Source organism: Streptomyces sp. NBC_01723 (assembly GCF_036246005.1).
GTDB lineage: Bacteria > Actinomycetota > Actinomycetes > Streptomycetales > Streptomycetaceae > Streptomyces.
The window spans coordinates 1129971-1184784 of record NZ_CP109171.1 but is presented as its reverse complement, the minus strand read 5'-3'; the positions used below and the strand labels follow the sequence as shown (position 1 = coordinate 1184784).

The following is a 54814-nucleotide window of genomic DNA, read 5'->3' as shown; positions in this document are numbered from 1 at the left end:
CGCGGCGTGGGCGGCTGCGCGGGCCATGGTTTCCTGAACGCAGTCCTCGGCGTCCTGAAAACTTGGCAGTCTTCGCCGAACCAACCGCATGAGGCGGTCCTGATGCTGGAAGATTTCTTCCCAGGAGCATTCAGCGGGCGATTGGCAAGTGGAATGTCGCGCCATTGTGGATTGCAGCCCGTTGTCTCTCGGATTGAGCAGGGGAAATCGCGACCGAGTTTCTATTTCTCGGCCATGTGCTTTTACTACCCGAGGCCCTGGAGCGGCAAACCGGAATGTGTACCTCCGCCGGTCGGCAGGAATGATTCTTCGCGCTCATTTCCGCGGCGCCGGACGCCGTGCCCAGTCCCGGTTCCAGTTGACCCACATGTCCCGCACCGTCTGGTGGACCTGGGAGCCGCCGGCCCGCAGCTCGGTGGTGTACGCCTGGACGGCCTCCTTGCCCACCAGCCGCGCGCCGCCGGTGAAGTAGGAACCGCGGACGTGCCGCGGCGAGCGGAACTTGCCCCACAGCAGGATCTTCATCAGCGGCCACAGGGTGAACACCCCCGCGGGGCAGCGGTCTTCGGGGTCGAGGGTGCCCCACACGGCCGGGCACAGCTCGCTCTCGCGCAGCAGTTCGTAGATGCGGGCGATGGTCCGCTCCTTCGTCGAGTCGCCCGCGCGGTAGGCGAGCACCGCGTCCCTCGCCTGGTCGAAGAGCCGTTGCACCCACGGGTTGTCGACCCCCTGCAGGCCCCGGTAGGGCGGCAGTTCCAGGGCGTCGAAGCAGGCGGTGTCCCCGGTCTTCTCGAAGGTCACGGCGGCCTGGTTCTGCGCGTTCGTCCCGTACAGCGTGGTGATCGTCCACACCCGGTTCCACGCGTTCCACAGCTCGAAGTCGTCGAACGCGATGTAGCTGCACGACACCAGGTCGTCGTAGAACCGGAACATGCGCTTGGTCCAGTGGTCCAGGTACGCGAACCGGGCGGTGTCGAAGTCGTCCTGGCGCACGGCCTCGATGAGGCGGTGGCCGAGCGCGTTGAGCGCCATCACCGTGACCGCGAGGCCACTGGAGAAGAGCGGGTCGATGAAGTCGCTGGCGTGCGGCAGGAGGCACCAGCGGTCGCCGACCACCTTCTGCGAGGCGAACTGGGTGCGGTCGGTGGACACGTAGGGCCGCACCGCGCGCGCCCGGTCGAACTGCCGGGCCACACTGGGGAACCGGCGCACGTGCCGCCAGAACTCCTCCTCGGCCGGGACGTCGTCGGGGCGGGGATGGTGGTCGAGATCGAGGTTGAGGCCGACGCTGCACAGCTCGCTGGTGCTGGTCGAGTGGTTGTCGAACGGGATGACCCAGAGCCAACCGCCCTCGAACATGTGGTGGAGCGTGCCCTGGCTGAACGGGCTGGGCATGCCGTGCTCCCGGCGCGGCGGGGCCACCGTGTCGAAGGGGCGCACGTCCACCATGTGCGTGAAGATCGTGCGCGAGCGGGTGCGGTACGGCGGTTCCTGCCGCAGCCCCAGCCGCTCGGGCAGCACGGCGCGCATCCCGCCGGCGTCGACCACGTACGACGCCCGGAAGCTCCCCCGGTCCCTGGTGACCAGGGTGGCACCGTCCTCCTCGAACTTCACGTCGTCGACGAGGGTGTGGGTGTACGCGGTGACGCCGTAGGACACCGCGACGTGGAACATGTAGGCGTCCACGTCCTGCCGGAAGTAGTGCGAGTCCGGGCCGAGCGGCGGACCCCAGGTGGGGTACTGGGTGCACTCGTCGGGCCGGGTCGGCTCGCCCTCCCGGTGGTAGACGAAGCTGAAGTTCCGCTTGACCCCGCAGCTGGACGACACGTGGCGGCGCAGCGCCCCGTTGGTCGCCAGGTGCTCGATCTCCGGGACACCGTAGCGGCGGGCCAGCACCCGCAGGCCGAACGTGGTCTCGGGGACGGTGGACTCTCCGATGGCGAAGCGGGGGTGGCCGCTGCCCTCCAGCAGCAGCACGCGCACGCCGTTGCGGGCGAGCATGGCCCCCAGCATCGTCCCGCCGATGCCGCCACCCACGATGGCGACGTCGAAAACACGCTGGTCCTCTTGCATGTCTGCGGTTCCTTTCGCGACGGGTAGAGCGAGTTGCCCGGCTCCGCGCTCACCGGTGGGTGGCCGGGGATGCGGGCAGCACCCGGCGCAGCCCGCAGGCCGCGACCCGGGCGGAGAAGGAGACGGCGAACCAGGGAGTGGGCGCCAGCTCGGACAGCCGCCGCCGGTCTCCCGGCACGTGGTGCTCGCCGCGCCCGGTGACGTCCAGCCACGCACCGAAGTGCAGCAGCCGCGCCTCCGTCCCGGCCCCCCGCGCCAAAAACGGCCGCATGTGCTCACGCACCGCGCGGGTCAGAGCCCCGCGCCGGGCCGCCCCCACCTGATGGCCGGCCAGGAAGCGGTCGAGCAACTCGGCCGACCGGCCCGGGAATCCGCCGCGTCCGAGTGGCGAGCGGCCCACCAGCCCGGCGTCGTGGAACGCCGCGGCGGCCAGCAGCCCGACCCGGTCGTAGGCGGTTCCGTCCACCCGCGCGCGGGCGTCGGCCAGCAGGAACGTCCGCAGGGAGTGCAGGGCGACCCGCGGCGGCAGCCGGCGCATCCGGGTGAGCGCGGCGCCCGCGAGGGGGTGTCCGAGCAGTTCCGCCAGGGCGGGCCGCCCCAGCAGGGGCTGCCACTCGCCGGGCAGCGCCTGGGGCGGGACGGCGGGCCAACTCGCCCCCTCGTCACCGGACTCGGGTACCTCGGTCCCTGCGGCCATGGCCGTCTCCCCCTCACTGCGTGCCGTACCGGCGGTTTCCGTCTCATCTGTGCTTACGCTCGGGCGCCGTCGCACCCCCCACCCGCAACGCCCGTCCACCGCCCGCGCGTTGGCGTACGGGCGACGGCGCGCGGTGCGGAATGCGCGCTCCGGTGGTGCGTAGCGGCCGCCCCTTCGGCGGATTTCCCGAGATGACCGGAGCGGGCATCATCAATCGCGTGATCGCCGTGTTGAACGTGCATGAACGCCCCCTGCCCGTCCCACCGGACAGGGTCGGCGCGCTGATCGACTCGCTGGGCAGCGAGCACGACCGCCTCTGGCCGCCCGACTGGCCACCGCTGCGTTTCGAACGGCCGCTGACCGTCGGTGTGTCCGGCGGCCACGGACCGGTGCGGTATGTGGTGAGCCACTATGTGCCGGGCCGCTGGGTCCGCTGCCGTTTCACCGGCCCCCCGGGCTTCGACGGCTTTCACGAATTCAGCCTCGAAGGTCTCGACGACGGGCGGACGGTGCTGCGCAACACCCTCGTCGTCCGCCCGCGCGGCGTCCGCTGGCTGGCCTGGGCGCTGATCGTCCGGCCGTTGCACGACGCGGCGTTCGAGCGCGGCATGGACTGCGCCGAGCGGGCGCTGACCGGGCGGGTGGCCCGTCCCGTCGAATGCGGCTGGTACGTGCGGCTGCTGCGCAGCGCCGCCTTCCGGCGGACCGGGTGAGGCATTCGAAAGAACGGACCCTAATGACTCCAAAGAGGGAATTCTTTCCCTCGGACGAGGGATCGTTGTGCAATTCGATGGACGCGAGACTGAGAAGTCGCAGCGTGCCCATCGGCGATCCCGGCGGGCCGTCCCAACGACAGGGAGAGCGTCGTGAGTTTCCCTAATCCCCGCATCCCGGGGGTCAATTCCGAGGACGTCACCACGGACCTCACCGAATCCCCGCACCGACTGGCCGGCCTCGGACAGGTCGGCGCCGCACAGCTCATCGCGACCGTCGACGTACAGGCCGGCGAGGACGACTGGAACGTCCCGGCCGGCGAGGAGCATCCGCGCCCCGTGGTACTGGTGCACGGCACCTTCGGCAACCGCGGCTACACGTGGACCTCCGCCGCACCCTTGCTGCGGCAGCACGGCCACCGGGTCTTCCGGCTCGACTACGGCCAGCACGGCAACCCCGTGATCTTCGGACTCGGCGACATCAAGCACTCGGCCCGGCAGCTCGCCGACTTCGTCGACGAGGTGCTGCGGCGCACCGGCGCCCAGCAGATCGACGTCGTCGGCTTCTCACAGGGCGGCATGATGCCGCGGTACTACCTCAACGCGCTGGGCGGCGGGCCCAAGGTGCACAACTTCGTCGGCATCGCGCCCAGCAACCACGGAGTCACCGCGCAGGGACTGCTCAACCTGGCCCGCCAGATCCCCGGAGCGGTGGAACTCCTCGAACAGGGCGCCGTCGGGGAGGTCGTGCCGGCCTGGCCACAGCTCCAGCACGACCACCCCTTCCAGCGCGAGCTGGCCGAACTCGGCGAGACCACGGAGGGCGTCCGGCACACGGTCATCGCCACCCGGCACGACGACGTGGTCACCCCGTACACCTCATGTGCCCTGGAGGAGACCGAGGGGCGCTACGTCAAGAACATCGTGCTCCAGGACATCGACCCGGACGACCGCACACCGCACGCGAGCATGCCCTACAACCCGACGGTGCTGAAGGAAGTGCTCGCGGCGCTCGCCTCCTGAGAGCGGCTGCCGTCCAGCAGGACGCGGGCCACCAGCGCCGGGTCGTCGTTCATCGGCACGTGACCGCAGCCGCGCAGCCGCACCAGGCGGGCCCGCGGGACGGCGTGCTTGGCGCGGACGCCCTGCCGGGGGAGCAGCAGCCGGTCCCGGTCGCCCCACGCCACGGTCACGGGGATGCCGGGCACGTCGTCGGTGAACAGCACGCTCCGTCCGGCCCGCAGCGTCTCGGCGAACCCCTCGGCGTGCGCGAGCGCGAGCGTCTCGGCGACCACGGCCTCGGGGGAGCGGCGGGCGGGGCGGGCGTAGATCGTACTGGTCAGCGCGGTGCGTCCGACGGCCGTGCGGGACAGCCGCTCGACCAGCGGGAGGGGCAGGCTCCGGGCGGTCCGGCGCATCCCCATGAGCACGCCGAAGGCGTAGCGCCGCTCGGCCTGCGTCCAGAAGCCCGCCGGGGACAGGGCCGTCACCGACCGCACCAGGTTCTGGCGGCCCAGCTCCAGGGCGAGCAGGCCGCCCAGCGAGTTGCCCGCCACGTGCGGCCGGTCCAGCCCCAGCGTCGCGCAGAAGGCGCCGAGTACCGCGTTCGTGGTCGGCAGGTCGTGCGGCAGCCCCTGCGGCAGCGCGGACGACTGCCCGAACCCGGGCAGGTCCACGGCTATCACCTCGCGTTCGGTGGCGAGGATGTCGACCACCGGGTCCCAGGCCTGCCGGTGGTGGCCTATGCCGTGCAGCAGGAGCAGCGGCTCGCCGGTGCCCACGCGCGCGTAGGCGACGGTGATGTCCTGCGGACCGTGCGGGGTGGGGGCCGTGAAGGAGAGCGTTGCGGACATGGGGCTCCTTGTCGGGACACGCGGACGTCGGGGCATTGCGTAGACAGCCTGTCAGTAAGAGCTACCGACGGGTAGCCCCCGGCGGGCCCGTCTGGACACGACCGGACACGTCCGCTGGTATGGAGCGGTGACCACCGAAACCGTGACCGACGTCTTCGAAGCACACCGCCCCGTCCTCCTGGGCGTCGCCTACCGCATGCTGGGCCGCCTGGCGGACGCGGAGGACGTCGTCCAGGAGGCGTGGCTGCGCTGGTCCGGCGCCGACCGCTCCACCGTCCGCGAGCCCCGCGGCTACCTGGTGCGGGTCACCACCCGCCTCGCCATCGACCGGCTGCGCCAGATCAAGTCGCGCGGCGAGACGTACGTCGGCCCGTGGCTGCCCGAGCCCTACGTCACCGACTTCGGCGACACCGTGCCCGACACCGCCGAGCGGGCCGTCCTCGCCGACTCCGTGTCCCTCGCCGTCCTCGTCGTCCTGGAGTCCCTGTCGCCGTTGGAGCGGGCGGTGTTCGTGCTCAGGGAGGCGTTCGGCTACCCGTACGCGGAGATCGCCGCCATGCTGGAGCGCGGGGAGGCCGCGGTGCGCCAGCTCGCCGGCCGCGCCCGCAAGCACGTCGACGAGCGGCGCCCGCGCTACGACGTGGACCCGGCGCAGCGCCGCGACCTCACCGAGCGCTTCCTCGCCGCCGCGGCCGACGGTGACCTGGCCGGGCTGATGGAGCTGCTCGCGCCGGACGTCCGGCTGGTGGGCGACAGCGGCGGCAAGTCCAAGGCGCCCCTGCGCGTGCTGGAGAGCTCCGAGAAGGTGGCCCGCTTCCTCCAGGGCGCGGCCCGCAAGGGCGTCCCGGACTTCTCCTACCGCTTCCTGGAGATCAACGGCGGACCGGCCCTGCTGGCCCTGTCGGGCGGCAAGCCCGACTCGGTCTTCCAGATCGAGGTGGCCGACGGGCGCATCCAGTCGGTGTACATCATCCGCAACCCCGACAAACTGCTCTCCCTGGCCGACCTCACCTAGCCAGATTGGTCTTGACCAAGGGGGTGGGGCGTCCTATGGTCGCAGAGAACTGCAACAACCTTTAATAAACAAGGGCGTCAAAACGCCGCCGGACCACGGCGATTGCGGAGGACAGGGTGGGGACCACGCAGTTGGAATCGGTGCCGGAACCGAAGTACTGGCACCTCAGGACCGTACTCAGCGAGGCCCTGGACTCGGAGTTCACGGTGGGCGAGGTCCTGCCCAACGAACGCGAGCTCGCCGCCCGCTTCGGCGTCGCCCGCGCGACCCTCCGCCAGGCCCTGGAGCAGCTCGAACTGGAAGGCCGCCTCCAGCGCCGCCGGGGCGTCGGCACGACCGTCGCCCCGCCACGCGTCGGCGTCGCCGTCGGCACCGAACAGCACGCCTGGCCGGGCACGGCCGACGACGCCTGGGAGCCCGTCGACTGCGCGCCGACGGCCCCGCCCGCGGCCGTCGCCGACGCCCTCGGGACCGGCCGCGAGGAGCCCGTCCACACCGTCCGCCGCTCCCGCGTGACACACGGCCAGCCCGTCGCGGCGGAGCTGCTCTACGTCCCGTCGGCCTCGGTCCCCGAACTCACCGCCATCGAGTCGCCCTCCGGCGCCGCCCGCGCGCGTGCCGTACTGCGCGAGCTCCAGCGCGGCGACCTGGAGCGCCGGGAGAGCGCCGTCGAGCTGGGCTCGGCCGGCGCCGACGACGCGAAGGAACTGGACCGCCTCCCCGGCGCGCCCGTCCTCGTGGTCACCACCCGCTACCTCGCCGGTGGCCGCACCGCCGCCCTCTCCGTCGCCACCTACCGCGCGGACACCTGCCGCCTGACGTTCGGGGACTCCGGCGACGTGGAGATCCACCACGGCCCGCAGACCCGCGCCTCCTGACCGGCCCCGCCCGCACCCGCCTCCCGGCGGGTCAGCGGCGTGCCGTCGCGCCCTCCACCGCGAACAGCTGCTCCTCCACGTGGTCGAGGGCCAGCCGCAGCGCGCCCGTCGCCACCGCGGCCTCACCGAGCAGCGACAGCGCCACCCGGGGCGGGCGCAGACAGTAGCGGGCCAGCTCCCGCCGCAGCGGCTCCAGTACGCCGTCCAGTCCCGCCGCCCAGCCGCCGACGACGACCAGCTCCGGGTCCAGGGCCAGCACCAGCGCCGTCACGTCGTGCACCAGCCGCTGGGTGAAACGCTCCACCGCCGCGCGGGCCCGCTGATCGCCCTCCCGGGCCTGAGCGAAGACCTTGGCGACCGCCTGCTCGTCCAGCGGGTGCAGCGGCTCGTCGGTCGTCGACAGCAGGGTCTCGGGCGTCACGTCCTGGCCCATCAGGTGCAGCGCGCCGATCTCCCCGGCCGCGCCGCCGTACCCCCGGTGCAGCCGCCCGCCGATCAGCGCCCCGGCCCCGGGGCTCAGCCCGGCCAGCACGAACACGATGTCGTCGGACTCCGTCGCGGCGCCCTTCCAGTGCTCGGCGACCGCCGCCGCGTTCGCGTCGTTCTCGACCAGCACCGGGCACTTGAAGGAGCGGCTCAGCCGCTCGCCCAGACTCAGCCCCGTCCACCCCGGCAGCGCGGTCCCCAGCCGCACCGTGCCGTCCGCCTCGACGATCCCCGGCGTGGCCGCGCCCACGGCCCGCAGCGAGCCGCGCGCCACCCCGGCCCGGCGCAGCAGCTCGGCGACGGCCGTACGCAGCCGCTCCAGCCGCTCGTCGGCGGAGGCACCCTCGTCCACGTCCTTGGCCTGGGCGCCGATCACCCGGCCGTCCAGGTCGGCCAGGAGCGCGGCGACGCGGTGCGGCCCGATCTCCAGACCGAGCAGATGCCCCGCCTCCGCCCGGAACCGGAAACGCCTCGCGGGCCGCCCCTGCCGCCTGGCGGTGCCCTCGTCGGCGGCCGCCTCGACCACCAGGCCCGCCTCTATCAGCCCCTCGACGACGCCCTCGACGGTCGGCCGGGACAGGCCCGTCACCCGGGTGATCTCGGTCAGCGTCGCACAGTCCGTCGCACGCAACGCGTGCAGCACCACCGCGGAGTTGATCCTCCGCAACAGCGACGGATCCCCGCCGGTCAGGCCTCCCAAGGTCCGTCCTCCCAGCTCGTGCGCGTGTGGGCCGGATGGTACTCGGCCCGCTCCGCCCCGGCGACTGCCGGTCCTCGCCTTCCCGGTCCGTGTGCGTGCCTCACCCCGGCGCCACGAATCCCGACTCGTACGCCGTGATCACCGCCTGCGTGCGGTCCCGTGCCCCCAGCTTCGCCAGTACCGCGCTCACATGCGACTTCACCGTCTCCGTGCCGACGACCAGCCGGGCGGCGATCTCCGCGTTCGACAGCCCGCGCGACATCAGCCGCAGCACCTCGCCCTCCCGTTCGGTCAGCCGCGCCCGCTCCACCGTGGCACGGGCCGCCCGGTTCCCGCCGCCGTCGTCGCCGTACTCGGTGGCCAGTTGCCGCACCGAGGCGGGGAACAGCAGCGACTCGCCCTCGGCGATCAGCCGGACCGCGTGCACGATCTCGGCCGGCCGGGCGCGCTTGAGCAGAAACCCGTCCGCACCCGCGCGCAGCGCCTCGTACACGTACTCGTCGTTCTCGAAGGTCGTCACCACGAGGATCTTCGGCGGGTCGGCCACCGTCCGCAGCAGCGCGCGCGTCGCCTCGATGCCGTCGAGCAGCGGCATCCGGACGTCCATGGCGACCACGTCCGGCCGCAGCTGACGCACCAGCGGGACGACCGCCGCCCCGTCCGCCGCCTCGCCGACGACCTCGATGTCCGGCTGCGCCTCCAGCACGGCCCGCAGACCCGCGCGTACGAGGGGTTCGTCGTCGACGAGGAGCACTCTGACCGGCATCCGCCCAGCGTAGATCAGCCCGGCGGCAGCTCGACGCGTACCCGCCAATCGCCGGCGTCGGGGCCCGTGTGCGCCAACCCGCCCAGCAGCGCGGCCCGCTCGCGGATGCCGCGCAGCCCGCTGCCGCGGGCGGACGAGACCCTGGTGTCCGGCAGCGGATTGCGCACCTCCAGGGTGAGCGCGCCCTCCGCCACCGCCACGCGGACCCGGGTCGGCACCGCGCCCGCGTGCCGCAGCACATTGGTCAGCGACTCCTGGAGGATGCGGTATCCCTCACGGGAGACCGGGCCCGGCAGCGTCTCGAGCGGGCCGGTGACCTCGGCATCGATCTCGGCCCCCGAGACGCGCGCGGACTCCAGGAGCCGGTCGGCGTCCGCGAGGGTCGGTCGGGAGCTCACCGGCGTCCGCGTCTCGCGCAGGACGCCGAGCACCCGCTCCAGATCCTCCAGGGCGGCCCGGCCGGTCTCCTCGATCGCGGTGAGGGCCCGCTCGGTGAACTCCGGACTGTTCGCCGCGCGGGCCGCCCCCGCCTGCACGACCGCGACCGTCAAGGCGTGGCCGATGGAGTCGTGCAGCTCACGCGCGATGCGGTTGCGCTCCAGGAGTTGTTCGGTGCGCTCCTCCAGGGCGGTGAGCCGCTCGGCGGCGGACGGGCCGAGCAGCGCGCGGGCGCCCGCCGTCGCCAGGACACCGAGACCCACCACCGCGCCGTACAGCGCGAGGAGGGGGAGCGGGGTCAGGAGCGCGTACGCCCAGTGCGGCGCGGCGTCCCGCAGCACGGGTATGTCGTCGACCCGGTGCCCGAGGGAGAGCCGGACCAGGACGACGACGAGGATCGGCAGCCAGACGCAGGCGGCCGTGGTCAAGGCGCCCAACAGCATCCGCAGTTCCAGCCACACCACCGTGCGCAGCCGGTCGCGCCAGGTCGCCGACGGCGCGACCGAGAAGGCGGAGTCCTCATGGCCGGGCGTGAGAAGCAGGCGGGCCTGCACGCCCTCCCCGGTCCGCACCGCCGGGACGAGCCCGAGCGGCACCAGCACCGCCGCGGGGACCCACAGCTTGGTGTCGTCGACGAGCGCCCACAAGCTCACCACCAGCATGGGCAGCCACAGGTGCAGCAGCCGTGTGTACGTGACCCCCCAAACCAGCGGGCGCAGAAAGCGGACCATCCACTCATCGTGCCAGCCGCCACTGACGGCGGACCTCCCCCGCACGGGGGAGACGATCTCCACCGGCGGGGGAGGACCCGCCCCCTGACGTGCCGTCAAGCTGCTGCCATGACGAGCATCGACGTCCAGAACCTCACCAAGGAGTACGGCACCCGACGAGCCGTCGACGACCTCACCTTCACCGTGCGTCCCGGCCGGGTCACCGGCTTCCTGGGTCCCAACGGGGCCGGCAAGTCCACCACCATGCGGCTCGTTCTCGGCCTCGACCGCCCGACCTCGGGGACGGCGACAATCGGCGGCCGCCTCTACACCACCCTCCCCGAACCCCTGCGGCACGTCGGCGCCCTGCTCGACGCGGGCGCCGCCCACGGTTCGCGCACCGCCCGGGACCACCTGCGGGTGCTCGCGGCGAGCAACCGCGTCCCCGCGAGCCGGGTCGACGAGGTGCTGGCGGAGACGGGCATCGCGTCGGTCGCGCGCCGCCGGGTGCGGACGTACTCACTGGGCATGCGCCAGCGGCTGGGCATCGCCGCCGCGCTGCTGGGGGAGCCCGAAGTGGTCATGCTGGACGAGCCCTCCAACGGACTCGACCCCGAGGGCATCATCTGGATCCGCGAACTGCTGCGCCGCCTGGCGGCCGAGGGCCGCACGGTCCTGGTGTCCAGCCACCTGATGAACGAGACCGCGTCGTTCGCCGACCACCTGGTCGTCCTCGGCCGGGGGCGGCTGCTCGCCGACCTGCCGATGCGGGAGTTCATCGACGCGCGCGTCCAACCACGCGTGCGTGTCCGCACGTCGGACGCCACCGCCCTGAAGGCCACGCTCGCCCGGCACGGACACGCCGCCGTGGAGCACGTCGACGGGTACTGGACCGTGCCGGACGCGCGCGTGGACGACATCGGCCGCGCCCTGTCCGGCGCGGGCGTGCCCGTACTGGAACTGACCTCGGACGAGGGCACGTTGGAGCAGGCCTACCTCGACCTGACGGCCACCGAGACCGAGTTCACCGCACAGCCCCAGGAGGCCTGACCATGCCCTTCACGCCCGTACTCCGCTCCGAGGCGCTCAAGGTGCTCAGCCTGCGCTCGCTGTGCGGCACGCTGCTGGCCGTCTTCGCGGTCACCACGGCCTTCTCCGCGCTGGCGGGTGCCTCCGACACCTCGGACCCGGACTTCGATCCGCTGTTCATGGCCCTCTCCGGCGTCGCGCCCGGCCAGATCGCCGCCGTCGCGTTCGGTGCCATGGTCGTGTCCTCCGAGTACCACGGCAACGGGATCCGGCTCTCCCTGGCCGCCGTCCCGCGGCGCGGGCGGTGGTTCGCGGCGAAGCTGGTGGTGGTCGCCCTACCGACCTTCGTGACGGGGCTGCTCACCGCGTCCGCCGCGCTCTTCGCGGCCCGAGCGGGCCTGGGTTCGGCGGCGGACGGGCTCACGGCGGGCCAGCAGTTGCGCGGCGTCGTGGGCCTGGCGGTCTACCTCACGCTGATGGCCCTGTTCGCGGCGGGCCTCACCGCCCTGTTCCGCAGCGGCGTGGCCACCCTGTCCTCCCTGATCCCGTTCATCCTCATCGTCTCCTTCGTGATCGGGGACGTGGCGGGCGGCGCCACCGACTTCCTGCCGGACAAGGCGGGGCAAGTCGTCGTCCATCAGACCTACGACGGGCACCTGGGCCCCTGGACGGGGCTCGCGGTGACCGCGCTGTGGACGGCGGCCGCGCTGCTCGCGGGGGCGTGGCGGCTGCGCCGCCGGGACGCCTGAGTCCGCGGGCCGGCTGACGGGCCGCCAAATGTCAGTGCCGAACGGTTTACTGGACGGCATGGACATCGCACGGCACATCGCCCTCATCGACGAGCTGTGCCACCGCCCCTTCCCGGCGGGGCACGGTCCGTCGGACGTGGGCGCCGGAGCCCCCGGTCACTTCACGGCGGTGCTGGAGACCAGCCACGGCCTGCGCGGCGGGTGCCCGGCGGAGCGGGCGGTGACGGTGGAGCAGTACGAGAAGGACCGGGACGCGCTCCACGAGCGGCTCGCCGCCCGCTGGGGTGAGGAGGGGGACCCCCTGAACCTTCAGACGGTCCTGCTGCGGACCGACCGGGAGGAGATACCCGAGCCGTGGGCCCAACTGAGCGCGAGCGCGCGCGTGGCGTACCTCTGGGAGGCCGGGGGCACCGGCCGCTGGATCGCGCTGGCCGTCGCCGACCGGGACGAGACGGACGAGGTGCAACTGCTGGCGGTGGTCACGGAGAAGGCTCCGCCGTGACCCGCAGCCGTGCGAACTCCTCGGCCATCGTCTCCGTCGTCCAGTGCGCGTTGAGCCCGCTGGGATTGGGCAGCACCCACACACGTGTGCTCCCGAAGGTCCGCTCCTGCGGCCCCACCCGCGCGTGCCGGTCGTCGAACGCCGCCCGGTAGGCGGTGACCCCCACCACGGCCAGCCAGTCGGGCCGCAGCCGCGCCACCTTCCGCGTCAGCAGCAGTCCGCCCTCCCGGTACTCCTCGGCGGTCAGCTCGTCGGCCCGCGCGCTGGCCCGCGCCACGACGTTCGTGATCCCGAGCCCGTACGACGGCAACAGGTCCTGCTCCGACGGCGCCAGCCGCCGCGGCGTGAACCCGGACAGGTGCAGCACCGGCCAGAAGCGGTTGCCCGGCCGGGCGAAGTGGTGGCCCGTCACCGCCGTCATCAGACCGGGATTGATCCCGCAGAACAGCACCCGGAGGCCGTCCGCGACGACGTCCGGCACGAGACGGTCGCGGGCGGCCTCCAGTTCGGCCCGGGTGAAGCGGGTCAGAGGATGGCCCCGGGGGTGTACGCGGCGGCCGACGGGTGCTGCTTGACGATCTCCTCGATCCGGCCCACGACCACCCCGACCTGGTCGGCCGCGGCGCCCGTGAACGAGAGCTTGTCCGCCATCAGCGCGTCAAGACCGGTCCGGTCGAGCGGGATGCGCTCGTCGGCCGCCAGCTTGTCGAGCAGTTCGTTGCGCTCGGCACCCTGTTCACGCATCGCCAGGGCGGAGGCGACGGCGTTCTCCTTGATCGCCTCGTGCGCCAGCTCGCGCCCCACCCCGGCCCGCACCGCGCCCATCAGTACCTTGGTGGTGGCCAGGAACGGCAGGTAGCGGTCCAGCTCACGGGCCACGACGGCCGGGAAGGCGCCGAACTCGTCGAGCACGGTGAGGAAGGTCTCCAGCAGGCCGTCCAGGGCGAAGAACGCGTCGGGCAGGGCCACCCGGCGCACCACCGAGCAGGAGACGTCGCCCTCGTTCCACTGGTCGCCCGCCAGCTCGCCGGTCATCGAGGCGTAGCCGCGCAGGATCACCATCAGGCCGTTGACGCGCTCGCAGGAGCGGGTGTTCATCTTGTGCGGCATCGCCGAGGAGCCGACCTGGCCGGGCTTGAAGCCCTCGGTGACCAGCTCGTGCCCGGCCATCAGCCGGATGGTCTTGGCCAGCGACGACGGAGCCGCCGCGAGCTGCACCAGCGAGGTGACCACCTCGTAGTCCAGCGAGCGCGGGTAGACCTGGCCGACCGAGGTGAAGGCCTGCGAGAAGCCCAGGTGCCCGGCGATCCGCCGCTCCAGCTCCGCGAGCTTGCCGGCGTCCCCGCCGAGCAGGTCCAGCATGTCCTGGGCGGTGCCGACCGGGCCCTTGATGCCGCGCAGCGGGTAGCGGCCGAGCAGCTCCTCCACCCGGCCGTACGCGACGAGCAGCTCGTCGGCGGCGGTCGCGAACCGCTTGCCCAGCGTCGTGGCCTGCGCGGCGACATTGTGGGAGCGGCCGGCCATGACCAGCTCGCCGTACTCGCCGGCCAGCTTGCCGAGGCGGGCCAGGACGGCCACCGAACGGTCGCGGATCAGCTCCAGCGAGAGCCGGATCTGCAGCTGCTCGACGTTCTCCGTGAGGTCGCGGGAGGTCATGCCCTTGTGCACGTGCTCGTGCCCGGCGAGGTCGTTGAACTCCTCGATCCGCGCCTTCACGTCGTGCCGGGTGACCTTCTCGCGCTCGGCGATCGAGGCCAGGTCGACCTGGTCGAGGACGCGCTCGTAGTCGGCGATCGCGGCGTCGGGCACCTCGATGCCGAGGTCCTTCTGGGCCCGCAGCACGGCGAGCCAGAGCCGGCGCTCCAGCTTCACCTTCTGCTCGGGCGACCAGAGGGTGGCGAGGTCGACGGAGGCGTAGCGTCCGGCGAGGACGTTCGGGATACGGGGCTTGGCGGGAGCGGAAGTCACGTGTACGGATTCTACTGGCGATTCGTGCAGGCCAGCGCCGCGGGGTTGTTCGTCGGAACCTACGAGGGCGGGTGCGCCCCCCGGAATCAGGGCGCGGTGTCCCCGTACGGCAGCAGGTCGGGGCGCTTGGGCGGCAGGCCGTCGCCGGACGAGCGGCCGGTCAGCCTGCGGCCTATCCAGGGCAGCAGGTACTGCCGGGCGAACCGGACGTCGGTGGTCCGGCGGGTGATCCACCCCGGTGGCGGTGTGGCCGGGATCGGCGCGTGCCAGTCGGGGTCCTCGGCCTCGTGGCCCAGCGCCTGCCACACGGCCTCCGCGACCCGGCGGTGCCCGTCGGCCGTCAGGTGCAGCCGGTCCACGTCCCACAGCCGCGGGTCGGCCAGGGAGCGCGCCCCGTACAGGTCGACGACCACGGCGCCGTGGAGCGAGGCCAGGTCGTCGATGATCGCGAAGAGGGCCTCCATACGGGGCCGGAACCGGTCCAGCACCGGACCCTGACGGCCGGGGCTGCGCATCAGCACCAGCTGCTTGCAACTGGGCGCGAGCCGCTCCACCGCCTGGGTCAGCAGATCCCGCACCAGCGCCATGTCGCACTTGGGCCGCAGCGTGTCGTTGAGCCCGCCCACCAGTGTGATCACGTCGGCTCCCATGGCCGCGGCCACCCCGACCTGCTCGTCGACGATCTGCCCGATCAGCTTCCCGCGCACCGCGAGATTGGCGTACCGGAAGCCGGGGGAGCGGGCGGCCATCCGCGCGGCGAGAAGGTCGGCCCAGCCCCGGTAGGAGCCGTCGGGCAGCAGGTCCGACATGCCCTCGGTGAAGGAGTCGCCCACGGCGACGAGGCTGCTGTGAGTGGGGTTCGTCTGCATGGCGACAGAAATCGTAGCGCGTGCACATACCCGACGGTCGGTCGGCCTCCGGACCGCCGCGCCTGGTTCCCGGTCCGTGGCACCCTGCTTCGGCCCGCCGCGTCGGGAGGACTTCCCGGTCCGAGAGGCCCGGCTTCGCCGCCGCGCCGGTCTCTCGTCCCGCCGCCTGTGCTGCAGACCGTCCGCGTTGGGCCGCCCGTCTCTTCTCCGCGCTCGGCCGCCTGCCTCTTCTCCGCGCTCGGCCGCCCGCTTCTTCTCCGCGCTCGGCCGCCTGCCTCAGGTCCGCGCACGGCCGCCAGGCCCAGCTCCGCGTTCGGCCCCCTGGCCAAGGTCGCCCTCGCCCCCGCCCGTCGGCCCCTCGGCCCGCCCGCCCGGTCTGCCGACCCCGCCCTCCGGGCTCAGGTCCGCTGACCGAACAGCTCACGCAGCACGTCCTCCATGGTCACCAGGCCCGCGAGCCGGCCGTCGGACCCGAGGACGGCGGCCAGATGCGTGCGGCTGCGGCGCAGCGCGGTGAGCACGTCGTCCAGCGGGGTGCTCTCCCGCACCCGCGCGATGGCCCGCATGTCCCGCAGCCGGAACGGCAGGTCCCGCGGGGAGGCGTCCAGGGCGTCCTTCACGTGCAGGTAGCCCACGATCCGCCGCCCGTCGTCCACCACCGGGAACCGGGAGAACCCCGACTGCGCCGACAGCCGCTCCAACTGCTCGGGCGTGATGCCCACGCGCGCGTGGACGACGCGTTCCAGCGGCAGCACCACGTCCCGCACCGGCCGCCGGCCCAGCTCCAGGGCGTCGTGCAGCCGCTCCTGGGCCCGGTCGTCGATCAACCCGGCGTCGCCGGCGTCCTTCACGATCTCGGCCAGCTCCGCGTCGGTGAAGGTGGCCGCCACCTCGTTCTTCGTCTCGACCCTGAGCAGCTTGAGCAGCGTGTTCGCGAAGGCGTTGATGGCGAAGATCACCGGCCGCAGCGCCCGGGAGAGCGCGACCAGCGGCGGCCCCAGCAGCAGCGCGCTGCGCACCGGCTCCGCCAGCGCGATGTTCTTCGGCACCATCTCGCCGAGCAGCATGTGCAGATATGTCGCCAGCGTCAGGGCGATGGCGAAGGAGACCGCGTGCCCCACCCCGGACGGCACGCCCACCGCGTGGAACACCGGCTCCAGCAGGTGCGCGATCGCCGGCTCCGCGACCACGCCCAGGACCAGCGTGCACAGCGTGATGCCGAGCTGCGCCGCCGCCATCAGCGCCGACACGTGCTCCAGACCCCACAGCACGCTCCTGGCCCGCCGGTCGCCCTCCGCCCCCGCCCCCGCCTCGACGTGCTGCTCCACCTGGCTGCGGCGCACGGAGATCAGCGCGAACTCGGCCCCCACGAAGAACGCGTTGACGACGAGCGTGGCCAGACCGATCAGCAGCTGTACGGCGATCACCGGCCGCCCTCCCCGTCCTCGTGCGTGCCGCGTGCGCCGGACGGGCCCCCGGCCGCGCCCGCGTCGTCCAGCGGCGCGTGCAGCAGCACCCGCGCCGCCCGGCGCCCCGTGGCGTCCACGACGTCCAGGCGCCAGCCGGCGACCTCGAACGTGTCGCCGACGGCCGGGATGCGTCCCAGCCCGGCCGCGACCAGTCCGGCGACGGTCTCGTACGGTCCCTCGGGCACCCGCAGGCCGAGCCGCGCCAGCCGGTCCACGCGGGCCGAGCCGTCGGCCCAGTACAGCGCGTGTCCCTGCGCGTCGGTGCCGGCCGGGTCCAGCTCGGGCGTCTCGTGCGGGTCGTGCTCGTCGCGCACCTCGCCGACGACCTCCTCGACGATGTCCTCCAGCGTGGCCACCCCCGCCGTCCCGCCGTACTCGTCGATGACCACGGCCATCGTGCGCCGCCCGGAGAGCCGGTCGAGCAGCCGGTCCACGGTCAGCGTCTCCGGGACCAGCAGCGGCTCGCGCATCAGCTCGGACACCGGCATCAGGGGCCGCCGCTCGGCGGGCACCGCCAGCACGTCCTTGACGTGGGCGGTGCCGACCACGGCGTCGAGGGTCTCCTGGAAGACCGGGAACCGGGACAGCCCGGTCGCCCGCGTCGCGTTGGCCACGTCCTCGCACGTCGCGCGGGAGTCGAGGGCGATGACCTGGACGCGTGGGGTCATCACGTGCTGGGCCGTCAGATCGGCCAGGTTCAGGGTCCGGACGAACAACTCGGCGGTGTCGGCCTCCAGCGCGCCCTCCTTGGCCGAGTGCCGGGCCAGCGCCGCCAGCTCCTGCGGCCCCCGCGCGGACGCCAGCTCCTCGGCGGGCTCCACGCCGAAGAGGCGCACGATCCGGTTGGCCGTGTTGTTCAGGTGGGTGATGAAGGGCCGGAAGGCCGCGCTGAACCAGCGCTGCGGGCCGCCCACCCGTTTGGCCACCGCCAGTGGCGAGGAGATCGCCCAGTTCTTCGGCACCAGCTCGCCGACGATCATCAGGAAGACCGTCGACAGGGCCGTGCCCAGCACCAGCGCCAGCGAGGAGGCCGCCGAACGCGACACCCCCACGGCCTCCAGCGGGCCCGCGATCAGCGCCGCGACCGAGGGCTCGGCGAGCATGCCGACCACCAGGTTGGTGACCGTGATGCCGAGCTGCGCCCCGGAGAGCTGGAACGTCAGGTTCCGTACGCCCTTCAGCGCGCTTGCCGCGCCGCGTTCGCCCCGCTCCGCCGCCCGCTCCAGCTCGCCGCGTTCCACGGTGGTCAGCGAGAACTCGGCCGCGACGAACGCGCCGCACATGAGCGAGAGCAGGACCGCCACCAGCAGCAGGAGCACTTCCGTCATCGGGTCACCTCGGATCCATGATCGGCCAGGAACCGGTGGCTCGCGCGATGTCGTGCGCCGGGGGAGGCGCCGGGAGCCATGCCGTGGAGGGACTCGCTCATGCGCCGGTGCTCAACCTTTCAGTCCGTGCACTGTTCACTCCGTGAGCGGCTTCACCCAGCGTCGCCACTGCTCCTCGGGCGCGTACCCGGCCGCCCGCCAGGCATGCTGCGCCCGCTCGTTGCGCCGCAGCACCATCGCGTCCCCGCGGCGCCCGCCGAGCCGTACGAACCGCTCCTCGGCCGCCGCGACCAGGGCGGTGCCGACGCCCCGGCGCCGCTGCTCCGGGTGCACCGCCAGCCGGTACAGATGGCAGCGCCAGCCGTCGAACCCCGCGATGACCGTGCCCACCAGCTCCCCGGCCCGCTCGGCCAGGACCAGCGCCTCCGGGTCGCGGGCGACCAGCCGCTCCACGCCCTCGCGGTCGTCGCTGATGCTCGTGCCCTCGGCGGCCACCTTCCAGAAGGCCAGCACGGTGTCCAGGTCCTCGGGCCCGGCGGCCCGTATGCGCAGATCGGTCATGCCGCGATCCCAGCACGCCGGACGCACACCGGTACGGGAATTCCGGCATGCGGACGCCGGCCCGGCTCAGTCCTCCCGCAGGGCGCGCATCACCGGCGCGAACGCCTCCGTGTACGGCTCCAGCACCGTGAGGTACGTGAACCCGTACCGCTCGCGCTGCGCGCGCGGCTGCGCGGCGATCCGCTCCACCGTCCCGGTGAGGAAGATCGGAAGGTCCAGCACCTGACCGGGGGTGAGGTGGGGCACGCGCTCCAGGAAGGGCCGGACGCCCGCCTCCCGGTCCTCGGTGACGTCGACCATCTGGATGAGGAGGTTCAGCTCGGCCGGCTCCGTGCGGTCCGCCGCCGGCTCCCGGTACCGGGCGACCCGCTCGTCCAGCTCCTCGGCGGTGATCGGCGCAAGCCGTCGCGTCCGCAGCGTCCGCCCGCCGGTGAACGCGGCGACGGCCGCGTGCCGGGCCGTCAGCTCCAGCATCCGGTCGCCGTTCGCGCCGATCAGCAGCGGCCCCCCGGGCCGCTGGGCCGGGCGCGCCAGGTGCTCCGGGTCGCCGAGCAGCCGCTCCAGCTCCTCGATGGCGTGCCGCAGACGGTCCACCCGTTCCCCGGCCGAGCCGAAGGGCAGCCCGGCCTTGTCGTGCTCCTCTCCCGTACGTACCCGGTGCCGAGCCCCAGTTCCGGCCGTCCGCCGGTGAGAGCGTCCGTGGTCGCCACCTCCCGGGCCGGCGGCGCCGGGTTCCAGAGGCCCGCGTCGAGCACGACGTGCCGAGCAGGGGCCGCTCGGTGGCCCGCGCCGCCGCCACCAGCGCCGGGAACGGCGCCACCGTGCCCAGGTGGTCCGGGACCAGGATCACGTCGTACCCCAGCTCCTCGGCTCGCCGGCGCTTCGCACTCCACTCGTCGGCCGGGGCGGAGACCACCAGACTGACGCCGAACCGGCACGGACGCGACATGAACTCTCCTCGCTCACCGGGGGCTTTCGGTGGCACGGGAGTCAATCACCCGCGGGCGACGGCCGCCGGCACCCGGCCGCCCCCACATGGCCTGGGCGTATCGGGAACTGTCAGACGGTGACCTTGCCGAAGATGTGGTTGGCTGGAGCGGCGGGGTCGTTGCCGTAGAAGAACTCTTCGAGTGCCCGGTGGAACTCGTCACGGTCCAGTCCGCCGGAACCATCGAGGTCCAGAGCGGCGAAAACAGCGGCGCAGTCCTCGCTGGGAACGGCGGCGACCGAGTCGAACATCCGCTGGAACTCGCCCTGGTCGATCTTGCCGTCTCCGTTGAGGTCGACGAGGTCGAAGAAGCAGTTGGTGACTGGCGCAATCTGCTGAGGGTAGAGCGCGCGGTCGGTCAGGACACTCTTGAAGCCTGCGGTCATCTCCTGCTCATCGACCTTCCCGTCACCATCCTGATCCATCGGAGCGATGACGTTCGACCAGAACTGGTCCATCCCCTCGGTGAGCCGGAGGACTGTCTCGGGGGCGGGCGTGGTCCCGCGGGCGCTGATGTAGCGTTCGCTCATCCTGCGGACGTCGTGCTGGGTGATGAACCCGTCGCCGTCGACGTCGGCACCCCTGAACCACTGGCCGTACTTGAGGTCTTGCAGTGCAGTCATGACTGCACAACCTATCCACGCGACTACGGAGCCGCAGTCGTCCGGGTGGAGGCTGGACGACCGGTGGGATCCGGCGACTGGGCGCCCGACGAGGGTGACCACGGCAAACCCGCCGACCGTTCGCGGTGGCTTCGTTTCAGTGTTCGAGGTGTGGTGGTGTGAAGGCGAGCACCTCCTCGAGCGGCTCGTCGTAGACCTCGACGTCGACGAGAGCGCTGTGCGCGCTGGGTCCCTGGGACAGCCGCGAGCACCCGCGGTCCCCGGTGAGGGTGTTCGGGTTGCCGTGGCGGTCCAAGGTTCCACTCCGGCCCGGCTGCGCCGGGTCCCACCACGCTCCGGTGGACAGCTGGATGACGCCGGGCATGACGGCGTCCGACACGATCGCGCCCGCCAGGCAGCTGCCTCGGTCGTTGAAGACGCGCACAATCATGTCGCTCTCGATACCACGTGATGCCGCGTCCTGCGGATTGATCGTTACGGGCTCGCGACCGTGGATCTTCGACTTGAGGCTGTGTCCACCGTTGTCGTACTGGCTGTGCAGGCGTGATGCAGGCTGATTCGAGATCAGGTGCAGCGGGAAGCGGTCCGCCAGGTCGGCGCGGAGCCACTCCACGGGTTCGAACCACGTCGGATGTCCGGTGCAGTCGTCGTAGCCGAACGAGTCGATCTTCTCGGAGAAGATCTCGATCCGGCCCGACGGCGTCGACAGGGGGAAGCGCTGGGGATCGCGGCGCAGTGCTTCGAAGCTGCCGGGAAACGGCCCGCCGAGTGCCGGCAGTTCGACACCGGAGGTGCGTTGCCAGAAGTCGTCGAAGTCGGGCAGGTCCACGTCGTCGCCGAGGCTCGCCCGTGTTTGGACATAGAGGTGCCGGACCCAGTCGATCTCGGAACGCGTCTGGGTGAACTCGCGCTCGTAGCCGAGACGCGCAGCCAAGGCGGCGAAGATCTGGTGGTCGGTGCGTGCCTCGCCGGCCGGCTCGCGGACCTTCGGCATCGCGACGAGATGGGGGTCGGAGAACCCCGCGGCGAAATCGTCACGCTCCAGGCTGGTCGCAACGGGCAGCACGATGTCGGCGAACTTCGCCGTGGTGTTCCACCACGCCTCATGGACCACCACCGTGTCCGGGCGCTGCCAGGCTCGGGTGAGGCGGTGGAGGTCCTGGTGGTGGTGGAAGGGGTTTCCTCCGCACCAGTAGATCAGGCGCAGGTCCGGCAGGGTCAGGCGCCGGCCGTCGTAGTCGATGGTCGCCCCCGGCTTCAGCAGCGTGTCGGCGATCCGGGCGACCGGAATGAAGTCCGCAACAGGGTTCTCCACCCGCGGTATCGATGCCACAGACGGTCGGCCGGGGGCAACCCCCGTCGCATCCATCGTCGCGTAGCCCGCACCCCAGCCGCAGCCGGGGCGGCCGAGTGAACCCGCCATGGCCGCCAGCACCACCGACATCCAGATCGGCTGCTCGCCGTGGTCCGCCCGCTGTATGGCGTAGTTGACCATGATGAGGGAACGCTGTGCGAACAGACGGTATGCGAGATCGAGAATGGTGTCACGGCTGATGCCCGTGATCCTCGCGGCCCAGTCGGCGTCCTTGACGGCGCCGTCCACCTTGCCGGTCAGGTAGGCGGCGAACCGGTCGAACCCCTCGCAGCAGCGGGTGAGGAAGTCCGCGTCGTACCAGTCGTTGACCAGCATCGTGTGCGCGATGCCGAGCATCAAGGCGGTGTCGGTGTTGGGGATGACCGGCAGCCACTCGGCGTCGAGGAAGTCAGCGGTGTCACTGCGGATCGGGCTGACGTTCACGAACCGTACCCCGGCCGCACGGCACTTCCGCTGCCAGTCCCGCGTCTGGTGCCGGGCCAGCCCGCCGGGGTTGATCTGGCTGTTCTTCAGAGCCAATCCCCCGAAAGCCACCACGAGTTCACAGCTCTCGGCGATCTCCTCCCACATCGGCATCCGGGACTGGTAGCTCCACGGGGCCCCGCCGATCACATGCGGAAGGATGACCTCAAGAGCGGCGGTGCTGTACGTGTTGCGTGAGTCGGTGTAGCCGCCGCCCAACGCCAGGAACCGCTGGAGCTGACCCTGTGCGTTGTGGAACCCGCCCGCACTGGCCCAGCCGTACGAGCCGCCGAACACCGCGCTGTTGCCGTGCTGTGCTCGCACTCGGCGCAATTCCTCGCTCACCAGTGTGAGAGCGTCGTCCCAACCGACCTCTACGAAGCTGTCCGTACCCCTGCCCGTTTCACCGTCGCGCGGCAGGCCATCGAGCCACCCTTTGCGCACCGCGGGGCGCAGCACACGCGCGCGGTCCTTGGCAGCCGTCACCATCCCCGGGCCGATCGGCGACGGCGCAGGGTCGTCACCCCGGGGCTCAATGCGCACCAAATGACCTGAATTCACCACGGCTACGAAACTGCCCCAGTGCGTCGCCACCGGGATGCGCCGTTCCACCATGCGTCAACTCCATCCCTGAGGTCTCTCCGGCTCTCGAGCAAAGGCCGCTGCACCACGGGGCTTCGCATCAGCCGGCGGTCCGCAGGACACAGGCTCCCCCCGGCGGACGGTGCCCAACCCTGAGGGCGTGCACGACTCCACCACCGCTACTGGTGAAGAGGCAGTGTTCGCAGCGTGCGCTATTCGCGACAAGGACCCGTCAGCGCAGCGATGTTCCGAACGGATCGCCGTTGGTAGGAGCGGTCCAAGGCGCGATGACTGCAGCGGACATGGAGACGACAGCCAGGAGCATGAAGAGAGGTGGCTGTACCCACCCATGGGCGCGGCGAGCACTGCTCCGCAGAAGGGAGCCAGGGCGGCGGCGGTGGTCGCCGGGGCCGCGAGCAGCCCGGACAGCCGACCGTAGTGGGTAGTGCCCCAGCGGTCGGTGACAGCAGTGGCCTGCACCAGGGTGAGATTGCCTCGGACCATGCCGGCCACAACCGACACGGCGATGAGCAGGCCAGGGTGCGCGTAGGGCCAGGGCGTGGGCGGGGATGGTGACGGCGGCGAGGATGGCGGCGAGTACGAGGTAGGTGTGGCGCCAGGACAGGTGGTCTGCGAGGGCCGCGGTCAAGGGTGCGAAGACGGTGGAGGCGAGTCCGCCGGCGAGGGTGACAATGGTCAGGGCGCGCACGTGGTCGGGAGCCCACCAGCGGGTGATGGCGGCGAACGCAGGCTGGTAGAAGATGGCGGCCATCGCGAGTCCGGCGAGCATCCGACCAGCGGTGAACACCGCAAGGTTGGTGGCTGCTGACACGGTCAGCAGGCTGATGGCACCGAGCATGGAGCCAACGGTCATGACGGCGCGGGGGCCTCTTCGGTCGAGGATGCGGCCACCACGGATCCCGGCCAGGGCGGAGACGACGAGTGCGAGGGAGAACGCCGCGGTGGTCGCCCCGGTCGGCCGGCCGGTCGCGGCGGTGATCTCGGGGTTGAGGACGGGGAACGCGTAGTAGACGATGCCCCAGCTCACGATCTGCGTGGCGCAGAGGGCGGGCAGGGCGGCGCGAGGCCGCGACCGGTCCCCTGTTCCGGTCGCGGCCCCACGCGCAGGGTGCCCAGGCTGGTCACGAGCCGCAGCAGCCGCCCGCCGGTGCCTCTTCGGCAGCCGCCCCGACCGGGGCGGGGGCGCCGAGCTGGACGAGCTGCGGTGCGGGCGCGCAGCAGCCGCCGTCGCCCTCAGCGGCGTCAGGGGTGTCGAACAGGCCGGCGCCGCCGCAGACTCCGGTCTCGGGCAGGGTCAGTTCCACACGGTCGGCGGACTCGAGGTCGCCGGCGATCGCGGCGGCGACGGAGCGGACCTGCTCGTAGCCGGTCATGGCGAGGAAGGTCGGGGCGCGGCCGTAGGACTTCATTCCGACCAGGTACACGCCCTGCTCGGGGTGGGAGAGCTCGCGGTGGCCGTGCGGGTAGACGGTGCCGCAGGAGTGCTGGTTGGGGTCGATCAGCGGCGCGAGCTCGACCGGGGCCTGGAGGCGCTCGTCGAGGCCCAGGCGCATCTCGTCGAGGAAGGACAGGTCAGGGCGGAAGCCGGTCAGCACGATCACTTCGTCGACCGGGTCCAGGCGGCGGCCGTCCTCGCCGACCAGGACCAGTCGGCCGTCGTCCGCCCGCTCGATCGCCTCGGTGCGGAGGCCGGTGACCGCGTCCGCGTGGCCCTCGTCGACGGCGGCCTTCGCCGCCAGGCCCAGGGCGCCGCGGGCCGGGAGCTGGTCGGCCTCTCCCCCGCCGAAGGTGGAGCCGGAGATGCCCCGGCGCAGGATCCACATGCCCTTCGTGCCCGCGCCGTCGTCGGACTTCGCGAGGTCGGCGAGGTAGGCGAGAGCGGTGAACGCGGAGGCGCCCGAGCCGATCACGGCAGTGCGCTTGCCCGCGTACCGGGCGCGCACGGCCGGGTCCTTCAGATCCGGGACGCGGTAGGTGATCCGGTCCGCGGCGGCCTTCTCGCCGAGCGCGGGCAGACCGCTGCCGCCGGCCGGAGACGGCGTGGCCCAGGTGCCGGAGGCGTCGATCACGGCGCGGGCGAAGACGCGCTCCTCACGGCCGTCGGTGTGGGCGACGTGCACGACGAAGGGCTGCTGCTCGCGGTCGGCGTCCACGATCCGGTCCCGGCCGGTGCGGGAGACGCCGGTGACGGTGGCGCCGGTGCGGACGCGGTCGCCGAGGACGTCGGCGAGTGGCTGCAGGTAGCGGTCGGCCCAGTCGCCGCCGGAGGGGTAGGTGCTGGGGTCGGGGCGGGTCCAGCCGGTGGGGGCGAGGAGTTTCTCGGCGGCGGGGTCGACGACCTCGCCCCAGGTGGAGAACAGCCGCACGTGCGCCCACTCGCGCACCGCGGCGCCGGCAGTGGGCCCGGCTTCCAGGAGCAAGGGCTCGATGCCCTGGTCGATGAGGTGGGCGGCGGCGGCCAGTCCGGCGGGTCCGGCCCCGATGACGACGACGGGCAGCTCGGTGGTGGCGGGCGCGGTCACGGCGACTCCTTGCGTGTTTCGACATCTGTCGATGGCTTGCGCGGCCCAGCATGACACCTGTATTGATGAGCGTCAACATAGACATTCATCAAAGCCAAGGTGATTCGCTGATGGAGCACATCGACGTCGCCGTCATCGGCGGCGGCCAGTCCGGTCTCGCCACCGCCCACGCGTTCCTGCGGCGCGGGCTGCGGCCGGTGGTGCTGGAAGCGTCCGACCGTGCGGCCGGGTCGTGGCCGCACTACTACGACAGCCTCGCGCTCTTCTCGCCCGCCCGGTACAGCTCCCTGCCCGGGATGCCGTTCCCCGGCGCCTACCGCGACCGTTACCCGCACCGCGACGAGGTCGTCGCCTACCTCACCGCCTACGCCGACCGCCTGGACGCCGAGATCCGCACCGGCAGCCGCGTCATCGCGGTACGTCACACCGGCGACGGCTTCGCAGTGGAACTGGAGGGCGGCGGCCGGCTGTCCGCGCGGGCCGTTGCGGCGGCCTCCGGGACGTTCGGACACCCGCACCGGCCCGCGCTGCCGGGCCTGGAGGACTACGCCGGGCAGGTGCTGCACGCCGCCGACTACCGCAGCCCGGCCCCCTTCTCCGGCCGCCGGGTGGTGGTGGTCGGGGCCGGGAACTCCGCGGTGCAGATTGCCGCCGAGCTCGCCGAGACGGCACGCGTCACGCTCGCCACCCGCAGCCCGGTGAAGTTCGCGGCCCAGCGCATCCTCGGCCGCGACCTGCATTTCTGGACGACCCGCACCGGCCTGGACGCCGCGCCCCTTGGCCGGTTCCTTGCGCGCCCGCCGGCGCAGCCGGTCTTCGACGACGGCCGCTATCGGGCGGCCCTGGCCGCAGACCGGCCCGACCAACGGCCGTTGTTCACCAGCGCCGACGGGGCCGAGCTCGTCTGGCCGGACGGGCGGCGGGAGGAGGTCGACGCGATCGTGCTCGCCACCGGCTACCGCCCCGACCTGCCCTACCTCACCGACCTCGACGGTGCTCTCGACGCCGACGGGAGCCCCCGGCACCGCGAAGGGATCGCCACCCGGGCGCCGGCGCTGGCGTTCGTCGGGCTGGAATGGCAGCGCAGCCTGTCGTCGAACTCGCTGCGCGGCGTCGGGCGGGATGCGGAGCGCATCACCCGGCGCCTGGCCGCCCATCTCACGCGCCGGTGACGGACCTCCGTACTGGTTCGACATGTGTCAACATAGACGCATGTCGAATGCGAAGATGCTGCCGCTGCTCGAAGCCGACGGCCAGGGCGTGGTGCCGTGCTGCCCGCCGCTGACCGAGCGCCCGATGACCGCGGAGGAGGCCGAGACGGCCGCGCGAATGTTCAAGGCGCTCGGTGACCCGGTCCGGCTGCGGCTGTTCTCCGCAGTGGCCTCCCACGAGGGCGGGGAGGCGTGCGTGTGTGACATCTCCGACGTCGGCGTCTCCCAGCCCACGGTGTCCCACCACCTGAAGAAGCTCAAGGAAGCCGGGCTGCTCACCTCCGAGCGGCGCGGCACCTGGGTGTACTACCGGGTCGAGCCGTCGGTCCTGGCGGCGATGGGCAAGCTGCTGGCCATGCCGGCCGCGGCCTGACGCCGAACGGCACTGACGGGGACGGAGGGTGCCCCGGCCCAGCTGCGGAGGCCAGCAGAACCCGACGTGCTGCTGTAGTCAGACCATGGTCGAAGCCGCGTAGTCGAGCGTCGCCGGCCGCCCGGTACAACGCGGCCAGGGACGCGCGCATCGCCTGCGTTCACAGGAGCCCGGCGATCTCGCGTACCGCGTCCCGGGCCGGGCGGCCCACGCCGATGAGGGTCGCGGAGGCCGGACCGGTCCAATCGCCGTACCCGAGCAGATGCAGCCGCGGCTCCCCCAGGGCGCGCGTGCCGTCGGTGGTGATGTGCCCGCGCGGGCCGCGCAGGTTCAGCGGGGCGAGATGGGCCAGGGCCGGGCGGAAGCCGGTGCACCAGATGACCGCGTCCGCGTCGGATTGGCGGCCGTCGACCCACTGGACCCCGTCGCCGCTGAGCCGGGCGAACATCGGCTTCGCGTGCAGAAGTCCGGCGTCGCGGGCGGCGCGAACCGTTGGCACAGCGACGATGTCCCCGAGGGAGGCGACGCCGCCGGTGTCGTCGCGGCCCTCTTCGAGGGCGCGGCGGCGGGCGGTGGCGACGTCGAACAAGGCGCGGCCGTCGATGTCGTCGGCCAGGAACCGTGGCGGTCGCTGCGTCGCCCACGTTGCCTCGACGTTGCCGTCCAGGGCGAGGTCGGCGGCGATTTGGGCACCGGAGTTCCCGCCGCCGACCACGATGACGCGCTGTCCGGCGAAGTCGGCCGGACAGCGGTAGCCCACGGTGTGCAGTTGCCGCCCGGTAAAGACGGATCGGCCGGGGACAGCGGGGAGGAAGGGTCGCGACCAGCTGCCGGTCGCGCAGATGACCGCCTTCGCCGACCAGATGCCGGTCTCCGCCTCGACCAGGAGTCGGCCTGCGTCGCGGCGTACGGCGTCCACGCGGGTGCCGTGCTGCACGGGCAGGTCGTAGCGCTTCTCGTACTCGGTGAGGTAGTCCACCACGTGCCGGGCGCCCGGGTACGTTTCGCCGGGCTGAGCGGGCATGAGTCGTCCGGGCAGGGAGGAGTGCTCGGCCGGGGAGAACAGGTGGAGGGAGTCCCACATGTGCTGCCATGCCCCGCCCGGTGCGGATCTCGGCGTCCAGGATCACGAAGTGGAGGCCCTGGCGGCGCAGGTGGTAGCCGGCGGCGAGCCCTGCCTGGCCGCCGCCGACCACCACCACATCCGTGTGCTGTGTCACGGGGCCGTCGTCACCGCGTCGGCGGTGAACTTCTTGCGCCAGGCGAGCGCGACGTAGACCAGGCCGATCAGCACCGGGACTTCGATGAGCGGGCCGACGACGCCGGACAGGGCCTGGCCGGAGGTGACGCCGAAGGTGGCGATGGCGACCGCGATAGCGAGTTCAAAGTTGTTGCCCGCCGCGGTGAAGGCGAGAGTCGTGGTGCGGTCGTAGGCCAGGCCGAGGCTCTTGCCGAGGAGGAAGGTGCCGAAGAACATGATCGCGAAGTAGACCAGCAGTGGCAGCGCGATGCGGGCGACGTCCAGCGGCTGCGAGGTGATGGTCTTCCCTTGCAGGGCGAAGAGGATGACGATCGTGAACAGCAGCCCGTACAGGGCCCACGGGCCGATTTTCGGCAGGAACTTCGCCTCGTAGTCGCTACGGCCCATCTTCTGCTCGCCGATGCGGCGGGTGAGGAACCCGGCCAGCAGTGGGATGCCGAGGAAGATGATGACGTTCAGAGCGATGTGCCAGACGGACACGTCCAGGCCCTGGCCGTCGCCGAGGTTCATCCAGCGGGGCAGCAGGTCGAGGTAGAACCAGCCCAGCAGACCGAACGCGAGCACCTGGAACACCGAATTCAGCGCGACCAGGACGGCCGCCGCTTCACGGTCGCCGCAGGCGAGGTCGTTCCAGATGATGACCATGGCGATGCATCGGGCGAGCCCGACGATGATCAGGCCGGTGCGGTACTCGGGCAGGTCCGGCAGGAAGATCCATGCGAGGGCGAACATGACCGCGGGGCCGAGGATCCAGTTGATGACCAGCGAGGAGATGAGCAGCTTGCGGTCGCTGGTCACGCGGTCGAGCTTGTCGTAGCGGACCTTGGCCAGGACCGGGTACATCATGACGAGCAGGCCGAGCGCGATCGGCAGGGAGATCCCGCCGATCTCGATCTCCGCGAGGGCGTCGTTCATGCCCGGGATCAGGCGGCCCAGGCCCAGGCCGACGGCCATGGCGAGCAGGATCCACACCGCGAGGTAGCGGTCGAGGGTGGAGAGCCTCTTGACGATCGAGTCGCCGCCACCGTCAGTCGGAGCGGGGGCGGTGGTGGGCTCGGTGGAGGTCACGGGCAGGCCCTCTTGTTCTCGGCGGCGGTGCGGGCGGAGGCGGCCAGCTCGGCGAACTGCTCGGACAGGCCGACCAGGACCTCGGGCTTGAGCTTGTAGTAGGTGAAGCGGCCGCAGGGCTCGGTCTCCACGATCCCGGCCTCGCGCAACACCTTCATGTGGTTGGACAGGTTGGTCTGCTTGGCTCCGGTCTCCTCGACCAGGTGCGTCGTGCACAGCGTCTCGCGCGCCAGCAGGGTCACGATCTGAAGGCGGAGCGGATCGCCCAGCACCCGGATCACATCAGGATCGACTGAAGTCAGCATGCACTGATACTCTCACATCATCACTCGCTGATACCAGCGGGGGCTGAAGTCATTGGCGGCTGGGTTCCGCCATGCGACGAGAGAGAACGATCACCATGGCCGACAAGCCGTCCGTCCTGTTCGTCTGCGTCCACAACGCCGGCCGCTCCCAGATGGCCGCCGCGTGGCTGACCCACCTGGCCGGAGACCGAGTCGAGGTCCGCTCCGCCGGCTCCAACCCCGGCGACCAGGTCAACCCGGCCGCCGTCGAGGCCATGGCCGAAGTCGGCATCGACATCTCCGCCGAGACCCCGAAGATCCTCACCATCGACGCGGTCCGCGAGTCGGACGTGTGCATCACCATGGGCTGCGGCGACACCTGCCCCGTCTTCCCCGGCAAGCGCTACCTCGACTGGAAGCTCGAGGACCCGGCAGGCCAGGGCGTCGAGGCCGTCCGCCCGATCCGCGACGAGATCAAGACCCTGGTGGAAGGTCTGATCGCCGAGATCGCTCCGGCGAAGCCGGAGGCCACGGCGTGAGCGAGATACGCGAGGTCGTCATCATCGGCTCCGGCCCCGCCGGATACGCCGCCGCCCTCTACACCGCCCGCGCCCAGCTCAGGCCCCTGCTGTTCGGCAGCTCCATCTTGGTCGGCGGATCTCTGACGACCACCACCGAGGTGGAGAACTTCCCCGGATTCCCCGAGGGCGTCGACGGCCCCGTCCTGATGGAGAACATGCGGGCTCAGGCCGAGAAGTTCGGCGCTGAGATGATCGACGACGACATTGCCGAGGTGGACCTCACCGGTGACATCAAGCTCCTCACCGACTCCTCGGGCACGGTGCACCGCGCGAAGACGGTGATCATCGCGACCGGCTCCGGCTACCGCAAGCTAGGCCTGCCGAACGAGGACGAACTGTCCGGCCGGGGTGTGTCCTGGTGCGCAACCTGCGACGGGTTCTTCTTCCGCGACCGCGACATCGTCGTGGTCGGCGGCGGCGACACCGCCATGGAGGAAGCCACCTTCCTCACCCGCTTCGCCCGCTCGGTCACCGTAGTCCACCGCCGCTCCACCCTGCGCGCCTCCAAGGTCATGCAGGACCGGGCCTTCGCCGACGACAAGATCTCCTTCGCCTTCGACAGCGAGATCGCCGAGATCAGGGAGGCGAACGGGATGCTCGGCGGTGTCGTCCTGCGCGACGTCCTCACCGGCGCCACCCGCGATCTGGACGTGACGGGGCTGTTCATCGCCATCGGGCACGACCCACGCACCGAACTTTTCAAGGGCCGGCTCGACCTTGATGGCGAGGGCTACATCACTGTCGCCGCCCCAACGACGCGTACCAGCCTGCCGGGAGTGTTCGCTGCCGGCGACGTCGTCGACCACACCTACCGCCAGGCCATCACCGCTGCCGGCACCGGAGCAGCCGCAGCCCTGGACGCTGAACGCTACCTCGCTGCCCGCAACACGGCGCAGGCCGAGCCGGAGACCGTCGCAGTCCCTGCCTGATCCGCACAACGACGGCATGGCCGATCCCGCGAGTTCCCGGGATCGGCCGTGCCATTGCCGTTCCCGTTCCGGGTCAGCTTGGCCGTGCGTTCGTGCACGGAGCCTCGCCTTTGTGCGCTTCAACGCGAGGACTCACCGTTCCGTAGCGGCGCGGGCGGCTGGGTGGGCGTCCGGGCAGCAGGTATTTGGGGTGGTATCCGTCTGGCTGTTCGAGGATCGAGACGTGGCCGATGGGGCGGCTGGTCTGTTCCTCCGTGAGCCGCGCCAGCTTGGGAGGCAGGAGAACGGGGTTCTGGTCGACGGTGAGGTAGGCGCCATCGCTCTCGCGGTGAAACCGGTCTGTCGTGAGCTGGAGGATGCGGGCGGCGGGCAGTCCATGGACAACGCTCGTGATCAATACATCGAGGCCGTCCCCGCCCCCGTCTCCGGTGGGCGCCAGGCCGTGCCGAGGACGCAGTACGAACTGGGCAGTGCCGGGCCGTGCTCCGGGATCATCATCCGCCGGTAGGGGCCGAGCGCGAACCCCGCGTCCCGCAGCGCGGCGACGGGATCGCGGGACAGGTGGCAGCCGCCGGACAGCGGCGGCCACAGCGTCCGGTCCAGGGCGCGCTGGGTGAAGGTCATCATCCGCCCGCCGCCCCGGCCGTGCTCGAAGAACCGCAGCTGGCCGCCGGGCCGCAGCACCCGCCGCGCCTCCCCGAGCGCCCGCGGCACGTCGCGGACGCTGCACAGCACGAGTGAGACCACGACCGCGTCGAAGGCCTCGCTCTTGACCGGCAGCGCCTCGGCCGCGCCCGGCGCCACGTCCACCGGCACCCGCGCGCGCAGCGCCGCCTCCACCGCCAACCGCCGCAGCAGCCGCTCCGGTTCGATGGCGACGACCTCCGAGACGGCGCCCGGATAGTGGGAGAAGTTCAGCCCGTTGCCCGCGCCGACCTCGATCACCCGCCCGGACAGCCCGGCCAGCAGCCGCCCGCGGACGCGGCCCACGCCCATCCGGGTCTCGGCGCCCACACTGGCCCGGGCGTAGTAGCGGGCGAAGAGCGGATGGTGCACGGCGTCCCGCGGCACCCCGCGGGCGGATCGCAGCGGCATGGGCCCTCCCTCACGAGGTGGTGCCTTACCGCGATTGTCCCCCGTACGACCGCTCCGCACCCACCGCACCGGCGGCCGGGTGCGCCCTGCCGCTCAGGGCGCCTCGCGCGCCCCGAAGGCCGCCGCGTCCCACGTGCCGTCCAGCCGGGGCGCCAGCCATCCCGGCGCCGCCGACCGGAAGGCGGCCGGCGGCAGGGCACCCGCCCCGGCGGGGACGGCGCCGAGCAGCGGAGCGCCGGACACCTCCGGGAGGTCCGCGAGGTTGCAGCGCGCGGCGAGGTCCGGGGCCCCGGGCCAGCTGCCGATCACCACACCGGGCAGGTCGAGACCGCGGGAGCGCAGTTCACGCGCCGTCAGCTCCGTGGTGTTGAGCGTGCCGAGGCCCGCCGACGTCACCAGCAGCACCGGGGCGCCCAGCAGCGCGGCGACGTCCGCCAGCGTCCCGCCGTCCGCGTCGAAGCGGACCAGCAGCCCGCCCGCCCCCTCGACCAGCACCAGATCGTGCTCGGTGGCCAGCTTGTCCGCGGCTTCGGCCACCTCCGCCGGGCGCACCGGCGCCCGTCCGGCCCGGCGCGCGGCCGTGCCGGGCGCCAACGGCTCCGGATAGCGGGCCACTTCGGCCGCCGTCACGGCCCCCGCGAGGCGCGCCACCTCCCGCGCGTCCCCCGGTTCGTCCGGCCCCACGCCCGTCTGCGCGGCCTTCAGCACCGCCACCGACCGGCCGCCCGCCAGCGCCGTCGCGGCCACGGCGGCCGTCACGACCGTCTTGCCGATCTCCGTGCCCGTGCCCGTGATCACCAGTACCGGCATGTCATCCTTCCTCCGCCGCCGCGCACACCGCGCGGGCGATGCGTGCCACGTCCGCGTCGCCCGTGACGTACGGCGGCATGGTGTAGATCAGGTCGCGGAACGGCCGCAGCCACACGCCCTCGCGGACGGCCGCCGCGGTCGCCGCCCGCATGTCGACGGCGTGGTCGAGCTGCACCACGCCGATCGCGCCCAGCACCCGTACGTCCGTCACGCCCGGCAGCCCGGCCGCGGGGGCCAGACCGTCGCGCAGGCCGGACTCGATCCGCTTGACCTCCGCGAGCCAGTCCTGGCCGAGCAGCAGCCCGATCGACGCGCACGCCACGGCCGCGGCCAGCGGATTGCCCATGAACGTCGGCCCGTGGGCCAGGACCGGCACCTCGCCGCGCGAGATGCCGTCGGCCACCTCCGACGTGCACAAGGTGGCCGCCATCGTGAGATAGCCGCCGGTCAGCGCCTTGCCGACGCACATCACGTCCGGCGTCACCGCCGCGTGCTCCGCCGCGAACAGCGCGCCGGTCCGGCCGAAGCCGGTCGCGATCTCGTCGAACACCAGCAGCACGCCGTGCGCGTCGCACGCCTCCCGCAGCACCCGCAGGTACGCGGGGGAGTGGAACCGCATGCCGCCGGCGCCCTGCACCACCGGCTCGACGATTACCGCAGCCAGTTCGCCGGCGTGCCGCTCGATCGTCGACCGCAGATGGTCGGCGTACGTCTCGTCGTACTCGGCGGGGGGCGCGTCGGCGAAGAACTGGCGCGGCAGGGCGCCCGACCACAGCTCGTGCATCCCGCCCTCGGGGTCGCACACCGACATGGGCTGCCAGGTGTCGCCGTGGTAGCCGCCGCGCCAGGTCAGCAGGCGGCGCTTGGCGGGGCGGCCCAGCGAACGCCAGTACTGGAGGCACATCTTGACCGCGACCTCGACGGAGACCGAACCGGAGTCGGCCAGGAAGACGTGCTCGAGCCCGTCCGGTGACATGTCGACGAGGAGCTTCGCCAGCCGGACGGCGGGCTCGTGGGTGAGCCCGCCGAACATCACGTGGCTCATCCGCTCCAACTGCTCGCGGGCGGCCTCGTTCAGCACCGGGTGGTTGTAGCCGTGGATCGCCGACCACCAGGACGACATCCCGTCCACCAGCTCCGCCGAGCCGTCCGCGGGACGCAGCCGCACCCCGCTCGCCGACTCCACGACGAGCGGGTCCTGCCGCCCCGGCATGGGGCCGTACGGGTGCCAGACGTGCCGCCGGTCTAGCGCCAGCAGCTCGTCCACCGTCAGCGCGGGCTCAGGCATTGGGCGCGAGATCCGTTCCGGCACCGCGGCGGCGCACGGCCACCAGATCCGTCCGGGGCTCCTCGGCCCTGGCGGCCGGTGCCGGAGCGCAGACCCCGCCGTCGGCGTGCGACCCGCAGCCGCCGCCCTCCTCGCCGTTCCCGTGCGATCCGCAGCCGCCGCCCGCGTGCGATCCGCAGCCGCCACCGGCCGCCGTGACCCGGTGCTCCGGCAGGGTCACCCGGTCGGCGCCCTCCACCTCGAAGCCGGCGTCCGCGATCATCTCCAGGTCGGCGTGGCCGGCCTGGCCCTCACTGGTGAGGTAGTCGCCCAGGAAGATGGAGTTGGCCAGGTTCAGGGCCAGCGGCTGCATGGTGCGCAGGTGGACCTCGCGCCCGCCGGCGATGCGCACCTCGACGTCCGGGCAGACGAACCGGGTCATCGCCAGGATGCGCAGGCAGCGCTGCGGGGTGAGGTGCCACTCCTTGGCCAGCGGCGTGCCCTCCATCGGGATCAGGAAGTTGACCGGCACCGAGTCCGGGTCCAGTTCGCGCAGCGAGAAGACCACGTCGACCAGGTCCTCGTCGCTCTCGCCCATGCCCGCGATGAGACCCGAACAGGCGGAAAGCCCGGCCGCGTGCGCCTTGCGCACCGTGTCCACCCGGTCGGCGTACGTGTGCGTGGTCGTGATGTCCCCGTACGTCGCCTCGGACGTGTTGAGGTTGTGGTTGTAGGCGTCGGCGCCCGCCTCGCGCAGCCGCTCCGCCTGACCGTCGGAGAGAAGTCCCAGGCAGGCGCACACCTCGACGGACCCGTCCTGCTCCTTGATGGCCCGGATGGTGTCCGAGACCCGGTCCACGTCCCGGTCGGTCGGGCCGCGACCGCTGGCCACCAGGCACACCCGCTTGGCGCCCCCGGACACCCCGGCAGCGGCGGCCGCGGTGGCCTGGTCGGGCTTGAGCCAGGTGTACTTGAGGATCTCCGCCTTGGAGCCCAGCCGCTGCGAGCAGTAGGAGCAGTCCTCGGGACACAGGCCCGACTTGAGGTTGACGAGGTAGTTGAGTTTCACCCGTCGGCCGAACCAGTGCCGGCGCACCTTGCCGGCCGCGGCCACCACATCGAGCAGGTCGTCGTCGGAAGTGGCGAGGACGGCCAGAGCCTCCTCGCGGGTCGGCGACTCGCGCCGAAGCCCCTTGTCCACCAGCGTGTTCAGCAGGTCCATGAGAGCCGATCCTGTCCTAAGGGGCCGCCCGGGGCCAAGGAGAGTTTGCACAACACTGACAGATCGACGTGTGGGTATTGCCACACCTCGCGGGGGTGGCGATGCCGCTAGTGTCTGTCCATTGCCTACAAATTCCCGGAGGGACGGCTCATGGCGTTCGGCTGGATCGACGAACAGGCCCGGGCGCGCCACGAGGCGGGACTCGTACGGGTTCTGCGCCCCCGCCCGGCCGACTCGCCGCTGCTGGACCTGGCGAGCAACGACTACCTCGGACTGGCCCGGCACCCGGAGATCACCGAGGGCGCGGCCCGGGCGGCGCGCACCTGGGGCGGCGGCGCGACCGGTTCCCGGCTCGTGACCGGCACGACCGAACTGCACGCCGCACTCGAACGCGAACTGGCCGCGTTCTGCGGATTCGAGGCCGCGCTCGTGTTCTCCTCCGGTTACGCGGCCAACCTCGCCGCGGTCACCGCCCTGGCACCGCACGGCAGCCTGGTCGTATCCGACGCGGGCAACCACGCCTCGCTGATCGACGGCTGCCGACTGGCCCGGGGCGCGACCCAGGTGGTGGCGCACGCCGAGCCGGACGCCGTGCGCAAGGCGCTGGCCACGCACGACGGGCCCGCGGTCGCCGTCTCCGACACGGTCTTCTCGGTCGACGGCGACGCCGCGCCCCTGGCCGCGCTCGCCGACGTGTGCCGGGAGCGCGGCGCCGGTCTGGTCGTGGACGACGCGCACGGGCTGGGGGTGCTCGGCGACGGCGGCCGGGGCGCCCCGTACGCGGCGGGTCTCGCGGGCCGGGAGGACGTCGTCGCCACGGTCACGCTGTCCAAGTCACTGGGCAGCCAGGGAGGCGCGGTACTGGGTTCGGCCCGGGTGATCGGCCACCTGGTCAACGCCGCCCGGACGTTCATCTTCGACACCGGCCTCGCCCCCGCCGCGACGGGCGCGGCGCTGGCCGCGCTGAGCCTTTTGCGCCGCGAGCCCGAACGCGCGGCGCGGGCCCGTGCCGTCGCCGCCGAACTGCACGCACGCCTGACCGCCTCGGGCCTGGCGGCGGTACGTCCGGACGCCGCGGTGGTCTCGGTGCGCGCGCCCTCCCCGGAGGGGGCGGTGCGGTGGGCCGCCGACTGCCGTGCGGCCGGCCTGTCCGTGGGCTGTTTCCGTCCTCCTTCCGTGCCGGACGGTGTCTCACGGCTCAGGCTGACCGCTCGGGCGGACCTCTCCGGGGAACAGATCGAACGCGCGGTGCGGGTGATCGGCGAGACGCGACCATGAGTCGGCGTGGCATGGCCGTGCGTCGTCCGACGTCTCGTGGGGTGGTCAGTCCTGGTGGATCCCGGCGGTGAAGGACGTCCAGCTCTCGGGGGAGAAGAGCAGGGCGGCCCCGGCGGGGTTCTTGGAGTCGCGCACCGCGAGCAGTCCGGCCCAGCGGCCGGCCGACGGCCGGGCCGTCTCCACGCAGTTGTTCGCGCCCGTGCTGTAGCTGCTGCGCAGCCACCGCACGCCGGTCAGATCGGGGCCGGCAGGGATGTTCCGGGGAAGTTCGGACAGGGAGCGTGACATGGTGCCTCCTTACGCGCCTGCCGCGGTCGCGGCGATGAAGTCCAACGAGTCCTCGGGCGAAAGGGCATGGATCAGAAGGGCGTTGAAGGCCTCGGTATAGGCCTCTAGGTCTTCTTTCCGTTCGAGGTGCAGGCTACTCGTCAAGTGGTCGAGAACAACCACGTCCAGATCAGAAGTGCTCGAAAAGGAGAAGATTACGAAAGGGCCGGTGACACCGATGTGCGCCCCTGCGGCAAACGGCAATACCTGGAGCCGGACATGGGGCAGACGTGCCGCCTCCACCAGCCGCTCCAGCTGGCGGGCCATCACCCCGGGGCCGCCCACCTGCCGGCGCAGCACCGCCTCGTCCAGCACCGCGCTCAGCTCCAGCGGCGGTTCACCGCGCAGCACGTCCTGCCGGGCCAGCCTGACCTCCACCAGCGCGTCCAGCCGTTCCTCCGGCATCCCCTCCACGGCGGCCCGCGTCACCTCGCGGGCGTACTCCGGTGTCTGGAGGAGTCCGGGGACCACCGTGGTCTCCAGCGTGCGCATGGCGCCGGCCTGGGACTCCAGGCTGATGAAGTCGCGGTAGGTGGGCGGCAGCACCCCGCGGTAGGCGTGCCACCAGTGGTGCCGGCCGCCCGCGTCGTCGGAGCGCGCCAGCATGATCAGCAGCCCGCGCAGCTGGTCGTCGTCCACGCCGTACGCGTCGAGCAGTAACCGCACGTCGGCCGGTTTCGCCCCGCTCGTCCCGGTCTCGATGCGGCTGACCTTCGACTGGTGCCAGCCCACCAGCCGGGCCGCCTCCCCGCTGGTGATGCCCGCCGTCGTGCGCAGGGCGCGCAGTTCCGCGCCCAGCTTCCTGCGGCGCACCACCGGACCGTGCTGCATGGGCCACTCCCTTACTCCTTATGGGCCGCCCCAATACGCTCTGCCGTCGCAGAGTTCACCGCTTCGAGCGACAGATATATGCATATCTTGGTGGATCGCCGTCCTTCACGGGCCGGGTGATGGCAGTCTGGCGGCGAAGCACCAGTCCGGGACCGTACTCGAACCATCCGCTTCGTGTCGGACCACGGTCCCGTGAGAAAGGGGCGACGTCGCCATGGCCGATCACCTGGAAGCATCCGTCACTCTGCCGAGCGATCCCGCTTCGGTGGCAGCCGCGCGCACCTATGTGGTCGGCACGCTGGTGGAGTGGGGCCTGCCGGCGGACGCCGACGTGTCCGACACGGTCCGGCTCATCGTCTCCGAACTGGCGACCAACGCGGTCCAGCACACGCTCGGGCAGTCGCCCACCTTCACGGTGGACCTCGTCCTCGACCGTGACGAGCGGCTGCGCGTCGGCGTCACCGACAGCCATCCGCGATTTCCCAAGCGCCTGCCCGCCGCCGTGCAGCAGGACAACGGCCGCGGGATGGTGATCATCCGCTGGCTGACGGCCGAATGCGGCGGCAAGCTGCGGGTCCGCCCGACGCGGGAGGGCGGCAAGACCGTCTCCATCGAACTGCCCTGGAGCGCCCCCGGCCCGTCGGCCGCCGCCGAGGGGGTGACGGCGGGGCAGAACGCCGTCATCCCCCTCGGGAGAGCTACTCGACCCCGGGCTGTTTGACCCCGTGTCACTCGATCACGGGGCACTTGACCCCCCCGGGGGCTACTTGACCCGGCCGTAGGAGACGCTCCCGGTCCAGATCTTCTGCAGGCGCACCACGTCCCCGGTCTTCGGGGCGTGCCAGAGCTTGCCCTTACCGGCGTAGATGCCGACGTGGTAGACGCTGCGGCCCGAGTGGAAGAAGACCAGGTCTCCGGCCTTGCGCTTCTTGGCCGAGACGTGGCGGGTCTTGTTGTACTGCTGGGCCGCCGTGCGCGGCAGCTTCTTGCCGACCTTCTTGAACGAGTACAGCGTCAGGCCGGAGCAGTCGAACCTGCGGGGCCCGACGGCGCCCCACCTGTAGGGGGAACCCTTCTTGGAGGCCGCGATCTTGAGGGCCTTCGTCGCATGGGCCGCCGCGGCCGCCTCCGAGGAGAAACCGGGGACCACGACGGAGCCGCCCACCGCGGCGAGAGTGAGGGCCGAGGCCGTACCGGCACGAGCCATCAGGGACGGGACACGATTGAGCGCGAACATGCGCAACCCTTCGTCAGCCGCCTGTGAAGGATGACCTGTCGGATTCGGGCTGGCGAAGTTGCCCGGCCGCACGCGTGCGGCTTCACCCCAAGGGCTGCTCGGTCCGGCGCCTCTCCCACGGAGGCGACCGCTCCTGCGACCCGTCGTGCTCGGGTCCTCCACTCCTGCCGATCCACTTCCCTCGCGACCGGTCGTCCGGGCGGCGGCAGGATTCGGCGTCCGTCCGGACCGCCCCGCCGCTGCGGCGGGGGCTTGTCGTCAGTCACGGATCTTGTCCCGACGGAGGGGGAATTCCCAACGGAACGTGGCTTTTGTGTTGTTACTCACCACCCACCCGTTCGGGTGGACACCCCTGTGTTCGAGCCGGGGCCGCAGGGGGTGACGACCCCGGGACCAGCGGCGCAGCGGTGCACGCGGACGTCGGGAGAGGACGGCCGCGCAACTCGGACCGGTCGTCAACCGGGTGTGTTCCTACGCCGAAAGGAGGTACGTCTTTTGGTCCGTTTCGAACCCCGCCCACTCAACTCTCGGAACACGGCGGAAGGCTGAGGCGTTTCGTCCGCCGCTCGCCGTCCAGCACGCGCAGGGCCCGGGCGAGGGTGGGCGCGTGCAGTTCGGTCTCACCCCGCGCGTGCATCAGCTCCAGCGCGTCGCGCAGGGCCGCGGCCTTCCCGACCAGCGTCTGGGCGGCCCGCAGTCCCCGGTAGGTGTCGCCGTCCCGCGCGGGGTTGATGCGCCCGAGCAGGTCGACGACGTCCAGGTAGCGGTCGATCAGCTCCGCCTCGGCGCGGGTCAGGGCGGGCAGGGGCGGCAGTTCCGGTGGCAGCATCGGCCGTTCACCGGCTGCCGGGTGTGCCGGGCGCGGCGGAGCGGTCGGACACGATCCGGTCCACCAGCCCGTACTCCAGGGCCTGTTGGGCGTCCAGGACGGTGTCCCGCTCGATGTCCTCGGTCACCTGCGCCGGAGTGCGGCCCGTGTGCCGCACAAGGATCTCCTCCAGGCGGGCGCGGATCCGGGTCAACTCCTCGGCCCGGATGGCCAGGTCGCTCGCCTGCCCCTCCATCGGCTCGGTGAGCAGCGGCTGACGGAGCACCACCCGCGCCCCGGGCAGCATCGCCCGCTTGCCCGGCGTGCCCGCCGCCAGCAGCAGCGCGGCGGAGGCGCCGGCCTGTCCCAGGCAGGTCGTCTCCACGTCGCAGGCGACGTAGCGCATCGTGTCGTAGACCGCCGCCATGGCCGTGAACGAGCCGCCGGGGGAGTTGATGTAGAGGGCGATGTCCCGGTCCGGGGCCTGGTGCTCCAGATACATGAACTGCGCCATCACGTCGTTCGCGGAGGTCTCGTCGACCGGCGTCCCGAGGAAGACGATCCGCTCCTCCAGCAGCTTCGAGTACGGGTCCGACGTCCGGGCTCCGGCGCTCGTGCGCTCGGTGAACTCGGGCAGGACGCGGCGTGCGGACGGTCGGGTCATGGCGAACCCCTCCTCTTGGCGGAACCCTCTTCGGCTGCACTGGCTCCGTATAAAATGTACAGGACGTACATTGCGAGGGGGTGGGAATCGCGTAATCCCGCGATCATTTCCCGTGCGGTGGCTCGTGCAGGCCGAAGGAGGAGCCCTGGTCGTCCCGGCAGAGCTTGAACCGGCCGAACCGGGCCGCCGACTCCGCGTCCTCCTCGCCCTCCTCGCCCGGTTCCTCGACGGAGCCGCCCAGCTCACGCACCCGGGCCACGGCGGCGTCCAGGTCGTCGACCCGGAAGAACAGGTACGGGGAGGCGCCCGGGTCACCGCCGTGCATGCCGCCCGGCAGCCCGGCGGTGCCGATGGAGAACCCGCGCCCCGTGGGGCCCGCAGCGAGGGGCCAGCCGAACAGGGCGCCGTAGAAGACCCGCCCGCGCTCGGGGTCCGCCACGCCGAGCTCGAAGAACGACGGTTCGCCGGTCATGGGTACCTCCCGCGGGACGTGGCCATGGGCCGAGGGGTCGCCTCCGTCCCATCGTCCACCGAGCCCGGCGGCGGCGCAGCCGGTCGGCGTGGGGTGAACCGTAAGCTGGGGACATGGCCTACGAGATTCCGGTGACGCAAGCCAGGGCTGAGCTCGCCGACCTGATCAACCGGGTGGTGTACGGCGGCGAACGCGTCGTCGTGACGCGGCACGGCAAGCCTCTCGTCGCCCTCGTCTCCGCCGCCGACCTGGAGCGCCTGGAGCAGGAGGCCGGGGAGTCGTCGGAGGGGCAGGTGATCACCTCGGTCACCGGGGTCCGTGACACGGCCGCCCAGACACCCCGCGAACACCACCGCTTCGGCATCGCGGCGGAGCACAGGGGACCGAACCCTACCTAGGGTCCGCCGCCGTGCGCGCTGCCCGAGCCCCCGGCGGTGCGCGGGCAGACGGCGGCCCCCCGACGGCCCCGGTAATCAATCGGTCAAAACCGGGTCACACGGCGGAAACACTCTAGCCGTACTCTGCACCCCGATCCACCTGCGGTTTTCGAGTAACTCGCGGGTGCGCTGCGGCCCGTGCGTGTGTGTTACATCTAGTGCCGTCGCGGTGGCCGCGGCAGCCCGGACCGTCCGGTCCCGGCGTCATGTCCTGTGAGGTGGTACATGCAACTGACCCCGCACGAGCAGGAGAGACTGCTCATCCATGTGGCCGCGGACGTGGCGGAGAAGCGCCGCGCGCGAGGCGTGAAGCTCAACCACCCCGAGGTCGTCGCGCTGATCACCGCGCACATCCTCGAAGGCGCCCGGGACGGGCGGACCGTGGGTGAACTCATGTCCTCCGGACGCAAGGTGCTCCAGCGCGACGAGGTCATGGAGGGAGTCCCCGAGATGATCCACGACGTGCAGGTCGAGGCCACCTTCCCGGACGGCACCAAGCTGGTCACCGTCCACGCACCGATCGTCTGACGGGAACGGCGGCCATGATTCCCGGAGAGATCCTCCTCGCCGACCCGCCGGTCCCCTTCAACGAAGGGCTTCCGGTCACCCGTCTGACCGTCCTCAACACCGCCGACCGGCCCGTCCAGGTCGGCTCCCACTACCACTTCGCCGAGGCCAATCCCGGTCTCGACTTCGACCGCACCGCCGCGCACGGCACCCGGCTCAACATCGCCGCCGGCACCGCCGTGCGGTTCGAGCCCGGCATCCCCGTCGACGTCGAACTGGTCCCCCTCGCGGGCGCCCGCGTCGTCATGGGCCTGCGCGGCGCCACCGGAGGTGCCCTCGATGCCTGAGCTGTCCCGCGGCGCCTACGCCGACCTGTTCGGCCCGACCACCGGCGACCGGGTCCGCCTCGCCGACACCGACCTCTTCGTCGAGATCGAGGAGGACCGCGCGGGCGGCCCCGGCCGCTCCGGGGACGAGGCCGTCTTCGGCGGTGGCAAGGTGCTGCGCGAATCCATGGGCCAGTCGCGCGCCACCCGCGCCGAAGGAGCCCCCGACACCGTTGTCACCGGCGCCGTGATCATCGACCACTGGGGCATCGTCAAGGCCGACGTCGGCATCCGCGACGGACGGATCACCGGCATCGGCAAGTCCGGCAACCCGGACACGATGGACGGCGTCCACCCCGACCTCGTCATCGGGCCCGAGACGGAGGTCATCGCGGGCAACGGCAAGATCCTCACCGCGGGCGGCATCGACACCCACGTGCACTTCATCGCCCCGACCGCCGTCGACGAGGCGCTGGCGTCGGGCGTCACCACTCTCATCGGCGGCGGCACGGGCCCGGCCGAGGGCAGCAAGGCGACCACCGTCACCCCGGGTTCGTGGCACCTGGCGCGGATGTTCGCCGCCCTGGAGTCGAGCCCCGTCAACATCGGCTTCCTGGGCAAGGGCAGCACCATGTCCAAGGAGTCGATGCGCGACCAGCTCCGCGCCGGAGTGCTCGGCTTCAAGATCCACGAGGACTGGGGCGCCACCCCCGCCGTCATCTCCGCCTGCCTGGACGTCTGCGAGGAGTCCGGCGTCCAGCTCGCCGTCCACACCGACACCCTGAACGAGGCGGGCTTCGTCGGCGACACCTTCGACGCGGTCGCGGGCCGCACCCTGCACGCCTTCCACGTCGAGGGCGCGGGCGGCGGCCACGCGCCCGACATGATCACCGCGGTCTCACTGCCCAACATACTGCCGGCCTCCACCAACCCGACCCGGCCGCACACCGTCAACACCGTGGAGGAACACCTCGACATGCTGATGGTCTGCCACCACCTGAACCCGGCCGTCCCCGAGGACCTGGCCTTCGCCGAGTCCCGGATCCGGCCCAGTACCATCGCCGCCGAGGACGTCCTGCACGACATGGGGGCGATCTCCATCATGGCGTCGGACGCCCAGGCCATGGGACGCATCGGCGAGGTGATCATGCGGACCTGGCAGACCGCGCACGTGATGAAGCGGCGCCGCGGCTTCCTGCCCGGCGACACGCGGGCCGACAACCGGCGCGCCCGTCGATATGTCGCCAAGTACACGATCAATCCCGCCGTGGCGCAGGGCATCGAGCACGAGGTCGGCTCCGTCGAGAGCGGCAAGCTCGCGGACCTGGTGCTCTGGGAGCCACGGTTCTTCGGGGTGAAGCCGCTGCTCGTCCTCAAGGGCGGGCAGATCGCCTACGCGCAGATGGGCGACGCGAACGCCTCCATCCCGACCCCGCAGCCGGTCCTGCCGCGCCCGATGTTCGGTGCCCACGGGACGGCGCCGGCCGCCAACTCGGTCGCCTTCGTGACCGAGCGGGCCGTCGAGGACGGACTGGCGGAACGGCTCGGAACCGGGCGGGAACTGGTGCCGATCCGGTCGACGCGCGGGCGTACCAAGGCCGACATGCGGGAGAACGACGCGCTGCCCCGCGTGGAGGTCGCCGCGGACTCCTTCGCGGTGACCATCGACGGCGAACTCGTCGAGCCCGCACCCGTCGCCGAACTGCCGCTGGCCCAGCGGTACTTCCTCTTCTGAGCGCCGGGATGAGCCGCGCAGCACTGCTCGTCCTCGCGGACGGCCGCTTTCCCGCCGGAGGGCACGCCCACTCCGGCGGGGCGGAGGCCGCCGTCCGGGCGGGACGCGTGACCGACGCCGCGAGCCTGGAGGCGTTCTGCCGGGGGCGGCTGCATACGAGCGGCGCCGTCGCGGCGTCCCTCGCGGCGGCCGCGGCCCTGGGCGCGGACCCCGTCGGGCTCGACCGGGCCGCCGACGCCCGTACCCCGTCGCCCGCCCTGCGGGGGGTGGCGCGCAGACTCGGGCGGCAGCTGATGCGGGCCGCGCGGGCGACCTGGCCGCATCCCGAACTCGACGCGCTGGCGGGGAGGTTCCCCAAGGGCGCGCATCAGCCCGTCGTGCTGGGGGTCGTCGCCCGTGCGGCCGGGCTGGGGGCGCTGGACGCGGCGTACTGCTCCGCCTACGAGGGGGTGAGCGGGCCGGCCACCGCGGTCGTGCGGCTGCTCAGCCTCGATCCCTTCGACGCGACGGGGGTGCTGGCGCGCCTTGCGGACGACGTGGATCTGGTGGCGCGGGACGCGGTGGAGGCGGCGGGGCGCGTCATGACCGACGGGGTCGATGTGCTGCCCGCGCGGTCGGCGCCGTTGCTGGAGGTCGCGGCGGAGGCGCATGCGGCGTGGGCGGTCCGGTTGTTCGCCTCGTAGAGCGTTGTTCGCCCCCGCCAGGGGGGCTCCGCCCCCTGGACCCCCGTCGGCCTGGACGGCCTCGTCCTCAAACGCCGGACGGGCCGAATGACGCCGACCCCGACTTCGACAGGAGACCCGAATGCATCTTGACCACCACCACGAACTCCCCGCCGCCGTCTCCGCCGATGCCAGGCGGCCCGACGGTACGCGCCGGGCGGTGCGGATCGGGCTCGGTGGACCCGTCGGGTCCGGGAAGACCGCCACCGTCGCCGCGCTCTGCCGGGCCCTGCGCGAGGAGTTGTCGCTCGCCGTGGTGACCAACGACATCTACACCCGCGAGGACGCCGAGTTCCTGCTCCGGGAGGCGGTGCTGCCGCCCGAGCGGATCACCGCCGTGGAGACCGGGGCCTGCCCCCACACCGCCATCCGGGACGACATCTCCGCCAACCTGGAGGCCGTGGAGGACCTGGAGGACGAGGTCGGGCCGCTCGACCTGGTCCTCGTGGAGTCCGGCGGCGACAACCTCACCGCCACCTTCTCCAAGGGGCTCGTCGACGCCCAGATCTTCGTGATCGACGTGGCCGGCGGCGACGACATCCCGCGCAAGGGCGGCCCCGGCGTCGCCACCGCCGACCTGCTGATCGTCAACAAGACCGACCTCGCGCCCTACGTCGGCTCCGACCTCGCGCGGATGGCCGCGGACGCCAAGGCGCAGCGCGGTGAACTGCCCGTCGTCCTGCAGTCGCTGCGCGGCGAGGACGGCGTCGGGGAGGTCGCCGACTGGGTCAGGGGGCGGATCGCCGCGTGGACCGCGTGACCGGTCCGGGCGGCGTGCGGGCGAGGGCCCGGATCCTCGCCCGCGGCGACGGGCGCGGCGGCACCGTCCTGCCCGTGCTGGAGGGCGAGGGACCGCTCGCGGTGCGCCGGACCCGGGGGAGCGGTGCCGAGGCCCGGGTGATGCTGGTCGGGGCGATGAGCGGGCCGCTCGGTGGCGACCACTTCACGGTGACGGCCGAGGCGGCCCGGGGCGCCCGGCTGCGGGTCGGCTCGGCCGCCGCCACCCTCGCCCTGCCGGGGCAGGAGAAGGCGGGCTCCCGCTACGACGTCCGGCTCACCGTCGGCGACGACGCCGAACTGCACTGGCTGCCCGAGCAGCTGATCTCCGCGCACGGCAGCGACCTGTACGTCGGTACGCGCGTCGACCTCGCCGCCGGAGCCCGGCTGCTGCTGCGTGAGGAGCAGGTGCTCGGCCGGGCCGGGGAGGAACCGGGCCGCCTCACCAGCCGTCTGACGGTACGGATCGAGGGCCGCGGAGTCCTCGACCAGGAACTGGCCTGCGGGCCCGGTGCCCCGGGCGGCTGGGACGGGCCCGCGGGGCTCGCCGGACACCGTGCCCTCGGCCAGCTGGTCGTCGTACGCCCCGGGTTCGCGACGGAGCCGCCGGCCGCCCGGGTGTTCGAGGAGGGCGCGGCCGTCATGCCGCTGGCCGGGCCCGCCGCGCTGGTGACCGCGGTGGCGCCGGACGCGCTGCGGTTGCGGCGGCTGCTGGACGGGGCGTTGGCCTCGCTGGGGCGCGACTAGCGAACGCCCCTCTCCGTTTATCGGATTGGCAAAGAAGTAGTACTTAGTCTGTTCTCAGCCGACGCACAGCCGCGAGGATCCCCGTACTTGTCACGAACACGTACGGGGAGGGCCACTTGAGCAAGAGCAGAGTGCGGCGGAGGGCGACGGCGTTCGGCACGGCCGGAGCGCTGGTCACCGCCACGCTGATAGCCGGCGCCGTCACGGCACCCGCCGCGAGCGCCGCACCCCCGTCCGGGCAGCCCTCCGCGCAAGGCTGGGACCACGAGGCCCGAGGTGCCGTCATCGCCGCCGCCCGCGCCGCCCGCGCCGGGATCGACTGGCAGGACTGCCCCGCCGACTGGAACCTCCCCAAGCCGATCCAGTGCGGCTATGTCACCGTGCCGCTCGACTACGCCAAGCCGTTCGGCAAGCAGATCAAGATCGCCGTCGACCGCATCGGCAACACCGGCACCAAGAGCGAGCGCCAGGGCGCCCTCCTGTACAACCCCGGCGGCCCGGGCGGCTCCGGACTGCGCTTCCCGGCCCGCGTCACCGGCAAGAGCGCGGTGTGGGCCAAGACGGCCGAGGCCTACGACTTCGTGGGCTTCGACCCGCGTGGCGTCGGCAAGTCCGCGCCGATCTCCTGCGTCGACCCGCAGGAGTTCGTCAAGGCGCCCAAGATGGACCCCGTGCCCGGCTCCGAGGCCGACAAGCTCGCCCAGCGCAAGCTCGCGCGGGAGTACGCCGACGGCTGCTTCGAGCGCAGCGGCGAGATGCTCCCGCACATGACCACGCCGAACACCGCCCGCGACCTCGACGTCGTCCGGGCCGCCCTCGGCGAGAAGAAGCTCAACTTCCTCGGCGTCTCCTACGGCACCTACCTCGGCGCCGTCTACGGCACCCTCTTCCCCGGCCACGTGCGCCGCATGGTCGTCGACAGCGTCGTCAACCCGTCCCGCGAGAAGATCTGGTACCAGGCCAACCTGGACCAGGACGTCGCCTTCGAGCAGCGCTGGAAGGACTGGCAGGACTGGGTCGCGAAGAACGACGCCACCTTCCACCTGGGTGACACCCGTGCCGAGGTCCAGGAGCAGTGGCTGAAGCTGCGCGCCACCGCCGCGAAGGAACCCCTCGGCGGCGTCGTCGGCCCGGCCGAGCTGATCTCCTTCTTCCAGAGCGCCCCGTACTACGACTCCGCGTGGGTGCCCACCGCGGACATCTTCGGCAAGTACGTCGCCGGTGACACCCAGGCCCTCGTCGACGCCGCCGCGCCGGACCTCTCCGACACCGCGGGCAACGCCTCGTCGGAGAACGGCAACGCCGTCTACACGGCGGTCGAGTGCGCCGACGCCCAGTGGCCCACCGACTGGCGCACCTGGGACGCCGACAACACCAAGCTGCACCGCGACCACCCGTTCATGACCTGGGCCAACGCCTGGATGAACCTGCCCTGTGCCACCTGGCCGGTCAAGCAGCGCACCCCGGTGGACGTGAAGACCGGCAAGGGCCTCCCGCCGGTGCTGATCGTCCAGTCCGAACGGGACGCGGCCACCCCGTACGGCGGCGCCGTCGAACTGCACAAGCGGTTCGAGGGATCCCGCCTCGTCACCGAGCGGGACGCCGGCTCGCACGGCGTCACCGGGCTGGTCAACCCGTGCGTCAACGACCGGGTCGACACCTATCTGCTCACCGGGAAGGTGGACGCCAAGGACGTGACCTGCGACCCGCACGCCACGCCCAGGCCCTGACACTCGCGGGCAACCCATGGGGGCGGCCGGTCCGGCCGGCCGCCCCTTCGGCCGTTCTCAGCCCTGGCGCGCCGCGAACCAGGCGTCCTCGGCCGCGTAGTCGAAGAGGTCGCCGTACGCCTGGAACATCTTGGGATACGCCTCCCGCCAGTCGCGTCCGGTCAGCCGCTCCTCGATGAAGGCGACCGTCTCCGCCAGGTTGTCGGCGTACCGGCCCACCGGGCGGTAGCCCAACTGGCGTTCCGCCTCGCTCATGTCGCACACGACGGGCGCGGACACCGACCACGGCGTGTCGCCCACGGTGCCCGCGGGCGGCTCCCCGTCCACCAGGACGTCCTCGGTCTCCACGCCCATCACCCCGTCGACGGCCGCCGCGATCTCCGCCACCGTCGGCGCGTCCGGGTCGACCGCGTTCAGGACGCGGCTGCCCGGCCGGGACGCGGCCAGCCGGATCAGCTCGGCGATGGTGTGCACACTCGCCGGGTGGAAGCGGCTCTCGCCCCCGTACGCGAGTACCCGCCGGCGCCTGCCGTCGAGGTTGCGCTTGACGAAGTACAGCTCGCGCGGGGTCCGGCAGTACGGACCGTGCACCGCCCCCGCGCGCAGCAGGGTCGCCGGCAACCGGTCGCCCGCCGCGAGCAGTTCACGTTCCAGCGCCACCTTCCGGGTGCTGTACGAGGCGTCGCCGGGCTCGACCGTGCGCTGCGCCTCCGTGAGCGGCACCGGGTAGTGCGGGAAGCCGTCGGGCTCGGACTGGGTGTCGAAGTTCCGGCCCTCGTCGTCCTCGTAGACCGAGACGCTGGAGACGACCACGGCCGAGCCGACCCGCCCGGCGAGCGCGGTCAACTGCCGTGCGTGCCCCGCGTCGAAGGCCACCGTGTCCACCAGGACGTCACAGCCCTCGCCGACCGCCGCCGACAGCGCCGCGTCGTCCTCCCGGTCGGCCCGTACCACCCGTACGCCCCGCGGCCACCGCGCGTCCCGGTCGCCGCCCCGCGAGACGGCCGCCACCTCCCAGCCGTCGCGGGCCAGTGCCCCCACGGCCACGCGTCCGATCTGTCCCGTCGCCCCGACCACCACTGCACGTGTCATACGCCGACCGTAGGCGTGTCTCCCGGCACCGGCCACGGCCTTCTGCCGACGGCAGACGACGTGCCCCAGGCCCTGTCGTCAACACGACCTAGCGGTGCGGCAGGCGGGGGAAGCGGCGTCCCTGCGCCGCCTTCTCCGCCTCCTCGGCCTTCACGTCCGCGGCGTACCGGTCGACGTACTCCTGACCGGACAGCGACAGGATGGCGTACATGATCTCGTCGGTGGCGGCGCGCAGCACGGCCTTCTCGCCCTCCATGCCCGCGTAGCGGGAGAAGTCCAGGGGCTCGCCGAAGCGGATCACCACCGGGTGCACCTTGGGGATCTTCCGGCCCGGCGGCTGCGCCTCGAACGTGCCGATCATCGCGCAGGGCACGACCGGCACCCCCGCCCTCAGCGCCATCACCGCGACGCCGACCTTGCCCTTGTACAGCCGTCCGTCGTGCGAGCGGGTGCCCTCCGGGTAGATGCCCAGCAGCTCGTCCTTGCCCAGCACGCCCAGGCCCTCGCGGATCGCGGCCTGCCCCGCCTCCTTGCCGGAGCGGTCGACGGGGATCTGCCCGGCGCTGCGGAAGAAGTACGCCGTCAGCCTGCCCTTCAGGCCCGGCCCGGTGAAGTACTCGGCCTTGGCGAGGAAGGTGATGCGGCGTCTGAGCACCGCGGGCATCAGGAAGTGGTCCGAGAAGGAGAGGTGATTGCCCGCCACGATGGCCGCCCCCGACGCCGGTACGTGGTCCAGGCCCTCGATCCGGGGCCGGAACACCAGCCTCAGCAGCGGGCCCAACAGCACGTATTTGAGGACGTAGTAGAACAAGGCGTCGCTCCTCAGCCCGGTGGGACGGCACGATCGCCGTGTTCTCACTGGTCGACCGGCGTCTGCCGGGCTGCCAGTGTAGGTGCGGGCCGGGCCCGCCCGGAACCGGACGTGCCCGGCCCGCCGGCCGTACTCCCGTCAGAACTTCGGCGTCGGCGCCTGCGCCTCCACCATCTCCGCGGCCTCCTCGTCGCTCTGCACCGACGGCGGGGAGCCTTCGAGTGGCTGCTGGGCCGTCTCCTTCATGCAGGCCACCGCCACGACACCGATCAGGGCCGCGGCCATCGCGTAGTAGGCGGGCATCATGTCGGAGCCGGTCACGCTGATCAGCGCCGTGATGACCAGCGGCGTGGTGCCGCCGAACAGGGACGCCGAGAGGTTGTAGCCGACCGACAGGGACCCGTACCGGACGTTGGTGGGGAACATCGCGGGGAGCGCCGCCGACATCGTGCCGAGCAGGCACACCAGGGACAGTCCGAGCATCAGCATGCCCGCGGAGACGGCGAGCAGACTGCCCTCCTGGACCAGCACGAAGGCCGGTGCGGACAGCACGAAGAAGCTGATCATGCCGGTCATCAGCAGGGGCTTGCGGCCGAAGCGGTCGGACAGCCTGCCGACGTGGTTGATGATCAGCATCAGCAGCACCATCGTGGCCACCAGGATCATCAGGCCGTGGCTCTCGCTGTAGTCCAGTTCGTCCGACAGGTACGTCGGCATGTACGACAGGAGCATGTAGTCGGTGATGTTGTACGCGCCGACCAGCGCGATGCACAGCACGAGCGAGCGCCAGTGGGTCCGGAAGATCTTGGCGAGGTCGCCGCGGGCGGTGGTCTCCACCGCCGTCGCCGCCTCCGAGATGTGGACGTTGGAGTCCTCCAGCTTCAGGAACGCGGGCGTGTCGTCCAGCCTCAGCCGCAGATAGATACCGACGATGCCGAGCGGCGCCGCGACCAGGAACGGGATGCGCCAGCCCCAGGCGTCCATGGTGTCGGTGCCGAGCCAGGCCGTGAGGCCGGTGACCAGACTCGCCGCGCCGGTGTACCCGGCGAGCGTGCCCAGCTCCAGGAAGCTGCCGAAGAAACCGCGCCGCTTGTCGGGCGCGTACTCGGCGATGAACGTGGAGGCACCGCCGTACTCGCCGCCGGTCGAGAAGCCCTGGAGCAGCCGGAACACGATCAGCAGGACCGGGGCCCAGAAGCCGATCGCGGCGTAGCTGGGGATGAGCCCGATGGCGGCGGTACCGATCGCCATCAGGATCATCGTCAGCGCGAGCACCTTCTTGCGGCCGATCTTGTCACCCATCGGGCCGAAGAACATGCCGCCCAGCGGACGCACCAGGAACGCCACGGCGAACGTGGCGAACGAGGAGAGCAGCTGCGCCGTGTCGCTCCCGGACGGGAAGAACACCCGGCCGATGGTGCCGGCCAGGTAGGCGTAGATGCCGAAGTCGAACCACTCCATGGCATTGCCGAGGGACGCCGCCTTCACGGCACGCTTGACCGCGGCCTCGTCCGTGACGGTGATGTCCGACCGGCGCAGCCGGGGGTTCTGCCGGCGCTTGATGGCCCGGAACAGGGTCCGGTGGCGGCGCACCGCCGCGGCGTCGGGTTCCTGGCCGTTGTCGGTGGGGGACGTGGCGGCCTCCCTTTCCACGCGCAGTCGCTCCTGGCGGAGCGCTGCTCGGTCGTACGATTCTCAGGTCGTACCGTTCCCCCGATCATGCTGGGTATGGTCGTGACTTCGGTCATGTGGTTGGGCCGATGAGGTGAGCGGGCGCGTGGGTACCCTGCGTACATGCGCATCGCCGTCTCCTCCGACATGGACGAACCCGTGGCCCGGCTCCTCGTGGAGGAGCTGCGCGGACGCGGTCACGAGGTGCTCGCGCACGGCGCGCTGAGTGCCGGGGCGGACGACCGGTGGGCCGTGTGCTCGGAGCGGGCGGCCCGCGAGGTCGCCGACGGGCGGGCCGACCAGGCCGTGGTGTGCTGCTGGACCGGCACCGGCGCGTCGATCGCCGCCAACAAGGTGCCGGGCGTCCGCGCGGCCCTGTGCGCCGACGCGTACACGGCGGACGGGGCCCGCCGGTGGAACGACGCGAACGTGCTCGCCCTCAGCCTGCGCCTGACGTCGGCGCCGCTGCTGCGGGAGATCCTCGACGCCTGGTTCGCGGGCGGGCCGAGCGAGGACGCCGAGGACCGCGAGAACGTCACGCGGGTGGAGCGGCTCGACCGGGGCCGAACCGCTCCGTAGGACGCCTCGGGTCAGGACGTCAGGACCTTCTCCAGCGTCCCGAGCGCCCCCTCCAGCTCCGCGGCGGTGACCGTCAGCGGCGGCGCCAGCCGGATCGTCGAGCCGTGCGTGTCCTTGACGAGGACGCCCTCGCGCATCAGCCGCTCGCTGATCTCACGGCCGGTGCCCAGCGCCGGGTCCACGTCGACCCCCGCCCACAGCCCCCGCGCCCGGAAGCCGACGACGCCCCTGCCGACCAGCGCGGCCAGACCCTCGCGCAGCACCGCGCCCAGCTCCGCCGCGCGGCGCTGGAACTCGCCCGTCTCCAGCAGCTCCACCACCGCCGTGCCGACCGCGGCCGCCAGCGGGTTGCCGCCGAAGGTCGAACCGTGCTCGCCCGGGTGCAGCACGCCCAGCACGTCCCGGCGGCCGACCACCGCCGACACCGGGACGATGCCGCCGCCCAGCGCCTTGCCGAGCAGCACCACGTCCGGCACGACCGACTCGTGCGCGACGGCGAGCGTGTGCCCGGTGCGGCCGAGACCCGACTGGATCTCGTCCGCGACGAACAGACAGCCCGCCCGGCGGGTCAGCTCCCGCACCCCGGCCAGATAGCCGTCGTCCGGGATCAGCACCCCGGCCTCACCCTGGATCGGCTCGATCAGCACGGCCGCCGTGGTCTCGTCGACGGCCGCCTCCATGGCCGCCAGGTCGTTGTACGGCACCACCCGGAAGCCCGGCGTGAACGGGCCGAAACCCGCGCGCGCCGTCTCGTCCGTGGAGAAGCTGACGATCGTCGTCGTACGGCCGTGGAAGTTGTCCGCCGCGACCACGATCGTCGCCCGGTCCGCCGGGACGCCCTTCACGTCGTAGGCCCACTTGCGGGCCACCTTGATGCCGCTCTCCACCGCCTCCGCGCCGGTGTTCATCGGCAGCACCATGTCCGTGCCGGTCAGCGCGGCCAGCCGCTCGGCGAAGCCCGCGAGCCGGTCGTTGTGGAACGCGCGTGAGGTGAGGGTGAGCCGGTCCAGCTGGCGGTGGGCGGCCTCGATCAGCGCCGGGTGGCGGTGCCCGAAGTTGAGCGCCGAGTAGCCGGCCAGCATGTCCAGGTAGCGGCGGCCCTCCACGTCCTCGACCCAGGCGCCCTCCGCGCGGGCCACGACCACGGGCAGCGGGTGGTAGTTGTGCGCGAGGACGGGTTCCTCCGCGCGGATCAGCTCCGCGGAGCCGCGAGTGGGGGCGGGTGCGGTCATGAGCGGGTCTCCCGGATCTCCTGGGTGCAGCACTTGATGCCGCCACCGGCCTTGTGGAACTCGGACAGGTCGACGGGGACGGGCACGTAGCCGCGGCCGGCGAGCCGGTCGGCCAGGGCACGGGCCTCCGGCGCGATGAACACGTGCCGCCCGTCGGAGACGGAGTTCAGCCCGAACGCCATGGCGTCCTCGCGGGTGGCGAGCACCGCGTCCGGGTAGAGCCGCTCCAGCACCTCGCGGCTGCCCGGCGAGAACGCCTCGGGGTAGTAGGCGATGTTCGCCTCGGTGCCGTCCGCCCCGTCGTCGAGCACGAACAGCGCCGTGTCCAGGTGGTAGAAGTACGGGTCCACCAGCGTCAGCGAGACCACCGGCACGCCGAAGAACTCCTGCACCTCGCGATGTGCCTCACGGGTGGTGCGAAACCCGGTGCCGGCCAGGATCCAGCGGCCGGCCGGGACCAGGTCGCCCTCGCCCTCGCAGACCGACTCGGGAAGCTGGACCTCGAAGCCCCGCGTCTTGAACCACGCCATGAAGGGCAGGGACTCGGGGCGTCGCTCGGGCGCGTGGAAGAGCGAGCCGAAGACCCGCCCCTCGACCACGACCGCGCAGTTCGCGGCGAACACCATGTCGGGCAGGCCCGGGACCGGGTCGACGCCGTCGACGGTGTGGCCGTGGGCACGGTAGACGTCGACCAGCGCCTGCCACTGGTCGAGGGCGCGAATGACATCGACCGGTCGGTCGGTGCTCATCCACGGATTGATCGCGTACTGCACGGCGAAGTGTCTGGGTTCGCAGACCAGGAAGCGCCGTCGGCGCGGCACACGGGACTCGGGCACAGAGGGGTACCTCCGCTCCTCACGGTGTGTAACTGGGTTGACACCACGGTAGAAACCGGCGACCACGCAAGACAAGCGACGAAGGCTGCGTGTTGCCGCACGATCGCTGCGTCTTCCACCAGGTCAGCGCACGTCTGCTGCGCCCTCCGGAGCCAGCAGACCCGCGCCCGCCTCCGGACTGTCCGGGATCAGGTGGGACAGCACCATCACACTGATCGTCTTCCGGATGAACGGCTCCGCACGGATGCGCTCCAGCACCTCCTCGAAGTGCTCCACGTCCCGCGCCCGCACGTGCAGCAGGGCGTCCGCGCCGCCGGTCACCGTCATCGCCGCCCTGATCTCCGGATAGCCCCGCACGACCTCCGCCAGCCGCCGCGGCGGCGCCGCCCCCTCGCAGTACACCTCCACGTACGCCTCGGTGCGCCAGCCCAGCGCGGCGGGCCGCACCGTCGCCGTGAACCCGGTGATCACCCCGGTCTCGCGCAGCCGGTCCACCCGGCGCTTGACCGCCGTCGAG

The 54814-nt window shown here is 72.2% G+C and carries 56 protein-coding genes and 3 pseudogenes (2 of these 59 only partly in view); 22 read left to right on the top strand and 37 right to left on the bottom strand.

Going from position 1 to position 54814, the window contains the following annotated elements:
- The 3 genes from OIE75_RS05635 to OIE75_RS05625 all read right to left on the bottom strand — a co-directional run.
- Window positions 1-165: the beginning of an RNA polymerase sigma factor gene (locus tag OIE75_RS05635; RefSeq protein WP_307010177.1), read on the bottom strand. Its footprint begins 360 nt before the window's first position; only the first 165 of its 525 coding nucleotides appear in the window; the start codon lies at window positions 163-165; its stop codon lies beyond the left edge, outside the window.
- A gap of 150 nt (window positions 166-315) precedes the next feature.
- Window positions 316-2073, bottom strand: coding sequence for an NAD(P)/FAD-dependent oxidoreductase (locus OIE75_RS05630; protein ID WP_329469781.1), 1758 nt, complete (start codon window positions 2071-2073; stop codon window positions 316-318).
- A gap of 49 nt (window positions 2074-2122) precedes the next feature.
- Complete coding sequence (locus OIE75_RS05625) at window positions 2123-2770, bottom strand: hypothetical protein (protein WP_307010174.1); 648 nt, start codon at window positions 2768-2770, stop codon at window positions 2123-2125.
- 218 nt (window positions 2771-2988) lie between these two features.
- Here OIE75_RS05625 and OIE75_RS05620 point away from each other — a divergent pair, with 218 nt between their 5' ends.
- Complete coding sequence (locus OIE75_RS05620; protein ID WP_307010172.1) at window positions 2989-3483, top strand: SRPBCC family protein; 495 nt, start codon at window positions 2989-2991, stop codon at window positions 3481-3483.
- Between the two features lie 153 nt (window positions 3484-3636).
- Window positions 3637-4506, top strand: a complete 870-nt coding sequence (locus OIE75_RS05615; protein WP_329469779.1) for an esterase/lipase family protein — start codon at window positions 3637-3639, stop codon at window positions 4504-4506.
- Here the strand turns inward: OIE75_RS05615 and OIE75_RS05610 are convergent.
- Entirely contained in the window at window positions 4458-5336 is an 879-nt protein-coding gene (locus OIE75_RS05610; RefSeq protein WP_329469778.1) for an alpha/beta fold hydrolase, read from the bottom strand. The genes OIE75_RS05615 and OIE75_RS05610 overlap by 49 nt on opposite strands.
- A gap of 127 nt (window positions 5337-5463) precedes the next feature.
- On the opposite strand from OIE75_RS05610, the gene OIE75_RS05605 reads away from it, so the two are divergent.
- Window positions 5464-6351, top strand: a complete 888-nt coding sequence (locus tag OIE75_RS05605) for an RNA polymerase sigma-70 factor (RefSeq protein ID WP_329469777.1) — start codon at window positions 5464-5466, stop codon at window positions 6349-6351.
- 116 nt (window positions 6352-6467) lie between these two features.
- A complete protein-coding gene (locus OIE75_RS05600; RefSeq protein WP_307010166.1) occupies window positions 6468-7229 on the top strand; it encodes a GntR family transcriptional regulator in 762 nt (253 codons plus the stop codon).
- A gap of 31 nt (window positions 7230-7260) precedes the next feature.
- Here OIE75_RS05600 and OIE75_RS05595 read toward each other — a convergent pair whose 3' ends face one another.
- From OIE75_RS05595 to OIE75_RS05585, 3 genes are all read right to left on the bottom strand, one after another.
- Window positions 7261-8415, bottom strand: coding sequence for an ROK family transcriptional regulator (locus tag OIE75_RS05595; RefSeq protein WP_161328024.1), 1155 nt, complete (start codon window positions 8413-8415; stop codon window positions 7261-7263).
- A gap of 100 nt (window positions 8416-8515) precedes the next feature.
- Window positions 8516-9181: a response regulator transcription factor gene (locus OIE75_RS05590; protein ID WP_307010163.1), complete on the bottom strand. Its 666-nt coding sequence runs from the start codon at window positions 9179-9181 to the stop codon at window positions 8516-8518.
- Window positions 9182-9195: 14 nt separating this feature from the next.
- Entirely contained in the window at window positions 9196-10350 is a 1155-nt protein-coding gene (locus tag OIE75_RS05585) for a sensor histidine kinase (RefSeq protein ID WP_329469775.1), read from the bottom strand.
- Between the two features lie 108 nt (window positions 10351-10458).
- Here OIE75_RS05585 and OIE75_RS05580 point away from each other — a divergent pair, with 108 nt between their 5' ends.
- Genes OIE75_RS05580 through OIE75_RS05570 form a run of 3 tightly spaced genes read left to right on the top strand, consistent with a single transcriptional unit; the run spans window position 10459 to window position 12609 of the window.
- Window positions 10459-11379 (top strand): ABC transporter ATP-binding protein, encoded by a 921-nt coding sequence (locus tag OIE75_RS05580; RefSeq protein ID WP_329469774.1) that lies wholly within the window; start codon window positions 10459-10461, stop codon window positions 11377-11379.
- Window positions 11380-11381: 2 nt separating this feature from the next.
- Window positions 11382-12107, top strand: a complete 726-nt coding sequence (locus tag OIE75_RS05575) for an ABC transporter permease (RefSeq protein ID WP_329469773.1) — start codon at window positions 11382-11384, stop codon at window positions 12105-12107.
- A 58-nt stretch (window positions 12108-12165) separates the two neighbouring features.
- A complete protein-coding gene (locus OIE75_RS05570) occupies window positions 12166-12609 on the top strand; it encodes a hypothetical protein (protein ID WP_307010158.1) in 444 nt (147 codons plus the stop codon).
- Here the strand turns inward: OIE75_RS05570 and mug are convergent.
- The 11 genes and pseudogenes from mug to OIE75_RS05515 all read right to left on the bottom strand — a co-directional run bounded on the left by mug (window position 12587) and on the right by OIE75_RS05515 (window position 25377).
- Window positions 12587-13138: a G/U mismatch-specific DNA glycosylase gene (gene mug / locus OIE75_RS05565; protein WP_185832201.1), complete on the bottom strand. Its 552-nt coding sequence runs from the start codon at window positions 13136-13138 to the stop codon at window positions 12587-12589. The genes OIE75_RS05570 and mug overlap by 23 nt on opposite strands.
- Complete coding sequence (gene purB / locus OIE75_RS05560) at window positions 13135-14577, bottom strand: adenylosuccinate lyase (protein WP_307010156.1); 1443 nt, start codon at window positions 14575-14577, stop codon at window positions 13135-13137. The genes mug and purB overlap by 4 nt, the downstream gene beginning before the upstream one ends.
- A gap of 86 nt (window positions 14578-14663) precedes the next feature.
- Window positions 14664-15446, bottom strand: a complete 783-nt coding sequence (locus OIE75_RS05555) for an SGNH/GDSL hydrolase family protein (RefSeq protein ID WP_307010155.1) — start codon at window positions 15444-15446, stop codon at window positions 14664-14666.
- A gap of 398 nt (window positions 15447-15844) precedes the next feature.
- Window positions 15845-16873: a hemolysin family protein gene (locus OIE75_RS05550; protein WP_307010154.1), complete on the bottom strand. Its 1029-nt coding sequence runs from the start codon at window positions 16871-16873 to the stop codon at window positions 15845-15847.
- Window positions 16870-18243: a hemolysin family protein gene (locus OIE75_RS05545; protein WP_329469772.1), complete on the bottom strand. Its 1374-nt coding sequence runs from the start codon at window positions 18241-18243 to the stop codon at window positions 16870-16872. The genes OIE75_RS05550 and OIE75_RS05545 overlap by 4 nt, the downstream gene beginning before the upstream one ends.
- A 135-nt stretch (window positions 18244-18378) precedes the next feature.
- The gene (locus OIE75_RS05540) at window positions 18379-18804 is read right to left on the bottom strand and encodes a GNAT family N-acetyltransferase (protein ID WP_329469771.1); all 426 of its coding nucleotides are present in this window, start codon (window positions 18802-18804) and stop codon (window positions 18379-18381) included.
- 66 nt (window positions 18805-18870) lie between these two features.
- Window positions 18871-19753 (bottom strand): annotated as a pseudogene (locus OIE75_RS05535) (TIGR03621 family F420-dependent LLM class oxidoreductase).
- A 110-nt stretch (window positions 19754-19863) separates the two neighbouring features.
- Window positions 19864-20415 (bottom strand): EF-hand domain-containing protein, encoded by a 552-nt coding sequence (locus OIE75_RS05530; protein WP_307010151.1) that lies wholly within the window; start codon window positions 20413-20415, stop codon window positions 19864-19866.
- A gap of 136 nt (window positions 20416-20551) precedes the next feature.
- On the bottom strand, window positions 20552-22867 hold the full coding sequence (locus OIE75_RS05525) for a molybdopterin-dependent oxidoreductase (protein ID WP_329469770.1): 2316 nt from the start codon (window positions 22865-22867) through the stop codon (window positions 20552-20554).
- Window positions 22868-23177: 310 nt separating this feature from the next.
- Window positions 23178-23834: pseudogene (locus OIE75_RS05520) on the bottom strand (MFS transporter); the annotation flags it as partial.
- A gap of 142 nt (window positions 23835-23976) precedes the next feature.
- Entirely contained in the window at window positions 23977-25377 is a 1401-nt protein-coding gene (locus tag OIE75_RS05515; RefSeq protein ID WP_329469768.1) for an NAD(P)-binding domain-containing protein, read from the bottom strand.
- Window positions 25378-25487: 110 nt separating this feature from the next.
- Here OIE75_RS05515 and OIE75_RS05510 point away from each other — a divergent pair, with 110 nt between their 5' ends.
- Together OIE75_RS05510 and OIE75_RS05505 are read left to right on the top strand one after the other, a co-directional pair.
- Complete coding sequence (locus tag OIE75_RS05510; RefSeq protein ID WP_329469767.1) at window positions 25488-26549, top strand: flavin-containing monooxygenase; 1062 nt, start codon at window positions 25488-25490, stop codon at window positions 26547-26549.
- Between the two features lie 40 nt (window positions 26550-26589).
- On the top strand, window positions 26590-26961 hold the full coding sequence (locus OIE75_RS05505) for an ArsR/SmtB family transcription factor (RefSeq protein WP_329469765.1): 372 nt from the start codon (window positions 26590-26592) through the stop codon (window positions 26959-26961).
- 160 nt (window positions 26962-27121) lie between these two features.
- Here the strand turns inward: OIE75_RS05505 and OIE75_RS05500 are convergent.
- From OIE75_RS05500 to OIE75_RS05490, 3 genes and pseudogenes are all read right to left on the bottom strand, one after another.
- Window positions 27122-28181 (bottom strand): annotated as a pseudogene (locus OIE75_RS05500) (ArsO family NAD(P)H-dependent flavin-containing monooxygenase).
- Window positions 28178-29290: an ACR3 family arsenite efflux transporter gene (gene arsB / locus OIE75_RS05495; RefSeq protein WP_329469763.1), complete on the bottom strand. Its 1113-nt coding sequence runs from the start codon at window positions 29288-29290 to the stop codon at window positions 28178-28180. The pseudogene OIE75_RS05500 and the gene arsB overlap by 4 nt, the downstream one beginning before the upstream one ends.
- Window positions 29287-29595: an ArsR/SmtB family transcription factor gene (locus OIE75_RS05490; protein WP_329469761.1), complete on the bottom strand. Its 309-nt coding sequence runs from the start codon at window positions 29593-29595 to the stop codon at window positions 29287-29289. The genes arsB and OIE75_RS05490 overlap by 4 nt, the downstream gene beginning before the upstream one ends.
- Before the next feature lie 95 nt (window positions 29596-29690).
- On the opposite strand from OIE75_RS05490, the gene OIE75_RS05485 reads away from it, so the two are divergent.
- Window positions 29691-30113 (top strand): arsenate reductase ArsC, encoded by a 423-nt coding sequence (locus tag OIE75_RS05485; protein WP_062777513.1) that lies wholly within the window; start codon window positions 29691-29693, stop codon window positions 30111-30113.
- Window positions 30110-31084 carry a thioredoxin-disulfide reductase gene (trxB, locus tag OIE75_RS05480; protein ID WP_329469759.1) on the top strand — a complete coding sequence of 325 codons (975 nt, stop codon included), beginning with the start codon at window positions 30110-30112 and terminating at the stop codon, window positions 31082-31084. Before OIE75_RS05485 ends, trxB begins: the two co-directional genes overlap by 4 nt.
- A gap of 393 nt (window positions 31085-31477) precedes the next feature.
- On the opposite strand, the gene OIE75_RS05475 is transcribed toward trxB, so the two are convergent.
- The 4 genes from OIE75_RS05475 to bioB all read right to left on the bottom strand — a co-directional run bounded on the left by OIE75_RS05475 (window position 31478) and on the right by bioB (window position 35478).
- The gene (locus OIE75_RS05475) at window positions 31478-32179 is read right to left on the bottom strand and encodes a class I SAM-dependent methyltransferase (protein WP_329469758.1); all 702 of its coding nucleotides are present in this window, start codon (window positions 32177-32179) and stop codon (window positions 31478-31480) included.
- 93 nt (window positions 32180-32272) lie between these two features.
- Window positions 32273-32989 carry a dethiobiotin synthase gene (gene bioD / locus OIE75_RS05470; protein WP_329469757.1) on the bottom strand — a complete coding sequence of 239 codons (717 nt, stop codon included), beginning with the start codon at window positions 32987-32989 and terminating at the stop codon, window positions 32273-32275.
- A 1-nt stretch (window position 32990) separates the two neighbouring features.
- Window positions 32991-34277: an adenosylmethionine--8-amino-7-oxononanoate transaminase gene (locus OIE75_RS05465; RefSeq protein WP_307010133.1), complete on the bottom strand. Its 1287-nt coding sequence runs from the start codon at window positions 34275-34277 to the stop codon at window positions 32991-32993.
- Window positions 34270-35478 carry a biotin synthase BioB gene (gene bioB, locus OIE75_RS05460; protein ID WP_307010131.1) on the bottom strand — a complete coding sequence of 403 codons (1209 nt, stop codon included), beginning with the start codon at window positions 35476-35478 and terminating at the stop codon, window positions 34270-34272. The genes OIE75_RS05465 and bioB overlap by 8 nt, the downstream gene beginning before the upstream one ends.
- Before the next feature lie 150 nt (window positions 35479-35628).
- On the opposite strand from bioB, the gene OIE75_RS05455 reads away from it, so the two are divergent.
- Window positions 35629-36756: an 8-amino-7-oxononanoate synthase gene (locus tag OIE75_RS05455; RefSeq protein WP_329469756.1), complete on the top strand. Its 1128-nt coding sequence runs from the start codon at window positions 35629-35631 to the stop codon at window positions 36754-36756.
- Between the two features lie 45 nt (window positions 36757-36801).
- Here the strand turns inward: OIE75_RS05455 and OIE75_RS05450 are convergent, their stop codons facing one another.
- Together OIE75_RS05450 and OIE75_RS05445 are read right to left on the bottom strand one after the other, a co-directional pair.
- On the bottom strand, window positions 36802-37032 hold the full coding sequence (locus OIE75_RS05450) for a DUF397 domain-containing protein (RefSeq protein ID WP_307017764.1): 231 nt from the start codon (window positions 37030-37032) through the stop codon (window positions 36802-36804).
- Window positions 37033-37053: 21 nt separating this feature from the next.
- The gene (locus tag OIE75_RS05445; protein ID WP_307010128.1) at window positions 37054-37914 is read right to left on the bottom strand and encodes a helix-turn-helix domain-containing protein; all 861 of its coding nucleotides are present in this window, start codon (window positions 37912-37914) and stop codon (window positions 37054-37056) included.
- A gap of 214 nt (window positions 37915-38128) precedes the next feature.
- Between OIE75_RS05445 and OIE75_RS05440 the strand changes: the two genes are divergently transcribed.
- Window positions 38129-38635 carry an ATP-binding protein gene (locus OIE75_RS05440; RefSeq protein WP_307010126.1) on the top strand — a complete coding sequence of 169 codons (507 nt, stop codon included), beginning with the start codon at window positions 38129-38131 and terminating at the stop codon, window positions 38633-38635.
- A 42-nt stretch (window positions 38636-38677) separates the two neighbouring features.
- On the opposite strand, the gene OIE75_RS05435 is transcribed toward OIE75_RS05440, so the two are convergent.
- The 4 genes from OIE75_RS05435 to OIE75_RS05420 form a co-directional block, all read right to left on the bottom strand.
- On the bottom strand, window positions 38678-39151 hold the full coding sequence (locus tag OIE75_RS05435) for a C40 family peptidase (RefSeq protein ID WP_307010124.1): 474 nt from the start codon (window positions 39149-39151) through the stop codon (window positions 38678-38680).
- A gap of 520 nt (window positions 39152-39671) precedes the next feature.
- Window positions 39672-39980 (bottom strand): hypothetical protein, encoded by a 309-nt coding sequence (locus OIE75_RS05430; protein ID WP_329469755.1) that lies wholly within the window; start codon window positions 39978-39980, stop codon window positions 39672-39674.
- Window positions 39981-39987: 7 nt separating this feature from the next.
- A complete protein-coding gene (locus tag OIE75_RS05425) occupies window positions 39988-40623 on the bottom strand; it encodes an ATP-dependent Clp protease proteolytic subunit (protein WP_329469754.1) in 636 nt (211 codons plus the stop codon).
- Between the two features lie 103 nt (window positions 40624-40726).
- Window positions 40727-41095, bottom strand: coding sequence for a VOC family protein (locus OIE75_RS05420; protein WP_329469753.1), 369 nt, complete (start codon window positions 41093-41095; stop codon window positions 40727-40729).
- A gap of 113 nt (window positions 41096-41208) precedes the next feature.
- Between OIE75_RS05420 and OIE75_RS05415 the strand changes: the two genes are divergently transcribed.
- The 8 genes from OIE75_RS05415 (at window position 41209) to OIE75_RS05380 (ending at window position 48076) form a co-directional block, all read left to right on the top strand.
- A complete protein-coding gene (locus tag OIE75_RS05415) occupies window positions 41209-41493 on the top strand; it encodes a type II toxin-antitoxin system Phd/YefM family antitoxin (protein WP_329469752.1) in 285 nt (94 codons plus the stop codon).
- A 264-nt stretch (window positions 41494-41757) separates the two neighbouring features.
- Window positions 41758-42060 (top strand): urease subunit gamma, encoded by a 303-nt coding sequence (locus OIE75_RS05410; RefSeq protein WP_307010118.1) that lies wholly within the window; start codon window positions 41758-41760, stop codon window positions 42058-42060.
- Between the two features lie 14 nt (window positions 42061-42074).
- On the top strand, window positions 42075-42386 hold the full coding sequence (locus tag OIE75_RS05405; RefSeq protein ID WP_307010116.1) for an urease subunit beta: 312 nt from the start codon (window positions 42075-42077) through the stop codon (window positions 42384-42386).
- The gene (locus tag OIE75_RS05400; protein WP_329469751.1) at window positions 42379-44100 is read left to right on the top strand and encodes an urease subunit alpha; all 1722 of its coding nucleotides are present in this window, start codon (window positions 42379-42381) and stop codon (window positions 44098-44100) included. The genes OIE75_RS05405 and OIE75_RS05400 overlap by 8 nt, the downstream gene beginning before the upstream one ends.
- A gap of 8 nt (window positions 44101-44108) precedes the next feature.
- Window positions 44109-44783, top strand: a complete 675-nt coding sequence (locus tag OIE75_RS05395) for an urease accessory protein UreF (RefSeq protein WP_329469750.1) — start codon at window positions 44109-44111, stop codon at window positions 44781-44783.
- Window positions 44784-44904: 121 nt separating this feature from the next.
- Window positions 44905-45582, top strand: coding sequence for an urease accessory protein UreG (ureG, locus tag OIE75_RS05390; protein ID WP_329469749.1), 678 nt, complete (start codon window positions 44905-44907; stop codon window positions 45580-45582).
- Window positions 45570-46346: an urease accessory protein UreD gene (locus tag OIE75_RS05385; protein ID WP_307017762.1), complete on the top strand. Its 777-nt coding sequence runs from the start codon at window positions 45570-45572 to the stop codon at window positions 46344-46346. Before ureG ends, OIE75_RS05385 begins: the two co-directional genes overlap by 13 nt.
- 116 nt (window positions 46347-46462) lie before the next feature.
- Window positions 46463-48076, top strand: a complete 1614-nt coding sequence (locus OIE75_RS05380; RefSeq protein WP_329469747.1) for an alpha/beta hydrolase — start codon at window positions 46463-46465, stop codon at window positions 48074-48076.
- A gap of 57 nt (window positions 48077-48133) precedes the next feature.
- On the opposite strand, the gene OIE75_RS05375 is transcribed toward OIE75_RS05380, so the two are convergent.
- The 3 genes from OIE75_RS05375 to proP all read right to left on the bottom strand — a co-directional run bounded on the left by OIE75_RS05375 (window position 48134) and on the right by proP (window position 51632).
- Window positions 48134-49168, bottom strand: a complete 1035-nt coding sequence (locus OIE75_RS05375) for an NAD-dependent epimerase/dehydratase family protein (RefSeq protein WP_307010105.1) — start codon at window positions 49166-49168, stop codon at window positions 48134-48136.
- Between the two features lie 88 nt (window positions 49169-49256).
- A complete protein-coding gene (locus OIE75_RS05370; protein ID WP_307010103.1) occupies window positions 49257-49979 on the bottom strand; it encodes a lysophospholipid acyltransferase family protein in 723 nt (240 codons plus the stop codon).
- A gap of 138 nt (window positions 49980-50117) precedes the next feature.
- Window positions 50118-51632: a glycine betaine/L-proline transporter ProP gene (proP, locus tag OIE75_RS05365; RefSeq protein ID WP_307010101.1), complete on the bottom strand. Its 1515-nt coding sequence runs from the start codon at window positions 51630-51632 to the stop codon at window positions 50118-50120.
- A 141-nt stretch (window positions 51633-51773) separates the two neighbouring features.
- On the opposite strand from proP, the gene OIE75_RS05360 reads away from it, so the two are divergent.
- The gene (locus tag OIE75_RS05360; RefSeq protein ID WP_122620901.1) at window positions 51774-52229 is read left to right on the top strand and encodes an RpiB/LacA/LacB family sugar-phosphate isomerase; all 456 of its coding nucleotides are present in this window, start codon (window positions 51774-51776) and stop codon (window positions 52227-52229) included.
- A gap of 11 nt (window positions 52230-52240) precedes the next feature.
- Here the strand turns inward: OIE75_RS05360 and rocD are convergent, their stop codons facing one another.
- From rocD to OIE75_RS05345, 3 genes are all read right to left on the bottom strand, one after another.
- A complete protein-coding gene (gene rocD, locus OIE75_RS05355) occupies window positions 52241-53461 on the bottom strand; it encodes an ornithine--oxo-acid transaminase (protein WP_329469746.1) in 1221 nt (406 codons plus the stop codon).
- Window positions 53458-54297 (bottom strand): dimethylargininase, encoded by an 840-nt coding sequence (ddaH, locus tag OIE75_RS05350; protein ID WP_307010098.1) that lies wholly within the window; start codon window positions 54295-54297, stop codon window positions 53458-53460. Before ddaH ends, rocD begins: the two co-directional genes overlap by 4 nt.
- A 123-nt stretch (window positions 54298-54420) precedes the next feature.
- Window positions 54421-54814 carry the 3' portion of an Lrp/AsnC family transcriptional regulator gene (locus tag OIE75_RS05345; RefSeq protein WP_122620898.1) on the bottom strand. Its footprint extends 110 nt past the window's final position, so 394 of the gene's 504 nt are visible here — the last part of the coding sequence; its start codon lies beyond the right edge, outside the window; the stop codon is at window positions 54421-54423.

What these genes read in the sequence shown, in the direction of transcription:
- OIE75_RS05555 (WP_307010155.1), bottom strand. Translation starts at nt 15,446, where the DNA reads ATGCAGACGAACCCCACTCACAGCAGCCTCGTCGCCGTGGGCGACTCC.
- OIE75_RS05570 (WP_307010158.1), top strand. Translation starts at nt 12,166, where the DNA reads ATGGACATCGCACGGCACATCGCCCTCATCGACGAGCTGTGCCACCGC.
- OIE75_RS05590 (WP_307010163.1), bottom strand. Translation starts at nt 9,181, where the DNA reads ATGCCGGTCAGAGTGCTCCTCGTCGACGACGAACCCCTCGTACGCGCG.
- OIE75_RS05525 (WP_329469770.1), bottom strand. Translation starts at nt 22,867, where the DNA reads ATGGTGGAACGGCGCATCCCGGTGGCGACGCACTGGGGCAGTTTCGTA.
- OIE75_RS05630 (WP_329469781.1), bottom strand. Translation starts at nt 2,073, where the DNA reads ATGCAAGAGGACCAGCGTGTTTTCGACGTCGCCATCGTGGGTGGCGGC.
- OIE75_RS05455 (WP_329469756.1), top strand. Translation starts at nt 35,629, where the DNA reads ATGGCGTTCGGCTGGATCGACGAACAGGCCCGGGCGCGCCACGAGGCG.
- OIE75_RS05505 (WP_329469765.1), top strand. Translation starts at nt 26,590, where the DNA reads ATGTCGAATGCGAAGATGCTGCCGCTGCTCGAAGCCGACGGCCAGGGC.
- OIE75_RS05610 (WP_329469778.1), bottom strand. Translation starts at nt 5,336, where the DNA reads ATGTCCGCAACGCTCTCCTTCACGGCCCCCACCCCGCACGGTCCGCAG.
- OIE75_RS05400 (WP_329469751.1), top strand. Translation starts at nt 42,379, where the DNA reads ATGCCTGAGCTGTCCCGCGGCGCCTACGCCGACCTGTTCGGCCCGACC.
- OIE75_RS05475 (WP_329469758.1), bottom strand. Translation starts at nt 32,179, where the DNA reads ATGCCGCTGCGATCCGCCCGCGGGGTGCCGCGGGACGCCGTGCACCAT.
- OIE75_RS05510 (WP_329469767.1), top strand. Translation starts at nt 25,488, where the DNA reads ATGGAGCACATCGACGTCGCCGTCATCGGCGGCGGCCAGTCCGGTCTC.
- rocD (WP_329469746.1), bottom strand. Translation starts at nt 53,461, where the DNA reads ATGACCGCACCCGCCCCCACTCGCGGCTCCGCGGAGCTGATCCGCGCG.
- OIE75_RS05420 (WP_329469753.1), bottom strand. Translation starts at nt 41,095, where the DNA reads ATGACCGGCGAACCGTCGTTCTTCGAGCTCGGCGTGGCGGACCCCGAG.
- OIE75_RS05445 (WP_307010128.1), bottom strand. Translation starts at nt 37,914, where the DNA reads ATGCAGCACGGTCCGGTGGTGCGCCGCAGGAAGCTGGGCGCGGAACTG.
- bioD (WP_329469757.1), bottom strand. Translation starts at nt 32,989, where the DNA reads ATGCCGGTACTGGTGATCACGGGCACGGGCACGGAGATCGGCAAGACG.
- OIE75_RS05415 (WP_329469752.1), top strand. Translation starts at nt 41,209, where the DNA reads ATGGCCTACGAGATTCCGGTGACGCAAGCCAGGGCTGAGCTCGCCGAC.
- OIE75_RS05490 (WP_329469761.1), bottom strand. Translation starts at nt 29,595, where the DNA reads ATGCTGACTTCAGTCGATCCTGATGTGATCCGGGTGCTGGGCGATCCG.
- OIE75_RS05540 (WP_329469771.1), bottom strand. Translation starts at nt 18,804, where the DNA reads ATGACCGATCTGCGCATACGGGCCGCCGGGCCCGAGGACCTGGACACC.
- OIE75_RS05410 (WP_307010118.1), top strand. Translation starts at nt 41,758, where the DNA reads ATGCAACTGACCCCGCACGAGCAGGAGAGACTGCTCATCCATGTGGCC.
- OIE75_RS05425 (WP_329469754.1), bottom strand. Translation starts at nt 40,623, where the DNA reads ATGACCCGACCGTCCGCACGCCGCGTCCTGCCCGAGTTCACCGAGCGC.
- OIE75_RS05405 (WP_307010116.1), top strand. Translation starts at nt 42,075, where the DNA reads ATGATTCCCGGAGAGATCCTCCTCGCCGACCCGCCGGTCCCCTTCAAC.
- OIE75_RS05580 (WP_329469774.1), top strand. Translation starts at nt 10,459, where the DNA reads ATGACGAGCATCGACGTCCAGAACCTCACCAAGGAGTACGGCACCCGA.
- ureG (WP_329469749.1), top strand. Translation starts at nt 44,905, where the DNA reads ATGCATCTTGACCACCACCACGAACTCCCCGCCGCCGTCTCCGCCGAT.
- OIE75_RS05375 (WP_307010105.1), bottom strand. Translation starts at nt 49,168, where the DNA reads ATGACACGTGCAGTGGTGGTCGGGGCGACGGGACAGATCGGACGCGTG.
- OIE75_RS05360 (WP_122620901.1), top strand. Translation starts at nt 51,774, where the DNA reads ATGCGCATCGCCGTCTCCTCCGACATGGACGAACCCGTGGCCCGGCTC.
- OIE75_RS05530 (WP_307010151.1), bottom strand. Translation starts at nt 20,415, where the DNA reads ATGACTGCACTGCAAGACCTCAAGTACGGCCAGTGGTTCAGGGGTGCC.
- OIE75_RS05435 (WP_307010124.1), bottom strand. Translation starts at nt 39,151, where the DNA reads ATGTTCGCGCTCAATCGTGTCCCGTCCCTGATGGCTCGTGCCGGTACG.
- bioB (WP_307010131.1), bottom strand. Translation starts at nt 35,478, where the DNA reads ATGGACCTGCTGAACACGCTGGTGGACAAGGGGCTTCGGCGCGAGTCG.
- OIE75_RS05575 (WP_329469773.1), top strand. Translation starts at nt 11,382, where the DNA reads ATGCCCTTCACGCCCGTACTCCGCTCCGAGGCGCTCAAGGTGCTCAGC.
- OIE75_RS05430 (WP_329469755.1), bottom strand. Translation starts at nt 39,980, where the DNA reads ATGCTGCCACCGGAACTGCCGCCCCTGCCCGCCCTGACCCGCGCCGAG.
- OIE75_RS05485 (WP_062777513.1), top strand. Translation starts at nt 29,691, where the DNA reads ATGGCCGACAAGCCGTCCGTCCTGTTCGTCTGCGTCCACAACGCCGGC.
- OIE75_RS05585 (WP_329469775.1), bottom strand. Translation starts at nt 10,350, where the DNA reads ATGGTCCGCTTTCTGCGCCCGCTGGTTTGGGGGGTCACGTACACACGG.
- OIE75_RS05440 (WP_307010126.1), top strand. Translation starts at nt 38,129, where the DNA reads ATGGCCGATCACCTGGAAGCATCCGTCACTCTGCCGAGCGATCCCGCT.
- OIE75_RS05545 (WP_329469772.1), bottom strand. Translation starts at nt 18,243, where the DNA reads ATGACGGAAGTGCTCCTGCTGCTGGTGGCGGTCCTGCTCTCGCTCATG.
- OIE75_RS05395 (WP_329469750.1), top strand. Translation starts at nt 44,109, where the DNA reads ATGAGCCGCGCAGCACTGCTCGTCCTCGCGGACGGCCGCTTTCCCGCC.
- OIE75_RS05625 (WP_307010174.1), bottom strand. Translation starts at nt 2,770, where the DNA reads ATGGCCGCAGGGACCGAGGTACCCGAGTCCGGTGACGAGGGGGCGAGT.
- OIE75_RS05465 (WP_307010133.1), bottom strand. Translation starts at nt 34,277, where the DNA reads ATGCCTGAGCCCGCGCTGACGGTGGACGAGCTGCTGGCGCTAGACCGG.